The organism is Flavobacterium gelidilacus DSM 15343, from assembly GCF_000422685.1.
Classification (GTDB): Bacteria; Bacteroidota; Bacteroidia; order Flavobacteriales; family Flavobacteriaceae; genus Flavobacterium; species Flavobacterium gelidilacus.
Genome location: NZ_AUGN01000001.1, coordinates 1 through 57,671 on the forward strand (window position 1 = coordinate 1; position 57,671 = coordinate 57,671).

Consider the following 57,671-nt stretch of genomic DNA (forward strand, 5'->3'; position numbering starts at 1 on the left):
TATAAGTTCCATTTGTATTGAATACAACAGTTCCTTCACCAGCATTAGTTAATGTGGTAGTTGTTACCGTTTGAGTATCACCTTCTAAATCATAATCATTAGTCAACACATTTCCAGAAACAGGAGTATCAACATAAGTCACATTGATATCTGCAATAGCGTTGGTTGTGTTAACAGGAGCTTCAACTACAACAATTACGTTTGCTGTATCACAATTAGTTGGATTAGCAATTTCACATATTTGGTATGTAAGGGTGTATGTTCCATCTGGTGTGTTTGGTGCTACATCTACATTTCCATTAGTATCTATAGTGATGTTTGGCGTTGTAAATGGAGTAAGTATAGAAAGCGTTACATCAGTTTGTACAACCGGAGTACCGTTTAAAATATCATTAGTATATATATTGATTAGATTTTGTTGACCTAAAGTTGCATTAACAGGAGTTATAGAAGCATCATCATCATTAGCTATGATTGTAACAGGATCAGTAGCAGTAGTTACTGTAACGATAACGTTAGCAGTATCACAATTGGTAGGCGTTGCTACTTCACATATTGTATAAGTAGCTGTGTATATTCCAGCAGGAGTGTTTGGTAAAACAGACACAGTTCCATCAGGATTTAGTACCACACCACCTGTTGGAGTAGTTTGGAAAACAGTATTTACAGTTAAATTTACATCAGCAGGTAAAATAGGTGTACCGTTTAGTGTATCATTATCAAGTACGTTTAACACAGTTGTAACACCAACATCACCATCTACAGGATTTGTGGTATCGTTTACTGCATCGATCGTATTAGAATTTGTAGGATCTTCTACAATAATAGTTACTACAGCATTGTCACAATTAGTCGGATTAGCTATTTCACATATTTGATAAGGAATAGTATATGTTCCAGAAGTTGTTCCAACTGGCACAGTTACTTCACCCGTTGCAGGGTTGAACGTGCTACCAGGAATGACTGAATTAGGATTTATAGTTACTGTTACAATAGAAGGATTAAACGGAGCACCGTTTAGTGTATCGTTGTTTAAGATATCAATTGTATGAGGAACGTTATTCGCTAAAGGACCAAATGGGTCGTTAACAGCATCAATAACTAATAAAGGAGTATCAATATCAGTACATGTTGGACATGATGGGTTAGGATCAGAAGTATCACTTGTTACAGTAACAATGTTTGTTAAATTACCTGTGTAATTAGCAGGAACGGTAAGAGTTAAGGTGTAAATAACTGAAGTCCCATTAACAAAATTTGGTATTGTGTTCGTTAGAGCACCAACACCATTAGATCCATTATTTCCACTCCAAGTTGCAGTTGTAATTCCTGTTGGAAGAGGGTCATTAACAACAACATTAGTTGCGTCATCAGGACCATTGTTGGTGACCGTAATTGTATAAGTTACGTTTGTTCCAGGTGTATAAGTTGCTGAATTATCTGTCTTAACGGTTACAATGTCTGCGCTTGAAGCAGTAACGTTTATAGTAACTAAAGCTGTATCACAATTTGCAGTAGGCGTATTGTTATTACAAACGGTATATTCAAAACTATCTGGCCCACTATAATTTGTATTTGGTGTATATGTTACAATATCATCAGTTGGATCTAAAGGAGTTCCATTAGGATCTGTTATAGTTACAGTTCCGTTGGTTGGTAAAGTTGAAATTGTTAATGTGCCATATTGAGGAACATTTGGATCACCAATAAATAAAGTATCATTAAAATATATATCTATATCCACAAAAGAGTTTTCTTGCACTGAAGCTGAATCATCTTCTGTTTCTATAACATATATTGTAAATATTGCAGTATCACAGTTAGAAGGATTTGCTACTTCGCAAATTTGATACTGAATTGAATAACTTTGTGCAACTGTATTAAGTGGAACAAATATATCACCATTAGCGTTTATTACTAAGCCAGGTAACGGAGAAACTCCAAAAATTGTAATATTTACTAATGCAGGATTAGTGATAGCTATTGTTTCTAATGAATCAATTCCATTACCATTATTAGCAAAAATATTTCCTACAACACCTTGCTCCGATGTACTAATAGTAAAATTATTGTCATCTTCAGCAATAATTGAAGGCTCAATAGTTATAGTTATAAATGCAGTATCACAAATTCCAGGATTTAATGCATCACAAATTTGGTATTCCGCAACATAAGGAGTTCCATTATTTACATCAGAATTGATAGGAATTGTTATATTACCATTATTATCAATAGCTAAACCAGTTAATCCGCCATTATCTAAAAGAGTAATAATTACAGTTGAGCCCACTGTAATAGGGTTTCCGTTTAAAGTATCAGGATCAACTCCATTATCTGGAAAAATATTTCCAATAGTTCCATCAGCTTCATTTGCAGTAATTGTATCATCTTCTGCAATAATTTGAGCATTTACAGTTATGAAAATAGTAGCAGAATCACAATTACTTGAAACAGCAACTTCACAAATTTGATAGATAACTTCATAATTTCCAGGAGGTGTATTAGCCGGAACATTTACATCGCCATTTGGACTAATTGTTAAACCTGTAATTACATTTGGAGTAAGAACTGTTATAGAAACTAAAGCAGGATTACTAATTGGTGTGCCATATAATGTGTCTTGACCAAAATCATTGTCTGTAAATACGTTTCCTACAACACCACCGTTTGGAAAGTTAACGGACATGTTATCATCAATTGCATCAATACAAACGGTTCCAGTATTATTAAAATTCACATTATAAACATCGGTAATCATACCGTTATCAATAGAATTTCTAAAATCACCACCAAACATTCCAGGATCACTAGAATCAGGATCTACACCATTGTTGAAAAGTCTTAAACCAGGAGTACATCCACCATTAATAGTAAATGAAAAAATAAGTAACTCTTCACCAGCAACTAAGTTTGTCAAAGCACCACTGGAATCCAAACCATGAAAATCACTTTGTGGTTGCGGAGTAGGAGCATATATAATTGAATTATCACCCCAATTTCCAGCATTATAACTTGTTAAGGTTTGAAGTGGACTATTAGCAACAGAAGCAGGAACTACAACTGAAATTTGTGAAGGTCCCCAAGTAAAGTTATTCTGAGTAAAATCAGGTCTTGCATAAACTTCATATCTGTTAAGTGTAGTGTTATACTTTAGGGTTAAGTCAATATCTTGACTATATCCTAAAAAGTTTACTAACAGAATAAGACCAAATATTATTTTGTTTCTCATCTTTTTGTATTTATTATTTATCATCTGGTTAAGATTTAATTTGGTGTTTGCTCTATGAAAAGGTTGTAATTATAAAAATTCAACACATTCAAAGTATACTTAGTTATTACATTAAAGAAAATATATGTTGGGTCATTTCCTGGTCCACTATACTTAACTTTTGCATCCATGTTAACGTCTCCCATAAAGTAACCTGGAAAAGCATTATTAAAGTTGTAAAAATTAAAGTCATTTCCTGGATAATTCAAAATTGTATTGAAGATAATTGACTGATCAGTATTTGGCCCAGAATATTTAACTTTATTATCAGCATTTGTATTTCCTGCCCACATTGCATATTTACCGTTAGTTTCTTGCTCTTGTTCAAAACCATCAAAATCGACAGGAGTGATACTATTCCATAATTGAGATGGAGTAGCCGAACTAAAATCAAATACTGCATTTGTTCCAGAGAAAGCAAGCGGTACAGCTGTCATTACTCCTAAATGGTTTCTATGTTTAACAGAAATGAAATAACTAGCTTTTGTTAAGTTGTTAAAACTTAAACTACTTGTTCCATCAGAACTTTCAACAATATCACCATCTCTTTGAATTAAGGCTGATTTTGTATGCATTACAATTGAACTGTTTGCAGGATCTCTTAATTCAACAAATACCCAATCAACAATTGCATTATCACCTGTGATGCTTAAAATAGCATTTGTAGTTTGTTCACTTGCTACAAAATCAGGTCTATTAAACCTAACGCTACCAGCAGTTCCCATTGCCGAATAAGGTTCAGTTAAAGGAATAACATTGTTTGTTCTTAAGTTATCACGCATTTTACCATCAGTAGTTCCAAATAACGAACCTTGAAGTAATGCTTTTATTTCAACTCTTGAATTTTCAATTACAATCGTAACAATTGCTGTATCACAGTTTGTAGTTGGATTTAAATTACCACAAATTTGATATTCAAAAGTATAAGTTCCTGAAGGTAAATTGGGATTAACCGAAACAGAACCAGTTGTTGGATTAATTGTGAAATTAGGAGAAGGATTTATCAACGTTAATGTTACATCTGCTGGGTTTACAAAGTTTAAATTATAAACGTCATTAGAATAAACATTAAATAAATTTGTAAATCCTGTTGTTGTATTTAGAGGTGTTCCTGAATAATTATCGTCATTAGCAACTATTGTTGGTCCAACAACTAGTACTTCTGCAATTGCAGTATGACAATCTGTTGGTAAAGCTGCATTACATACTTGGTACGTTAATACATATAATCCAGCAGGAGTATTCGGAGCAACATTTATAGTTCCATTAGGTTGTAAAGTAATAAAACCAGTTGGATCCGCTATAGAAGTTGTTAAAATAATATCATTAATATTTATTGGTGAAATACCATTGTAATAATCATTGTCTAAAACATTTAGAACAGCATTTTGTCCAGATAAACCATTTATTGGTCCAGCATAATCATCATTTAAAACAATAGTTGCTTTTGGAAAAGTTGTTGCAGAAGATATATTATCTGCTGTGTTTGGGTCAACTTGGTCACCAGAAATTTCTGCTGTATTTGTATAGTTTGAAATTGTATTAACTTGAGCCGTTACAGTTAAAACATAGGTATTTCCTATAGCCATATTACCAATATTCCACACACCAGTATTTGGGTTGTAAGTTCCAATTCCAGCAACATGTGTTATATAATTATATCCACTTGGTAAAACATCATCAACTCTAACTCCTGTAGCATTTGATATTCCGTTATTAGAAGCAACAATTGTAAATACTACATTGCTACCAATATTTGGGAATTGATTATCTACTGTTTTTGTAACCGCTAAATCTGATAATTTAACTGGTGTAGTCGAAGCTGAAGCTTGTGTATTAGATGTATTTGTATCGTTTTCATTTGCATCAATAATAGCTGTATTAGTATAATTACCTGTTGTTTTAACAGTAGCAATTATAGTTAATGTTTGAGAAATGCCATTATTTAAATTTCCTATTGTCCAACTACCATTTGCATTATTATAATTTCCTGCAGTAACAGTGTGACTTACATAAGTATATCCACTTGGTAATAAATCTGCAACATTAGTTCCAGTTGCATTACTTGGTCCATAATTAGTTGCTATAACTGTGAAGGTTACATCTGTACCAACATTTGGAGTAGTATTGTTAACTGTTTTTGTAACACCAACATCTGCCAAAGGCCATGGAGTTGTAGTAGCAGAAGATGAGTTATTAGTCAAAACAGGATCATTTTGAATTGCTGTTACAGTAGCTGTATTTGTAAAATTTCCTGAAGGATTTACAGTAGCAGTGATTTCCATAGTTACCGTAGTTTGATTAAGCATTGCACCTATATTCCAAACACCATTTGTACTATTATAACTTCCTACTGACACTACATTACTAACGTAAGTATATCCAGTTGGTAATAAATCTGTTGCTGTTACACCAGTTGCATTACTTGGTCCATTATTAGTAACTACAATTGAGAATATTACATTTCCATTTACGTCTGGAGTTGCAATATCAACTTGTTTAAGTATTGCTATATCACTGGATAAAACTGGAGTGGTGAAAGCTGAAGAAGTGTTATTTGTCATAACATTATCAGTATTTGTTCCAGAAATTACAGCTGTATTAACATAATTACCGCTATTTAAAACTTTTGCAGTAATTGTTAATGTTTGTGATTGGTTATTATTTAAATTACCAATTGTCCAAGTTCCAGTAACATTATTATAGGTTCCTTGTGTGGCACTATAAGTTACATAACTATATCCAGAAGGCAATAAATCAGCCACTGAAACTCCTGTTCCAACACTTGGTCCATTGTTTGTAGCTACTAAAGTAAATATAACATTTGACCCAACTAAAGGAGTTGCATTATTTACAGTTTTTAGAATCGCTAAATCAGATATAGGATTAGGGATTGGAGTAGTGCTACTCGAATTATTTGAAGGATCAGAATCATATTCTGTTTGACTTACACTTGCAGTATTTAAATAATTTCCATTTGGATTAACAAGAGCAGTAATGGTCATAGTTTGTGTTTGACCATTATTTAAGTTTCCAATTGTCCATAATCCAGTAACATTATTATATGTTCCAATTGTAGTTGTATTTGATTGATATGTATAACCAGATAATAAATTATCAGTTACAACAACATTTGAAGCATTACTTGGTCCGTTATTAATAACACTAATTGTAAATGTTACTTGAGAACCTACGTTTGGAGTTGCATTGTTAACTGTTTTAGTTATAGCAATTTCTGTTACTGGTAATGGCATTGTTACAGCAGTATCAGTATTATTTGATAAATCTGTGTCAAACTCTACACCTGTAATAGTAGCTGAATCAGTGTAATTACCAGTTGGTAAAACCGTTACAGTTATTTCTAAAACCTCACTAGTTCCAGAAGGTAGATTACCAATTGTCCAAACACCTGTTGTTGGGTTAAAAGTTCCAACTGATTGATTGCTTGATACAAATGTATATCCATTTGGTAAAGTGTTTGTTACTGTAACACCAGTTCCATCACTTAAACCATTATTTGTAGCAACTATTGTGAAAATTACGTTACTTCCTATGATTGGAGTTGTAATATCAACATTATTTGTTATTGATAGATCTGCATTTTTAGTTGGAGTAGTAGAAGCAGTTGCAGTATCATTTGAAGATACATTATCTAATTCATTTCCATCAATCGTTGCAGTGTTTAAATAATTTCCATTTCCTTTTACTTTAACAGTTAATGTTAAGGTAGCAGAACCACCATTAGTTAAATTATTAATAACCCAATTTCCATTTCCGTTATTATATACTCCTAATGTTGCAGAAGCATTTACAAATTCATACCCTGAAGGTAATAAATCATTAACAATTACACCTGTTGCATTACTTGGTCCGTTGTTGGTTGCAACTATTGTAAACACAACATTATTTCCAACAGTTGGTGTAGCATTATTTACAGTTTTTGTAACTCCTAAATCAGCTAATCTTACAGGAGTAACTGAAACTGACGATATATTATTAGAAGGATTATTATCTGATTGATTTCCAGAAACAGTGGCTATATTCGTGTAATTACCACTATTATTTACTGTTGCAGTAATTGTTAATGTTCTAGTTTGAACAGTATTTAAATTTCCAATATTCCATATTCCTGAAGTATTACTATAAGATGAACCACCAGGAGCAATATGTGAAACATAAGTATAACCACTAGGAAGTAAATCTTGAACAATAACTCCGGTAGCATTACTAGTACCATTATTATTAACAGTTATAGTAAATATAACATTTTGACCTACTTGAGGAGAAGCGTTATTTACTGTTTTTACAACTGCTAAATCAGCTACTTGTCCAACTATAGGAGAAGAAATAGAGCTATTATTATTAAGATTAGGATCAAATTGATCACCAACAACGTTAGCAATATTAGTATAAGGTCCATTTGCATTAACTTGAACCGTAACAGTCAACGTTTGACTAATTCCATTGTTTAAGTTACCAATAGTCCATAAACCAGAAGTGTTATTATAAGTTCCAATAGAAGTTGTACTCGATAAATAAGTATATCCAGCAGGTAATAAGTCATTAACTTTAACACCAGTTGCATTTATTGGACCATTGTTTGTTGCTACTATAGTAAATGTAATTACATTTCCTACATTCGGAGTTGCCAAATCCACTGTTTTCAAAACGGACAAATCCGCATTTGGAATTGGAGTTGGGGTAGAAGTTGATGTGTTATTAGAAACATTTGGATCAAATTCATTTCCAAAAGCAGTAGCTGTGTTTGAATAATTTCCTGTTGGATTTACTAAAGCAACAATTGTTAGTGTTTGTGAAGCTCCATTTGCTAATGAACTTAATGTCCATTGTGCTTGGTTATAAGAACCTGAAGTAGCAGTGTGACTAACATATGTATAACCTGAAGGTAAAGCTTCTGCTACAACAATTCCAGTAGCATTACTTGGACCAGCATTTGTTAATTCAATTGTAAACGTTACATTTTGACCCATTAAAGGGGTTTGATTGTCAACAGTTTTTGTTACAATTAAATCACTTTTAGGAACTGGAGTAGTTGTAACTGTTGATGTGTTATTTCCAGGATTAGGATCAGTAAAAGTTTGAGTTACGGTTGCAGTATTTGAATAAGGTCCTGCATTATTTACAGTAACAACAATATCTAAAGAAGCAACGTTTCCATTAGCTAAGTTTCCTATATCCCATAATCCTGTTGTTGAGTTATAAAATCCTAAAGTAGCAGTGCTAGATACATAAGTGTATCCATTTTGCAATAAATCACTAACTTCTACATCTTGAGAATTACTTGGTCCATTATTGGTAACAGTTACAGTAAAAGTAACTTGACTTCCAACTAAAGGAGTTGAATTGTTTACCGTTTTTACAACAGCTAAATCAGCTATTACATTTGGAGTTGTTGAGGCTGATGATGTATTGTTCGTCAAATTAGGATCAATCTCATTTCCAGTAACGGTTGCTGTATTTACATAAGTACCCGTTTGAAGAGCTGTAGCAGTTATTGTTAAAGTTTTTGTTCCATTTGCTAAAATACTTCCAGCATTCCAAACACCAGTTGTGCTATTATAATTTCCAGAAGTTGCCGTAAATGAAACAAAAGAATAGCCGTTTGGTAATAAATCTTGAACAGATACCCCAGTTGCGTTACTTGGACCAGTATTAGCAACCACAATAGTAAATATAACATTCGAGCCTACTAAAGGAGTTTGATTATTTACTGTTTTTGTAACACTTAAGTCCGTTACTGGGTTTGGTGTTGTAGTTGCATTTGAAGTATTATTTGAACTTACTGGATCAACAACACTACTAGAAGTGATTGTTGCAGTATTTAAATAATTTCCTGAACCATTAACAGTTACATTAGCTGTCAATGTTGCCGTTTGGCCTGAAAGAAGGTTAAAGTTAGTCCAGTTAACATTTGGATTGTATTGTCCAGCACTTACTGTTACATTATTAACAGTATACCCACTTGGAAAAGCTTCTGTTACTATTATATTACTAGCTGTACTTGGACCATTATTCGTTACAGTTACAGTAAAAACTACATTAGAACCTACATTTGGAGTAGTGTTGCTTACTGTTTTTACAATTGATAAATCAGCGTTTTTAACTGGAGAAGTACTCGCACTAGCTGTATTGTTATTTATATTTGGATCGGTATTACTACTTGTAGCTGTTGCTGTATTAGTATAATTACCAGAATTTAGAACTGTTGCTGTAATAGTCAATGTTCTTGTAATACCGTTATTCAGTGTACCTACAGTCCAAACTCCAGTACTAGAAACATAAGTTCCTGCAGTTTGAGTGTGAGAAGCGTAAATATATCCACTAGGTAAAAGATCAGTTACTATAGTATTAGTAGCATTGCTTGGACCATTGTTTGTTACATTTATTGTAAAAATAACATTTGTTCCAACTAATGGAGTAGCATTACTTACCATTTTTGTTACTGCAATATCAGATACTGGATTAGCATTTGGTGTAACACTAGAAGTATTATTTGGAGTATTAGTATCTAATTCGTTTCCTGTTATGGTAGCAATATTTTTATAAACACCTGTTGCTTTTACTGTAGCTGTTATTGTTAAGGTTCCAGTTGAACCAACTGACATATCACCAATAGTCCAAATTCCTGTAGAAGAATTATATGAACCTACAGAAGCTGTATTTGATACATATAAATATCCTGAAGGAAGCAAATCATTAACAGAAACTCCTGTTGCATTACTTGGTCCGTAATTGTTAACAGCAATTGTAAATATTACTTGAGAACCTACTTGTGGATTTGAGTTATTTACAGTTTTAACAACTCCTAAATCAGTAATTGGAGTTGGCTCAACTCTAATTAAATCTTCATTGTTTGATAAAATTGGATCAAATTCAAAACCAGTTATTGAAGCAGGAAAATTATATTCTCCTTGTGGCAAAACGGTTGCAGTTATTGTTAAAGTTTGTGTTTGTCCATTTGTAAGTGAAGGAATAGTCCATGAACCAGTTGTTTGATTATAAGTTCCCCCTGTTTGAGAAGAACTTACATAAGTATATCCATTAGGTAAAAGTCCAGTTACATTAATATTTGTTCCCGTATTAGCTCCATTATTTCCTGCTAATATTGTAAATGTTACATTAGAACCTACATTTGGTGTTGTATTGTTTACATTAATATCTACGTATAAATCAACACATCCTTTTTTTGCATTTGTAAAAACATCTTGAGTATAAATCCCCCATCCCCAAGTGTTAATTACTCTAATGTTTCCAAAATCATTACATAAAATATTATCATCTTGATTTCCATTAACTATTGGTGCCGGAATTACATTTCCAATATTTCCGTTTCCACTCCATGCATGTGCTGGTGAAACAGAACCTATTGTAGAGTTATTTAAACCTGCTCCAGTAATATTACTGGTATTATTAAAACTAGCATCACAAGTTGTACCTACCTGAGTCAATAAACTATCATCCCAATACATTTGTGCATTTGGAACAGAAATAGGAGCAACAAGAGATACTTTAATACCGTTAGCATTAATTTCAGCATCATATATAGGTAAATTAAATCTACCTTTTAATAAAATCAATGATAACTGTATCGTAGTTGTATTATTTACATTATTTCCTAAACCATCTAAACCATCCCATTGGGCCTCATTATATCCGGCTGGGACATTAAATAATTCTAGAATTCTATCGGCTGTACCAGCTTGATAACCTGGAACTCCATTTAAATTAAATAAAATTTTAATATCACCTGATTCTGGTGCATCAAATCTTATGGCATACATTGGACCACAACCACTTATTGCAGGATTTATAAACTTTGGCAACAGTGGAACTGATGCAATTGGATAAACCGTTGAATCGGGTTGATTTAAAAATATTTTATATCCATTTTGAAAGGAAGGTGAAACACTTGAATTTATGGAGCGTCTATTAACAGCAAAGTTACTTGTGTTAACAACTCCATAACTATTTACTGCAACATCATAAGCAACAGGTCTAAAGTTTGGTTGGAATTCGATTTTTACAATTGCTTTATCATCTGTGTAAGCAAATAATTGTGGCGAAGAGGAAGCATTAATGTTAACAGAAAACTGAACTTCTGCTCCATTTATTGGCTGAACCGCGACAAATGCCCATTTATCAGAATGAACTCTTCCACCATATACTGTATTGTTAGCTTTAGCAACCGTAAAATCAAAATATGGAGAATGAGCCCAATTACTTGAATTTCCACTATTCCCATTTGGAATCATTGTTGCGCCACCATCATTACTTCTATACATTTCTATCCAAAACTCACCATTTACTGACGGATCAAAAGCTATAGGTGTATATCCAGTTGGGTTTAGGCCGTTAATATTTGGTCCAGCTAAGGCTTGAGCATAAGTATTAATTTTTCCAGCGGAGTTATTTGGATTCCATAAAGTTGGACCAACTATAACACTTCCATCAGGTCTTCTAATTCTATAGTAAACATCAGTTAAATTTGGAATTGTACCAGAAGTAACACCATTTGCGTATTGTCTCCAATCAAAACCAAAATAGAAATTTTCTACTGTATGGTCTTTAATTCGAAAATAAATTCGGTTGTCTTCGTTACAATTTAAAAACGAACCCGAATTACGATAAGGGATAATAACTAATGAAGTTAAGTTACTAGATGTTGGTGAAACTGTTTTTGTACCTTCAGCATTTGCATCAAAATTAAACACAGACGCAACAATGCACAACAAAACAGTTAACCTTTTGAGTAAAGTTTGTTTCATACCTATTCTTATAATATTTTATATGTCTATTGTGTTAGTTCAGACTAATTTGCCCCAACTAATACCTTACAAATGTAAATTAGTTTACTGAATATTCAACTATGGGAATAATAAATTCGTTTAAGAACAGTCTTTAATCGATTAAAAGAGTTAGTTATTAACAATTTAATAATTAGTTAATTCGTTTGTTTTGTTTTTTATTAATAAAATATTAAAATAAAATACATTTTGTTGCTGATAAATTAAAAATAATACGTCAAATTGTGATTTTTGTTAAATTATTCCTATTTGTTCTTTTGTCATTTTTTCTTGTCGTAAATTTGTTAACAATTTAAAAACACAGGTATAATTTTATGCTTTTAATCTTAATTAGACACGCAAAATCCTCTTGGAAACATGATTTAATTGATCATGAAAGACCTTTGTCGTTAAGAGGTTTAAATGACTCGCAACTAGTCTTTAATGAAATTAGAAAATTTCTGCCAAGTAGCTATAAAGTTTATAGCAGTTCTTCTAAAAGAACAACACAAACCGTAAAAATATTTTCAATTTTAAACAATTTGCAGTTTGATAATATCGTTTTTAAAAAGGAACTTTATACTTTTAATAGTCTTGAACTTGAAAAATGTATAAAAAAATATAAAGAAGAGAATTTGATAATTTTTGGTCATAATAATGCCATTACAGATTTTGTTAATAAGTTTGGAAATTATTATATTGAAAATGTGCCTACTTGTGGCGTAGTAATTATTAAATTTGAAGATTTAAATACTATATCTTCACAAAAAGGAGTTATAATTAAGACAATTTTCCCTAGAGATTTAAAATAATGATGGATAATCACGTTGAAAACCTATACATTGACCGCGAAAAAAGCTGGTTAACTTTTAATGCTCGTGTCTTGCAAGAAGCTGCAGATGAGTCTGTTCCACTTCTAGATAGACTTAGGTTCCTTGGAATATTTTCAAATAATTTAGATGAATTCTTCAGAGTTCGTTATGCTGCTATTCGTAGGATGAATATGGAACAAGAGCATACTGAAAAAATTTTGGGAGGAATTACTGCAGAAAAATTATTAAAAGATATTACAGATATTGTTATTGAACACCAATCTGAAAGTTTAAGAATTTTGAGTGATATAGAAGAAAAATTGGAAAAAGAAAATATCTATATCATCAATGAAAAAGAAATAAATAAAGAGCAAGAAAACTTTATAAAGGACTTTTTTATTCAAAATGTAAGTCCAGCAGTTGTAACTATTATGTTGAATGATCTGGAAGAGTTTCCTTTGTTGATGGATACTTCAGGGTATTTAGCAGTAAAATTAGTTATGAAACCAACAAATGAAATTTTTTTTGATACTTTTCTGCCTAAGCAAGAGATAAAGTATGCTATCGTTGAGATGCCAAAAACGGTAAATAGGTTTGTTGTTTTGCCATCAAATAATGAAAAACAGCACATTATACTTTTGGATGATGTAATTCGATATAATTTACATAGTATTTTTAATGTTTTTGACTATGAGTCCATTAGTGCTCATATGGTTAAGATTACCCGAGATGCTCAATTAGAGTTTGATAGTGATTTGTCAAAAAGTTTACTTGAAAAAATTTCAGTTTCTGTTAAGGAAAGAAGAGTTGGAGAACCAGTTCGTTTTGTTTATGATCAAGCGATTGCTAAAGATACTTTAGATTTTTTATTAACAAGAATGAAAATTGATAGTTCTGATAGTGTTATTCCTGGTGGAAGATACCATAACCGAAGAGATTATATGAATTTTCCAAACTTAGGACGTTATGATTTGCTTTACAAACAAAATTTTGCTCTGCCAATACCTGGTTTAGATTTAGAAGGAAGTCTATTAACCAAAATAAAAGAAAAGGATTATTTGTTAAATGCTCCTTATCAATCTTTCTCTTATTTAATTCGTTTTTTGAGAGAAGCTGCCTTAGACCCAAAAGTTGTTTCTATTAAAATAACTTTATATAGATTAGCTAAAAATTCTCAAATAGTTAGTTCATTAATTAATGCTGCTAGAAATGGTAAAAAAGTAATTGTTCAAATAGAATTACAAGCTCGTTTTGATGAAGCAAGTAATATTTCTTATGCTGAACAGATGCAAAGAGACGGTATTCAACTAATTTTTGGTGTAAAAGGGCTAAAAGTTCACAGTAAAATATGTGTAATTGAAAGAATTGAAGCTGAAAACATTAAGTTATACGGTTTTATATCAACTGGTAATTTTAATGAACTTACTGCTCGTTTTTACACAGACGTAACTTTGTTTACTCATAACCAAAAGATTCTTAAAGACGCCAACAAGATATTTGATTTTTTTGATGTTAATTATCGTATCCATAGATATAAACATTTAATAGTTTCACCACATTATACACGTTCGCGTTTTAATAAATTATTTGATAGAGAGATTCTTAACGCTCAAGCTGGAAAAAAAGCATACATAAAACTTAAAATGAATAGCTTAACGGATACAAAAATGATTGATAAACTTTATGAAGCTAGTAGAGCAGGAGTGAAAGTCAATTTAATTGTAAGAGGAATTTGCTGTTTAATTCCAGGTGTTAAAGGCATGAGTGAAAACATTAGAGCAATTAGTATTGTAGATAATTATTTAGAGCATTCAAGAGTTTATATTTTTTGTAATGAAGAAGATCCAGAAGTTTATATTTCTTCTGCAGATTTAATGACAAGAAATTTAGATGCAAGAGTAGAAGTAACTTGCCCAATTTATGATGATGAAATTAAAAAAGAGCTAATTGATACTTTTCGAATTTCCTGGAAAGCGAATGTTAAAGCTAGATTACTTAATGGAAGTTTAGAAAATAAATACAAAAAAATCAATGGCGAAAAACCATTTAGAGCTCAATTAGAAATGTATAATTATTACAGGGATAAATTAGATGTAATTTATCAAAATTTATAAGCCAAACATTGAAAATAATAAAATGATTACTATAAAAAAATATGCTGCAATAGATATTGGTTCCAATGCCATGCGCCTTTTGGTAATAAATATTGTTGAGCAAAAAGATAAACCTACACAATTTAATAAGAGTTCATTAGTTCGTGTACCAATTCGTTTGGGACAAGATGCTTTTACAGTTGGAGAAATTTCTCAAGAAAGCATAGACAGAATGATTGATGCTATGAAAGCGTTTAAATTATTAATGAAAGTCCATAAAGTTGAACGTTATAAAGCCTGTGCAACTTCAGCGATGCGAGAAGCTTATAATGGAAAAGATATTGTAGAGTTAATTAAGAAAAAAGCAGACGTAAAAATTGAAATTATTGATGGAAAAATGGAAGCAGCCATAATTGCTGCGTCTGATCTAAAGCAATTTATAAATTCTGATAAAACTTATTTATATGTTGATGTTGGTGGTGGAAGTACAGAATTTTCACTATTCAGTGAAGGTAAAATTATAGCTTCAAAATCATTTAAAAATGGAACTGTTCGTTTGATTAATAATATGGTGAATGATATTGTTTGGACAGAAATTGAAAAATGGATTAAAAATACTACAGCTGATTATGATAATATTACCTTAATTGGTTCTGGTGGAAACATCAATAAGCTATTCAAAATGTCTGAAAAACACCAAGATAGTCCTTTGTCTTATGTTTATTTAAATGCGCAATACCAAAAGCTTAATGCGATGACTTATGAACAAAGAATTTCCGAAATGGGATTAAACCCTGACAGAGCTGATGTAATTATTCCAGCAACAAGAATTTATTTAAATGCAATGAAATGGAGTGGTGCAAGACAAATATATGTACCAAAAATTGGACTTTCTGACGGAATAGTAAAGGCGATGTATTATGGTAGAATATAACTAAACATCTAAATCAAAAGTTTTTCTAAGAAGTTCAATAGCTGGATTAATTTCTTTCAATCGTTCGTATTTATCATCTGGTGTAAAAGCATATTTCTTTTCAACAGTTTCATTTATTTTAACATTAATGGCAATATCGTGATTGTGTAACTTTCCACGTAAATAACCAATTAATTCAACACAGCCAGATAAAAATTCTTCTTTAGTACTTTCGTTAGGAAGTTCTAAAGTTATTGTTGTTCCATCTAATATTGGTTCATTCATCAACATATAAGTCGATAATAACATTTTACCAGTATCTGACATTCTTTGAGCAAATTTATTCCATTGCAAAAGCATATCCGTTTCAGTAAACTTTTCAGAAGGTAATTCGCCTAAGTGTTTTAAATGTTGACTTTGTTTGGCTTCTAACTCTTTTTTAGCACGCAAACCGGCTAATGATAAAGCAGAAACTTTTGGTTGGGCTGTAGTTAGTGGTTTGCTTGTAGTTGCTAGAGTTTCTTTTGGTTCAGAAATTTCTTTTGTTTCAACAGCTTTAGGAGTTTCAATTGTTTTTTCAGCAATTTGTTCACTTTTAACCGATAACGGAATACTTTCTTCTCTTTTCTGCAAATTTTCATTTACAACTTTTTCACTGACTACTGAAGTCTGAACACTGCTAACTGTTTCTGTAATCGAATAAGAATTGTTTCTATAGTAAGTAGCTGGAATTATAAATGCGTTAGGCTTTTTTTTTTCTCCATCAAAAGTGATAGAGGCTAACTGCATCAAACATAATTCGACCAGTAATCGTTGATTTTGACTGATTTTGTAATTTAAATCAGCAGTATTGGCTAAATCAATTCCTTTTAGTAAAAAGTCTTGTGAAGCTTTTTGAGATTGTGCACTATACAAAGCTTTAGCTTGTTCTCCAGAATCTAACAAAGTCAGTGTAGAAGGAGTTTGGCAAACCAATAAATCTCTAAAATGTGAAGCTAATCCAGCTATAAAATGATGACCGTCAAAACCTTTGGCTAAAATATCATCAAAGGCTAAAAGTAATTCTGGAATTTTATTTTCTAGAATGAAATCAGTAACTCTAATGTAATATTCAAAATCAAGGACATTTAAATTTTCGTAAACGGCTTGTCTCGTTAAATTATTACCACAATAAGAAACAACTCTATCAAATATAGATAATGCATCACGCATAGCACCATCAGCTTTTTGAGCTATAATATGTAGAGCATCATCTTCAAAACTTACACCTTGTTCGGTGGCAATTTCTTTTAAATGTTCTTTAGCATCATTAATGGTAATTCTTTTGAAATCAAAAATCTGACAACGGGATAAAATTGTTGGTAGAATTTTATGCTTTTCTGTAGTAGCTAAAATAAAAATAGCATGTCTTGGTGGTTCTTCTAAAGTTTTCAAAAAGGCATTAAATGCAGCTGATGAAAGCATATGAACCTCGTCGACAATATATACTTTGTATTTTCCAGTTTGTGGTGGTATCCTAACTTGGTCTATAATATTTCTAATATCATCAACACTATTGTTAGAAGCAGCATCTAATTCAAAAACATTGAATGAAAAATCTTCATTAGGATCATCATAACCTTCTTGATTAATTTTTCGTGCTAAAATTCTTGCACAAGTCGTTTTTCCAACACCTCTTGGTCCAGTAAAAAGTAAGGCTTGAGCTAAATGATTATGTTCAATAGCATTAAGTAAAGTATTAGTAATAGCTTTTTGTCCTACAACATCTTTAAATGTTTGAGGACGATATTTTCTGGCTGATACTATAAATTGTTCCATACTTAAAATTGAAATACAAATATAGTTTTAAAATTGACAATTGACAAGTCAGAATATTTGAAAATAATATATTTTTTTTGTTTCTTTAACAAAAATAAATTGGGTGTATGAGCTGCAAAAATTGTCAATCAGTATTAGAAGAGAATTATGAATTTTGCTATGCTTGTGGTGGAAAAGTTGTTACAAAAAGAATTACAATTAAATCTCTTGTTGGAGAATTTATGGAACGTTATTTAAGTTATGACAATAAGTTTTTTAACACTTTTAAAACCCTATTTACTGCTCCAGAACAAGTGATTAATGGTTATATTGAAGGCATTAGAGGTAAATATGTAGATCCTTTTACGTATTTAATTATTGCTTTATCAATTTCAGGGTTTCAAATATATTTAATTAAGAAAGGTTTTCTCGGTTTTGATTTAGACAAAGTGTATGATGCTCAACCGAAAGAAAAAGCACCTTTTGATATGAATGTTTTTATGACTAATTTTTTAGATTATATTAATATCATTACTATTCTTTCAATTCCGTTATTGGCTTTTTTAGCAAAATTGACGATGTGGAAAAACAAAAAATTTAATTTTGCAGAACATAATGTAGTTTTAGCCTATTCCTATTCTCATTTTACAATTTTTGGAACAATTTTTACCTTATTTGGACTTATTTCTACAACTTTTTTTATAATAACTTCGTCAATATCATTCTTTATAATGCTTGCTTACATGATATATGTAGTACAACGAGTGTTTAATTTTAATGCAATAGAATTAATTAAAAAAGCATTCTTATATATTTTATTTTTAATACTTTTTTATATTGTCATAATAATCTTTGGTATAATTGTCGGTATGTTAATTAAAATCTCTTATAGCTAAGTCAATCAGAATTTTATCAGCACCATTAAACGAATTTGCTGCAAAACCAGCCACATATACTCCTTTTTGTCCTGATTTTGATTTTATTCCATAAACCGAAGACTCATCATCTGGATTTGAGTTTCCTTCATATCTATAAATATACTCAATTTTAAAATTGTCAGGATTATCTATGATTTCTTGTTTATTGATGTTAAAGTCGTAATCAAATCCTTTTTCTTTTAGTTGTTTTAAAGCTTCAGTCACTGTCGCATAATGATATTTATTTCCCATAAAAAACTATTTTAAATTAATAATAAATTCTAAAGATACTTAATTTTATAATTTAACGAGTAAATATAATTGTTAAAATAACAAATAAATAGTTCTATTAAAATCCTTACATTTGCATCGCAGACTGCTTTATCGTTTTATGCTGAACTCGTTTCAGCATCTTATGTTTTATTTAAATTCATGAGGTTCCGAATTAAGTTCGGAATAAAGAGGAAAGTCCGGACACCAAAGAGTAGCATAGCGGGTAACACCCGTCATTTCGATTTATCGAGAGAGGACAAGTGCAACAGAAAGTATGTACAGATAATGCTGTAGTGAAACCAGGTAAACTCTATGCGGTGAAATGTCAAGTATATCAGCAGTTTTGGTTCGCCAAATAAGAGCGACTCGTTCGATGTTGAAGGGTAGACAGCTTGAGTCATAAAGTAATTTATGATCTAGATAAATGATAAAGTATCTTTTTATTTTTCGAAATAAATTGAGAACAGAATCCGGCTTATAGGTCTGCTTTTTTTTAATTTTAATTTTGTTTATGAATAAAGTTGTTGTAAAAGTTTTAGAATCACAGTTTATCAATTATGATGTTAAACGATTTGTTGTTGAAAAACCAGAAGGATATGATTTTATTCCAGGTCAAGCTGTAAATATTTCGGTAAATGAACCTGAATGGAAAATGAAAGAAAGACCTTTTACTTTTACAAATCAAAAAGAAGCTAAAAATTTAGAATTCATAATTAAAATATATAACGATCACAATGGGGTAACTAATAGATTAGCTGGAATTAATGCAGGTGATGAATTAATATTACACGATATATTTGGAGCTATTCATTATGAAAAGCCTGGTGTTTTTATTGCTGCAGGAACTGGAATCACACCTTTTTTAGCTATTTTTAGAGACTTATACAAGAAAAACAAATTACGTGGTAATAAGTTAATTTTTGTCAATAAAACATCACTAGATGTAATTGCTGGACAAGAATTACAACGTATGTTTAAAGAAGATTTTCGTCCTGTTTTTACAAGAGAAGGCGTTGTTGGTTTTAGAGGAAAACGTATTGATAGAAACTTTTTAATTGAAAATATAGTCGATTTTAGCCAACATTTTTATGTATGTGGTCCATCTGAATTTGTAGAAAAAGTAGTAAAAAATTTAAAAGATTTAGGAGCTAAATCTGATAGCTTGATTTTTGAAGAATAACATTTAGCTATCATTTTCATCTTCTTCAGAAACTTCTTCATCTTTTGATTCAAATTCAAAGAAAGAAAAAACAGTTCCTCCGTATCTTTTAGCGAATGAAAAATGAATCATGTGTTCTAATGAGGTATCTTTAGAATGTTCAATAATAAACATGCCTTCTTCATCTAAAATTTCATTTTCAAAAATTAATGTAACAATTTTTTCAAAGTCAACTTGGGTTAAATGATAAGGTGGGTCAGCAAAAATAATGTCATAACTATTTTTACATCGTTCCAAATAAGCAAAAACATCAGATTTTATGGCTGTGATGTCAAAGTCAAATTCAGTTGTAGTTTTTTTTATGAAGGAAACACATCCAAAATCACCATCTACTGCAGTAATAGGATGACTTCCTCTTGAAGCGAATTCATAACTAATATTTCCTGTTCCTGCAAACAATTCTAAAACACGTAATCCTGAAAAATTAAAATTGTTGTTTAAAACATTAAATAAGGCTTCTTTTGCCATATCTGTTGTTGGTCGAACGGGCAACTTTTTTGGTGCTTGTATTCTTCTGCCTTTATGTTTTCCTGAAATGATTCTCACGAGTTAAATAGTATAAAATGATGTAGCATGTCTTCTTCAGTCACATCATGTGTTTTTGATTGATTTGAAACATCCAATACATTACAATTTCTAATAAATTTGTAAGCTATTTTATAAAATGAATCTTCTTTTGAAATGTTTCCGAATAATGAAATTCGAATTGTTTCTGGATTTAATTGCAATTGTTCAAATGTAAATAATATATAATATATAAAATCTTCGGGTGAATTATATTCAAAAGAGTTAAATAAAAGCAATTCTTGATTTCTGACAACTACAATCTCAAAATGGTTTTCTTGAAGATGAACAAAAACTTGTTTTTCATCTATATTTTTAGATTTGTCTAGTATTTTTTGAACTAATAAAGTATTTGTGTTCTTGTAGTCAAAACTTTCAAATTGATCTAATAAAAAATTATTAACATTCACAAAAGGAACATAAACATTATTGATTTCATAATTATTTAATTCATCAAAAGCAAAAAAATCAGTTTCAAAAACTTTGACATTATACTGAAGATAACTAGCTATATTGTTTATGTCAAATAAAGGTTTTGGAACAAAAGTATTAATGTTATTCTCATGAAGCACAATTATTTCATCATAGGCTTTAGTCAAAATTGAATTATCGATAAAAGCATTCCATAATTGTCCGTCAATGACTTCATTTTGCTTAAAGGAAACCGAATTATGAACTAATATTTTATTGGTAATTGTATCAAAGACACAAAAAGAAAGTCCACTCAAGGAAACCTGAATGGACAACTTTTTATAATTACGTTGAGTTATGTCGTTACTCGTTAATACCATATTTTTTTGGCCAATTTCCAGTTAAGGTAACATCTTCTAGCGAACCTAAAACTATTTTATCACCATTAATTTCGTCAATAGATTTCTTTTTCTTTTCTTGTTCTAATAAATCTTCATCCATTCCTTTTAAGACAGCATTTTTGTCGATTTCAACTAGTAAGGTTGGAAATGCTTTATCTTTAACAATGATTGAACTTGTTTTCATTGAAACTGGAACTTCAAAATCATTTACTTTAAGAACATTCATTCTTTTATATCTTTCAGACTCTTTAAATAATGAATCTTTTACAGATTTAAAACCTAATGATCTAGTTACAACTTCATCTTTAAAATAACCACCTTTACCTGATGCGTCTGTAGTAATTCTAAAAGCTGCATTTCTTGCAACGTCAGGAACAGATGTATCTTTTCTTGTTATAATTTCAAATTGTGCCGTTTCAATAAAATTAACTAATGAATCAAAAGTAGGAGCATAGTTTCCTTTAATTGATTTATAAGCCAATTGTGATTTTTTAATATCTTGCATTTTATTTACAGCAGATTCATATCTAACAGCTTTTTCTTCGTCAAAACGAATAGGAGCCATAACAGAACTGTAAATTAAATAGCCAAACACACCTGCAACAATCCATAATAATATAGAAAAGAATATTCTGTTTTTTGGAGTTGCAATTTTATCAAAAACCTTTACAAGTACAAAGATTATAACAATAAGTAATACAAAAAAGATAGCTAATTTTAACATTTGATTTCTTAATTTTTTAGTTTAATAGGTACGCAAATCTACAATTTTTTTTTATTCTCAAAAGAATTTCTTTAAAAAATCATCAGTATATTTGAAAAATATTAAAAGCCAATCCCAAAAATAATGACTTCAAACCTGTTTTACAAACTATTACGCGACAACTTTCCATTTGAACCAACGCTTAAACAGGATATTTTTTTTCAAAAAGTAGCTGATTTCGTTTTAAATTCTTCAAATAATGAACTTTTTGTTCTCAAAGGTTACGCAGGAACAGGAAAAACAACCGTAATTTCTACTATAGTTAACCAACTTAAGAACGTAAATCAAAAATATTTATTGTTAGCACCAACGGGTAGAGCAGCAAAAGTTATAAGTAATTATTCACAAAAGCCTGCTTTTACCATTCATAAGAAGATATATTTTCCAAAGAAATCGAGTGGAGGTGGAATCAGTTTTACCTTACAGCCAAATAAATTTACTAATACAGTTTTCATAATTGATGAGGCTTCAATGATTTCAGATACTAATCAAGAATCCAAATTATATGAAAATGGGTCGCTTCTAGATGATTTATTGTCTTTCGTTGATTCTGGAAAAAATTGTAAAATTATTTTTGTTGGTGATACAGCCCAATTACCACCGGTTCATTTAGATGTTAGTCCAGCTTTAAATATTGATTCACTTTCGCTTCATTATAACAAAAATGTGCATCATATAGAATTAGACGAAGTTATGCGTCAAGAAGAAGATTCGGGAATTTTATTTAATGCAACCGAATTACGTGAAATTTTAAAATCACATTTTATTGACACCTATAAATTTAATTTAAATGGTTTTAAAGATATAGTTCGTTTACAGGATGGTTATGATATACAAGATGCTATTCAAGATGCTTTTAGTAATTATGGTTTAGAAGAAACAGCCTTTATTGTTCGTTCTAACAAAAGAGCTAATCAATATAATGAGCAGATTAGAAGTAAAATTTTGGGAAAAGAAAACGAAATTTCTTCGGGTGATTACATGATGGTTGTAAAAAACAATTACTTTTGGTTAAAAGATTCAGATGAAGCTGGTTTTATTGCTAATGGAGATATTATTGAAGTTTTAGAAATCAGAAATATAAAAGAACTTTATGGTTTCAAATTTGCAACTGTAAAAATACGAATGGTCGATTATCCAAATCAAATTCCGTTTGATACTATTTTATTATTAGATACTATTAAAAGTGAATCACCATCTTTAACGTATGAAGAGTCAAACAAGTTATATCAAGAAGTAATGCTTGATTATGAAGACGAAACTACTAAATATAAAAAATTTCAAAAAGTAAAGAATAACGAATATTTTAATGCCTTACAAGTCAAGTTTTCTTATGCAATTACTTGTCATAAATCACAAGGTGGACAATGGAATACTGTTTTCATAGAACAACCTTATTTGCCTAACGGAATTGACAAAGATTACATAAGATGGCTTTATACAGCAATGACAAGAGCCAAAGAGAAATTATATTTAATAGGATTTAAAGATGAGAATTTTGTACAATTGTAGAGACTTAGCATTGCTACGACTTTACAATTGTATAACAAAAATAAAAAATGACCGAAACAATAATTAGCATACTATTAGGATTTGGATTAGCTGCTTCAGCAGGTTTTAGAGTTTTTGTACCTTTATTTGTATTGAGTTTAGCAACACATTACGGTTACGTTCCTGTTGGAGAATCATTTACATGGATTGGAGGTTTGCCAGCTATTATTTGCCTTGGAATTGCAACAGTTGTAGAAATTGGTGCTTATTATATTCCTTTTGTGGATAATTTATTGGACACAATTTCAATTCCGTTAGCGACAATTGCTGGTTCTGTAGTTATGGCTTCAACTTTAATGGATTTAGATCCAATGCTAACTTGGGGATTGGCCATAATTGCTGGTGGTGGAACGGCTGCTGCTATTACAACATCAACAGCTGCCGCTCGAGCCACATCAACTGCAACAACTGGTGGTTTGGGAAATAATATTATTTCTTCAACTGAAACCGCAACAGCTTCTTTTGTATCTATTTTAGCAATTTTTGCTCCAATTGTAGCATTTGTTTTAGTTCTTCTGATTATTTTTGTCGGAATTAAGATGTTTAAGAAGGTTTTTTCTTCAAGAAAATAGATTTTCGGATTTTGGATTTTCGGACAACAGACAACAGACAACATACAACAGAAAAAAAATGAAAATAATAGCCGTAATACCAGCAAGATATGCTTCTACAAGATTTCCAGCTAAATTGATGCAAGATTTAGGAGGAAAAACTGTAATACTTAGAACTTATGAAGCTGCAAAAAAAACCAATCTTTTTGACGATGTTTTTGTAGTAACGGATTCAGATTTAATCTTCAAAGAAATTATTTCTAATGGTGGAAAAGCCATTATGTCCATAAAAGAACACGAAAGCGGCAGCGATAGAATTGCAGAAGCGGTTCAAAATATGGATGTTGATGTTGTAATAAACGTACAAGGTGATGAGCCTTTTATTGACGAAAATCCGTTAAAAGCTTTGATTGAAGTTTTTAAAAACGATGCTGATAAAAAAGTAGATTTAGCTTCAGTAATGTGTCAGATTACTGATAAACAAGATATTAAAAACCCAAATAACGTAAAAGTAATTACAGATCAAAATGGTTTTGCCTTATATTTTTCACGTTCAGTAATTCCTTTTCCAAGAGAAGAGAATGTTGGTGTTCGTTATATGAAACACATCGGAATTTATGCTTTCAGAAAACAAGCTTTATTAGATTTTTACAGTTTGCCAATGCTTTCTTTAGAAGCTTCTGAAAAATTAGAGCAACTTCGTTATTTAGAATACGGAAAACGTATTAAAATGATTGAAACCAATCACATCGGAATTGGAATTGACACCAAAGAAGATTTGGAAAGAGCGAGGAAGATGATTTGAGATTTTAGATTAGCGATTTTTGATTTTTGAAGTCTGTAATTGTATTTCGTTTTTTAAAGTATATGTTGGAAATGAAAACTATTATTTAAGTAATTATTTTTTTATTTTACAGGCTGCTTCATATTCTTTATCAAAATTATCATAAAGTGATTCTAATAAAAGTGCATTATTTTTATAAACATCATAATGTGTTTTTTTGAGTAAGTTCATATACTTAAATAAAGTTTCTTTATCTCTTTCGAAAAAAGCTAAAGTACCACTATAATACCACCAAAATTGTTCGTCATCTTCTGGTTTTAAATCTTCAAATGATTTTTTCCAATAAAAAACAGCCTTATCATATTCATTTAAATAACCGTATGACCTTGCAATATGTAAATAATCAGCATGTTTATTTCGAGTTGAGTCAGATTGAACTTTATATAGTAAATAACTTGCAACTTCTAAATGTTTACCATTTCGTTGCATTTCCCACCATATTTTTTCATCTTCTGTTTGACAAAAAGAACTGATGGAAAATGTTAAAAATATAGTGTAAAGTAATGTTTTCATATTATTAAAAATGTATTAAATATTATATTCCTAAAATTCTGAAATCAAAAATCGTTAATCAACAATCTTCAATCAACTCAACTTCTTAATCGTAAACAACTCGTTATGTTCTTCAATTTTCGGATACATGCGCAAAGAATACTCTTCCTTAAATTTTGAACGGTACATTTTGTTTCTTTCTTTGTCTTTTTCTGTTAAAACCATCGTGTTGAATAAAATGAAGCCATTTACGTTCATTAATGTATTTACGTGATTGATAAAAAAGTCTTCAAATAAAAAATTGGGCATCACTGTGTCTTGAAAAACATCAATAATTATTAAATCATATTTTTCGGTTGTTTTTAGAACAAATTCAAAAGCATCATCATTTACCAATTCTAAATTTTCAATTTCATTTAATTTAAAATAATGATTAGCTAATTCAAGCACATTTTTATCTAACTCAACACCAGTAATTTTTCCTTTAAATTTTATTTCCTCGACTAGAGTTTTAATAACGCTTCCACCAGCAACACCAAGAACCAAAATATTTTCAAAATTTTTGATTCTTTCAAAACCAATAAAACGCAATCCTTTTTTTAAAGCTCTTTGTAAACTTCCATAAGAATAATTAGTGTTTTTAGAATCTAAAACTAATTTACCATTATTCCATGTAACTTCGAGAGTTTTATTGATATCTGAATTTTGTTTATGTATATTTATGGGAATTAAATAACTCAATAATTTTTGAAACATTATATTTGCAATTGGTTTTACCGTAAAGATAAAATTTATTTTAGAAATAAAAACATGAAGAAAACGATATATAAGTTTATTTTTTCTAACCTATTTGGTTGGAAGGTTGTTGGCGATATTGATGATAATTTAAAGAAATGTATAGTTATTGCTGTTCCACATACAAGTTGGTGGGATTTTTTCTTAGGAATTTTTTCAAGAGCAATTTTAGAGAAAGAAATTAATTATGTTGGAAAAAAAGAATTATTTGTTTTTCCGTTTGGCTATTTTTTTAAATGGACAGGAGGAACACCTTTAAATCGTCAAGCAAAAGAAAACAAAGTTGATACGATAGCCAGAATATTTGAAAGCAAAGAAGTTTTTAGATTAGCGATCGCTCCAGAAGGAACTAGAAAAAAAGTTTCAGAATGGAAAACAGGTTTTTATTATATCGCATTAAAAGCAAATGTACCAATTCTCCCAGTAGCTTTTGATTACGGAAAAAAAGAAGTGGTTTATCATAAGCCATTTTATCCAACAGGAAATATTGACGAGGATATGAAAATTCTTCATTCTTACTTTAAAGGAGTAAAAGGTAAAGTTGCCGAAAATAGTTTTGAATAATTATTTTAGTTATGTCTAAGAAAAAGAAAAAGCCTTCATTGCAAAATGAAGGCTTTTTCTTTTTCTATATTTTTGTTTTTAATGGATGTAATTTTTAAAAGTTCCATTTTTAAAAAAGACAACGATTCGTTCAATTTCACTTTCAGTCTGGATTGTATTTTGGTTTCGAATTTGATTTTCAGGAGTTGAAATTTGTGTTGCTTTATTTGCTTCAAGAAGATTATTTTTTTCTTCTAATTTGTTTGAAAACAAATCTTCTTTAGTAGGCTGTTCAATTTTTTTTTCGGGTTGAATAAATGTTGGAGCAGGAGTGAAATCATCTTTAGGAAAACTTCCTTTTCCATTTAAAATCCATTCTAAAGTTACTTCCGGAAATTCTTCTGCTAGCTTCATAATGAAATCTAAACTGGGTTTATTTCTTCCCGAAAGTAAGTGTGACATGCTTGAACGTTGCACACTAATTTTGTCTGCAAATGAAGAAGCTGTTAGGCTATAATATTCTAAAACCGTTTCTAATCTTTTGATGAAATCTTCGATGTTTACCATTGTAAATAGTGTAAATGAAATAACTTGTTACAAATGTAAATAAATAGTTTTTGAAACGCAAATTTACTTTTGTAAACACGATTATTATATTAAATTACAGTATTAAGTAATAGTGTTTATATAGCTGGTTATTAATAACTTGATTACATATTGTTGTTTTTTGTAATATTGTAAACATTAACATTCTTACTAAGCGATTTGTACGTTTACATAAGTAAATTATCTATGGATTTTGTTTGTTTACAAATGTAAATAATAAGTTGTTTACATTTGTAATTCATAAATGTAAACTATGTTATACGAAGAAATATTCTCTACTTACACTAATAAAAAGATTAAAGGTAGACACATTACAAACGAATCTATTGAACCAATTTTAGAACAATTAAACAGTAATTTTAAGGTTAAGATTGAAGGAAAGTCAGTCTTAGAAAAACCAATTTATTCTGTCCAATTTGGACAAGGAAAAACTAAAATTTATATGTGGTCTCAAATGCATGGTGACGAATCAACTTGTACAAAAGCCATTTTAGATTTGTTTGAAGTCTTATCTAAAGACAAAGATTATGCTACTTTTATTCAATCAACTTATACCTTATATATACTTCCATTAGTAAATCCAGATGGAGCAGAAGTTCATACAAGAGAGAACATAAATAAGGTTGATTTAAATAGAGATGTAAATGAATGTACACAACCAGAAAGTGAAATTTTAAAGCAAATATTTGAAGATTTTCAACCTGATTATTGCTTAAATATGCACGATCAAAGAACCATTTATGGAATTGGTGATACTAATAAATCAGCAATTATTTCATTTTTGGCTCCAGCTTTTAATCAAAATCGCGACATTAATCAACCTCGTTCAAAGGCAATGTACATCATTGGAAAGATGAATAATGTATTACAAAACCACATTCCTGGTCATATAGGAAGATATAATGATACTTATTGTGACAATTGCTTTGGAGATTATTTTGCTTCTAAAAATGCTATTACAATCTTATTTGAAGCTGGTCATTATCCAAACGATTATGCTAGAGATATAACCCGTAAGTATATTTTTATAGGACTTTTAGTAGCTTTTGATATAATTCACGAAAACGATATAGTTGATGATAATAATTCAGATTATTTCATTATTCCTGATAATAAAGTTAGTTTTTTTGATATTCTTTATAAAAATGTCAAAATAATTGAAAATGGTAAGGAAAAAATAATTAATTTTGCATCTCAATATAAAGAAGTAGTTAAAGACGGAATTATTGTTTTTGAACCTTTTATGGTAATGATTGAAAATGACACTCATAATTACTTTGGACATATTGAATATGATTTAGAAGGAGAACTGTTTTATTCTAATTATTGTTCTATTCCTGAAAACGATGTTAAATCTGATTTTTTTATCGGAAAAAACAATGAATTCATCGATGGGATACTAAAAACACAATAAATACGTTCTTTTAATGAAATTTTTTTAATTTTTTTGCATAAAATTTATAAATAATAATATGAGTAAGTATAGATTAGACGAGGTAGATCACCAAATTTTGGATATGTTGATCGACAATACTAGAGTTCCTTTTACAGATATAGCTAAAAAATTGCTAATTTCTGCTGGAACAGTACATGTAAGAGTTAAAAAGATGGAAGAAGCTGGTATTATTCAAGGCTCATCATTAACATTGGATTATGAAAAATTAGGCTATTCATTCATAGCTTATGTTGGTGTTTTTCTTCATAATACATCTCAAACTAAATTTGTTTTAGAACGTATTAGCGAAATTCCTTTTGTCACTGTTGCTCATATTACAACTGGTAAATTTAATATTTTCTGCAAAATTAGAGCAAAAGACACGAAACATGCCAAAGAAGTTATCTTTATGATAGATGACATTGAAGGTGTTTACAGAACAGAAACAATGATTTCACTTGAAGAAAGTATCAATGACAAAAAACGATTGATGCATACAATATTTAAAGAAATGTAAAATTATATAAGCCTCTTAATCGAGGCTTTTTTTATAACTATATGGTATGAATAAAAACGAATATGCTCCTTATTTTGAGACTTACATTAGTTTGTCTAATCAATTAGCTATGCCAAATGATTTTTTAACTAATATGGAAAGTTGTGTTGCTTTTTTTGAAACTGTACCAACTGATAAGTTAGATTATCGTTACCAACCAGAAAAATGGTCTATAAAAGATATTTTATTACATCTAATTGACTGCGAAAGAATATTTCAATACAGAGCTTTGCGAATTTCGAGAAACGATAAAACAGCTTTGCCCGGCTTCGAAGAAAATGATTATGCAATTGAAGGGAATGCTACAAATCGTTCTTTAGATAGCTTATTAGACGAATATAAATCGGTTAGAAATGCAACGGTAACATTATTTAATTCCTTTGTTAGTGATGAATTAAATAGAGTAGCAATTGCTTCTGGAAAAAATATTTCGGTTAGAGCTATTGGTTATATAATTCTTGGACATGAATTACATCATATAAATATTATTAAGGAAAGATATTTGTAAATTTATTAAATAAAAAAAAGCACTCTAATTAGAGTGCTTTTATGTTTTATTCTTCTTCTTCCTCTTCGTCGGAAGGTTTATCTGAAATGTTTTCGTCTTCATCATCTTCATCATCAATTTCTAATTCTAAAGCATCTGTTGGTGTTTCAACGTCTAAATCATCATCTACTTCATCTTCATCATCAAAATTTTCAATTCTGTCAGCTAGTTTGGTACTTACTTTTACTAAAAAAATAGTATCTTCTGTTCGTACTTCAACAGCTTCAATAGCTTCATTTTTGGCGTTCTTAAATCTAATGATATCAGAATCATCATATCCATCTGGAAATCTATCCACTAGTAGTGTAAGGATTTCATTTGTTAATTTAGCGTAATCAACAATTACTCGTTTCATTGTGTAGGTTTTAATCTTAATATATTTTTCAAAAGTAACAACCAATTTTATATTATCAAAGATTTATTTTCAAAAAAATAAAAATAATTAATTTCCTAATATATATGCAAAAATAAGCGGTGCCACTATGGTTGCATCAGATTCTATTATGAATTTTGGTGTATCAATATCTAATTTACCCCAAGTAATTTTTTCATTAGGAACTGCTCCAGAATATGAACCATAACTTGTAGTTGAGTCAGAAATCTGACAAAAATAGCTCCAAAACGGAATTTCAGTCATTTCCATATCTTGATAAAGCATTGGAACTACACAAATTGGAAAATCACCTGCAATTCCACCACCAATTTGGAAGAAACCTAAACCTTTTCCACCAGAGTTTTTAGGATACCAATCGGCTAACCACATCATATATTCAATTCCACTTTTAGTAGTAGAGACTTTTAATTCTCCTTTAATACAATATGAGGCAAAAATGTTTCCCATTGTACTGTCTTCCCAACCTGGAACAACAATAGGTAGGTTTTTTTCTGCTGCTGCAACCATCCAAGAATCTTTAGGGTCAATTTCGTAATATTGCTCTAGAACTCCCGAATTAATCATTTGGTACATGAATTCATGTGGAAAAAAACGTTCTCCAGATTTATCTGCTTTGTTCCAGATATCAAATAAATGAGATTGTAATCTTCTAAATGCTTCTTCTTCTGGAATACAAGTATCTGTAACACGATTAAAGTGATTGTCTAACAAATCTCTTTCTTCTTGTGGTGTTAAATCTCTGTAATTTGGAATTCTTTTGTATGAATTATGAGCTACAAGATTCATAATATCTTCTTCTAAGTTTGCACCTGTACAAGAAATAATATGTATTTTATCTTGACGAATCATTTCGGCTAATGATTTTCCCATTTCAGCTGTACTCATTGCACCAGCTAAAGTTACCATCATTTTTCCGTTATCTAATAAATGTTCTTCGTATCCTTTTGCGGCATCAACTAAAGCTGCTGCATTAAAGTGTAAAAAATTATTTTCTATAAATTGACTAATTGGTCCTTTCATCTTCTTATTTTTATTGAGTATTTTCTTTATTCTTTTTTCTCGTAACCTAAAATCTTCATAATATCTTCAGCTTTTTGTTGTTCTGAAAATACTTCTGTTGCTATGATTCCGTTTTCGTCTCTATCAATTAAGATATGTTTTGGTTGCGGAATTAAACAATGGTGCAAGCCTCCAAAACCTCCAATAGTTTCTTGGTAAGCACCAGTATTAAAAAATCCAATGTACAAAGGCTTTTCTTTGTTGTATTTTGGTAAGTAAACAGCATTCATGTTTTGTTCCGAGTTGTAATAATCATCACTATCACAAGTCAAACCACCTAATAAAACTCTTTCGTAAGTATCATTCCAGCGATTGATTGCTAACATTACAAAACGTTTGTTAATTGCCCAAGTATCTGGTAAAGTTGTGATAAATGAACTATCAATCATATTCCATTTTTCTCTATCATTTTGTTGTTTTTGGTATAAAACCTGATAGATTGCACCACCACTTTCACCAACTGTAAATGAACCAAATTCTGTAAAGATATTCGGAACATCAACTTCGGCATCATCACAAGCAATTTTGATTTGATTGATAATTTCGTCAATCATATATTGATAATCATATTCAAAAGCTAATGAGTTTTTGATAGGAAAACCACCACCAATATTTAAACTATCTAAAGTTGGACATTCTTTTTTAAGAGCAATGTAAACTTTTAAACATTTAAGTAATTCATTCCAATAGTATGCAGTGTCACGAATTCCGGTGTTAATAAAAAAGTGAAGCATTTTTAATTCCACTTGCTTATTTTCCTGAATTTGCTTTCTGTAAAAAGGAACAATATTTCTATAACCGATACCTAATCTTGAAGTATAGAACTCGAACTTTGGTTCTTCTTCAGCAGCAATTCTAATTCCAATTTTGAATTTTCCATCAATTTGTTCTTGTAAAAGGTCTAATTCTTCATAATTATCAATTACTGGAATTGTATTTTTTTGTCCGTTATTAATCAAACGAGCAATATTATCTACATAAGCATCCCGTTTGAAACCGTTACAAATTACATAAGTTTTCTTAGTAATTTTTCCCTCAGCTAAAAGGTTTTCAACGATGTTGATGTCAATTGCTGATGAAGTTTCAATATGAATGTTGTTTTTAAAAGCTTCATTCATAATAAACTGAAAATGAGAGCTTTTTGTGCAATAACAATATTGATAATTACCTTCATATTTATGTTTTTCCATTGCTTTTCTAAACCAACCTTTTGCTTTGTTGATGTTATTAGAAATTTGAGGTAAATATGTAAATTTTAAAGGTGTACCATATTGCTCGACCAAATGCATTAAATCAATATTATGGAACTCAAGATTATCTTTGTTTAATTTGAATTCTTCTTGAGGAAAATAAAAAGTTTGATTTATTAAGTCGTAATATTTAGTATTCATTAGGTTTTATTCTATTTGTTGATATTTAAAAATTTGAAAATCAGTATTTTAGATTGTTCAAACCCTTATATTAGCAAATATAACAACTAATTTTTCCCTAAAAGTTTTTGAGAGTAAAAATAATTCAACGTTTAATTCATAAAACAAGGAAGTATTCAATTTTAGTTCAATTGATTTTTTGTCTTTTTTCTCAGAAGAGCTAGTATTAAAAGTGTACGCGTTATCTTTCATTGCCACAAAGGTAAAAATTAATTTACTTTTTTGTAAGGTATTGTATTATTTTTTTATGAAGCTTTGTAATCTTCAAAAGCCTTGTAAATCAATTGATTATCTGCTTCTTCGTTGATTTTTGACTTTCCAATACCATTTAACAAGGCAAATTGGATTTTTCCGAATTCATTTTTCTTGTCATAAATCAACAATTCTATTATTTTTTCAATGTCATTTTTATCAAAAAATATAGTATCAAAAATGTCTCTAATTAGATCTTTAATTTCTCGATATTCTTCATTTGAAAGTAAATTCTTTTCCAATGAGATATGACTTTCTAAAATCATTCCAACGGCAACAGCTTCACCGTGAAGCAATTTAGTTTTAGATTCATTCTCTAAAAAATAACTTTCTATTGCGTGACCTAATGTATGTCCAAAATTTAAAGCTTTTCGAATTCCATTTTCAGTTAAATCTTCAGAAACTATTTTATTTTTTATTTCAATGGATTGATGAATTAAACTTTCTAAATCTTCTGAATTTAAGGCTGATAAATCTTTGAATTTATTCCAATAATTAATATCATAAATTAAACCATGTTTTAGCATTTCAGCTAAACCAGAACGCATTTCTAATTGGGGTAAAGTATCTAAAAAAGACGAAATAACTACAACAGCTTTAGGTTCACGAATAATTCCAATTTGATTTTTTAATTGACCTAAATCAACACCGTTTTTTCCACCAACAGAAGCGTCAACCATTGATAGTAGAGTTGTAGGAACATTTATAAAATCAATTCCTCTTTTAAAAGTACAAGCTACAAAACCACCTAAATCAGTAACAACGCCACCACCAAGATTAATTATAATACTTTTTCTATCGCCACCTGATTCAGTTAATGAATGCCACAATTGCAAACAAGTTTCTATGTTTTTATGTTCTTCACCATTTTCAATTTCAATGATTTCAATTTCAACTTCAGTAGCTAAATTGGCTAAAAAAGTTGGCAAACAATATTCACTCGTGTTTTCATCTACTAAAACAAAAATCTTAGAATAAGAAGTTGGTTTTAGTATTGAAGATAGATAAGAATAACCTTCTTCATTAAAATAAATAGAATATGTATTGGCTTTTATGGTTTGCATTTTTATAATGATTCAATTTAGTGCAAAATAAGGTAATTTTTATTTAAAAATAAATAACACTACCGTATATTTGCATAGATTTTTGAAAAAACCATAATGGAAAAGATATTTACAAATACGCAAACTGCTTTTGCACTTAAAAGTGACTCTGAATTAGAAAGAGCTTACTTTTTATTTAAAATGATTGAAAATCAACCACTTGTTCGAATCGGAACAGCAGTTACAAATTTTGCTTTAAAAGCACATTTACCTGTAGAAGGATTAATTCGTTCAACAGTTTTTGACCATTTTTGTGGTGGCGTTAACGAGAATGATTGTTTAAATGTTGTGGATAGAATGTATACTAAAGGAGTTTCGTCTGTTTTAGATTATTCTGTCGAAGGAAAAGAAGCAGAAGATCAGTTTGAAGCTGCTTTTACAATGGTTATGAAAACTATTGAATTTGCTAAAGAACGTGATGCTATTCCGTTTGCAGTTTTTAAACCAACAGGTTTAGGTAGAATTTCGTTGTATCAAAAAGTAGGAGAGAAGGCAACTTTGACTTCTGCAGAACAAGAAGAATGGAACAGAATTATAGAACGATTAGATAAGCTTTGTAAAGCAGCTTATGATAAAGATGTAGCGGTTTTAATTGATGCTGAAGAAAGTTGGATGCAAGATGCAGCTGATGACTTAGTAGCTCAAATGATGAAAAAATACAACAAAGAAAAAGCTATTGTTTTCAATACCTTACAAATGTATCGTTGGGATAGATTAGATTACTTGAAAAAATTGCATGAAGAAGCCAAAAAAGAACATTTTATTATAGGTATGAAATTAGTTCGTGGAGCTTATTTAGAAAAAGAAAATTCCAGAGCTGAAGAAAAAGGCTATAAATCGCCAATTTGTATTTCCAAGCAAGCAACAGATGATAATTATGATGCAGCTGTAGATTATATGTTAGATCATCTTGATAAAATGGCCATTTTTGCTGGAACTCATAATGAAGAGAGTTCCTATAAGTTAATGCAACAAATGAAAGAACGCAATATTGAACCAAAAGATTCTAGAATTTGGTTTGGCCAATTATACGGAATGAGTGATAATATCAGTTATAATTTAGCGGCTCACGGATATAATGTTGCTAAATATTTACCTTTTGGACCTGTCAGAGATGTGATGCCTTATTTAATTAGAAGAGCAGAAGAAAACACTTCCGTTGCTGGGCAAACAAGTAGAGAATTGGATTTGATTAAAGCAGAGAAGAAGAGAAGGAAGTTATAGAAATAAAAAAATCCCGATTTTAATTAAATCGGTATTTTTTTTTGAAGTTTATTTTGGTCTAATTCTTAATTAATTTCTTAGTAATTTTATCGTTGCTATCCGTTAAAACACTTATTAAGTAAATACCACTATTTAAGTTTGACAAATCAATTCGTTCTACTTTGGCATTGTTTTGATAAACCACTTTTCCTAGTAAATCATGAATTTCAATTGATTTGATATCAATAGTTGAAGTTCCATAATTAATATTTAATATTTGATTTGTTGGATTTGGATAAATTGAAATCTCACTTAATAAGAAACTTTCATTTGACAATGGATTAACGAAAGTTGTTTGGAATGTATTTGTAATTATTGCTGGGTTAAAATCAAAGTAAATTTCAGCAGTATTTGGAATCATATCATTAACTGCAAAACTTGGATTTGGCTTAATTTTGAAAGATATAGATCCTTGACTTAACGTTTCATTCTGAGACATAGCTGGTAAATTAATTCCAGGAAAATTAAATGATAAATTGTTTCCATTTCTAACAACTTGATAATAATGTGTTGAACTAATTATTCTAATTGTTTCTGGATTTAATTGTGCATTTAAAACATCATCAATTCTTACATTTAATGCTTCTGCTGTACCTGTATTTTGAAAACGAACAGTATAGAACAGGTAGTCATCATTTGTAAATGTATTTATTGGAATTTGTGCTCCATGACTTTCTAATTTATCATTTGGATCATAGGAGTTTACAATTGGCTGACTAAGGGTATCATCATTGTCATCATTGTTAAAATCTGTAATTGATGAAGTTATGTTGACAGAAGCTGTTACTATTTGACCTAGTCCAACTATTGGAATATTTGGCAGTGACATTGTTACATAAACAGTTCTAGTTTCTTGAGGTTGTAAATTGGTGTAATCTAAAGTGAATCCACTATTATTTATCACAGCGGAAGTATTGTCTGTACTTACTATTAAGGCTTGCGTTGGTTTTAAAAAGGTAAGCGTTCCATTTGCTACAACTACTCCGTTATTTTTGTAAACAACTTTATTTTTATATGTTAAATTTGGTCTTGGAGAAGTTAATGGAAGTATATTAACTCTTATATCTGTAAAGGGTTGAACTACACTTATTGGGAAATTAAAAACATTTGTAGTCGTTAATGTTGCAATACTTAAATCATTAAATGTAACTGCCGAGCTTAAGTATCCATTATATTCTGAATTCACTAAAAAACTAGCATCAATTAAATCAGTAGGTAATGTAGGATAAATTTTATATTTACCTGTAGAAGAAATATAACTTGTTGAAGTACCAGAATTATTAGTATCTACAACAAATTCTCCATTATTAAAATAAGTTTCATTGTTTTCTTTTAAACCATTATTATTTAAATCTAAAAAGGCTCTTAAATCTATATTGTTATTAGCAGCTCCGTTTAATTCAATATTTACAACTCCTACTTGGTTGCTAAAATTTGTTACTAAAATTATGTAATATTGACCTGCAATCGCATTTGGAATACTAATTTGTTCAATAGAAGCAGCTGAATAACTACAGCCTATTAAATTATTTGGAATGTTGGTGTTTCCATCAGGGAAATCATATAAATTACTACAACCTGAAGCTAGTTCTTGTGTGGTGAAAGGTCCCCATAAAGAGTAATCTACATCAATCCCATTTCCACTATTTGTTATTTGTGTAATTACACCAGATAGATTTCCAGTTTCATTTACTTGAAAATAGAACCAATTTGGATTCGGTGTTGTGAATAAACAATTTACACTACCATAACTAGGAAAACCAACTATGTTTTGATATTGAACGCCAAGACCTGTTATTTCATTTGAGTTTTCACAATCTAATGTTCTAATACAGAGATCAAAATCAGTAAACATATTTAAAGATGTAGAATTTGCAAATACTCTAATTTTATATTCTTGTCCAATTACTAAATTTGTAACAATTCCGTTTAGAGAACTATTGCATAATAATTCTGTTGGGTTTAAGCAATCATTTGTATAAACAGTAAAAGATATATTCGTGTTAGTACCAGTAATATTGTTTAATGAAATACTATGTGATGTATTTAAGGCAGTAAAATGAAACCAAACATCGTTGGAAGTTGCTATTCCGCAAGTGTAAGTTGCAGAAGAAGGAGTTGCACTAGTTAAAGTACCAGCTGTAGTTGTTTGACAATCAATTGAATTATTAACGGCAACATTGATTGAGTTTTGACAAAAATCATTTGAAGGAGCCGGTGGAAGAGTAGAAACGCAAACATCAAAAGTTGTTGTTTGTAAGGGTATTGAACCCGATGAATACACTCTAATATAATAAATTTCTCCTATTACTAAACTATTTGAAATACTTAGATTAGGATTACTACAAAGAATTTGAGTTAAATTATCGCAAGGGTTTGTTGCATTCGTTGAAGTATATAATGCATGATTTAAATCTAAAGTACTACCAGAAATATTTTGAATACTTACAAGGAGTTGTGTATGTGTAGCAGTAAACGAAAACCAAACATCATCATTAGTAGTTCCTACACATGTGTTTGCTTGTGAAGAACTTGTGGCTCCAAAAATAGTACTCGAAGCTACATTTGTACATGTTCCGTCTGTATTAACAGTTAACGGTGTTGCGGTATTGCAATTGTCATTTGTAGGAACAGGAGGAGCTGCAATACAAGTTGTATTTAAAGTAAAAGTTCCTTGAGAACTTCCTAATCCATAAACATATATATAATATAGAGTATTAGATGTTGTTGCTATTTGTACTTGAGATTGTAATCCACAAGAATCATTATTTCCAGTTACACAAGTAAATGCTCCACAACTACCTGTAAATAATTGAATTTTTGTGTCAAAACTAGAGCCACATAATGAAAATGTAACAATATCACCAGTACCCAGATAAGAATACCAAACACCACCAGAACCAGAAGTCGTTCCACATGTAGTAGTTGAAGCTCCTGTGGTTGTAGCACCAACCGTTGTTTCTGTGATTGTGCTTCCACACGTGATAGGAATTGCTGCTGAGCATAAATCATTTACTGCGGGACAAAATAATTGTGTTAAGGATGAACTATTTTTAAAACAATTAGCATCTTGTTGATTTTGTAAATTTACTGAAACATTAGTCCCATTTGCAAAAGGGCCAAATTGAATTTGACCTATACTTGTTATTATTTGTGATGTTGAAACTGGAATTGTTGTTCCAGCGATTGAGCTTGCAGAACCCATATTCGTAACATTTGCTGTTACAAAAAAAGTATCTGTTCCACTTGTACAGTTAGACAAAACAGCAAAACTAGCTGCCATATTTGTACAAGTATTTTCTGTTATTGTTAAATTATAAGAAATTGTTTGAGGTGCAGCCCAAGAAGAAATAACTACGTAATAAGATTGTCCAATAGTTGGAGTAAATGTGACTGAATCCGGAAGAGTAGTTCCATTTCCAGAAGTGGTTCCAGTAACACAACTAACACCAATATTTGCACAAGAATTGTATACAAATAATCCAGACCAAGTTGAATTTGTTTGCGCCGAAATTGTTATAGGATTTGCATTTGTTGGAGTGATTTTATAAAAGACATCATTTCCGTTTAAATAAGTTCCAGTAGTTCCACATCCAGAAGAACCAGGAGCTCCATCAATTAAATCTAAATAATTAGTTGTGTCATCTTGCGTACTATAGGGAATACTAGTTACAAGAATTGGATCTGTACATGTTGTTCCGATTTGGGCATATATTTGATTGACAAATAATGTTACTATCAGGAATAGTGTAAGGGTAGTTTTGTTCATATTTTGTGGTTTTTTGGCTAGTTGATTGATTATCAAATATAAACAAAATATTTACTTAAAACTTAATTTGTAAAAAAAATCCTCAAAAATTAATTTGAGGATTTTTATATTTTTAATACAAACTAGAATATTTACTAGGATTAGCTTCATTCATTATTTCATAAACTTTTTCGAAGACATCTTCAATACTTGGTTTTGAGAAATAATCACCATCAGTACCGTAAGAAGGTCTGTGTGGTTTTGCTGCTAATGTTTGTGGTTTGCTATCTAAATATTTGTAAGCTGATTGATTTTCAATAACTTCTTGTAAAATATAAGCGCTTGCTCCACCAGGAACATCTTCATCCACTACTAACAAACGATTTGTTTTTTGAATACTTTTTACAATATCATGATTCAAATCAAAAGGTAATAACGATTGAACATCAATAATTTCAACATTAATATCGTGTTCTTGTAATTCTTTAGCAGCTTGTTCTATGATTCTTAATGTTGAACCATAAGAAACAATTGTAATATCAGAACCTTCTCTAATCGTTTCTACAACTCCAATTGGTGTTGTGAATTCTCCAAGATTAGTTGGCATTTTTTCTTTTAAACGATAGCCATTTAAACATTCAATTACTAAAGCTGGTTCGTCTGTTTGTAATAATGCGTTATAGAAACCTGCAGCTTTGGTCATGTTTCTTGGTACTAAAACGTGAATTCCACGAATAGCATTAATAATCATTCCCATTGGTGAACCTGAATGCCAAATTCCTTCTAATCTGTGTCCACGTGTACGAATGATTAAAGGTGCTTTTTGTCTTCCTTTTGTTCTATATTGAAGTGTAGCTAAATCATCACTCATGATTTGAATAGCATACAATAAATAATCTAAATATTGAATTTCTGCAATTGGTCTTAAACCTCTCATTGCCATTCCAATTCCTTGTCCTAATATAGTGGCTTCACGAATTCCAGCATCTGAAACTCTGAATTCACCATATTTTTCTTGCATGCCTTCTAAACCTTGGTTTACATCACCAATATTTCCTGCATCTTCCCCAAAAACTAAGGTTTCAGGATATTTTGAGAAAATAGCATCAAAATTATCTCTAAGCACAACTCTTGCATCAACATCTTCTGCTGCATTATCAAAAGTTGGCTTAATTTCATTTATTTTAGAAATTGCATCTTTTGACGAAGAAAATAAGTGTGAACTAAATTTAGGTTGAATAGTTTCTTTATAACCAAAAATCCAAGATGATAAATTAGCTCTACTGTCTTCATTTTTAATTAGACGTAAAACTTTTCTAGCTGTTGATAGGGTGTCTTTTCTTATTGGTTCTTTTATTGAAGTTAAATCCGAAGCATATTTTTCAATAAATACTTTGTTAGAACTTGTTGAAGCTATTTTACTTAATAACTCTACTAATTCATCACGTTCTGTTTTTATGGGATTTAAGTAAGCATTCCAAGCCGCTTTTTTACCTTCTAAAACTTCTTTTTTGATTGATTTTTCTAATTCTTCAATTTCTTCAGCTGAAGTAATATTGTTTTCGATTGACCACGCTTTCATTTTAGTCAAACAATCAAAATCAGCTTCCCAAGCTAATCGTTCAGCATTTTTATATCTTTCGTGACTTCCAGAAGTTGAATGACCTTGAGGTTGTGTAAGTTCTTGAACGTGAATCAGAACAGGAACATGCTGTTCTCTAGCAATTGTTGAAGCTTTTTGATACGTTTCAATTAAAGCCGGATAATCCCAACCTTTAACTCTTAATATTTCGTAACCGTTAGTATCTTCTTCTTTTTGGAATCCTTTTAGAATTTCAGAAATGTTTTCTTTTGTAGTTTGATACCTTGCGTGAACCGAAATTCCGTAATCATCATCCCAAACACTCATTACCATTGGCACTTGTAAAACACCAGCAGCATTTATCGTTTCAAAAAACAAACCTTCAGATGTTGAAGCATTTCCGATTGTTCCCCAAGCTACTTCATTTCCATTTATTGAAAAGTTAGTTTTATTGGTAATTCCGTTTACGTTTCTATATATTTTTGAAGCTTGAGCTAAACCTAACAAACGAGGCATTTGTCCAGCAGTAGGAGAGATATCTGCACTCGAATTCTTTTGTAAAGTCAAGTTGTTCCAATTTCCGTTTTCATCTAAACTATGTGTAGCAAAATGTCCGCCCATTTGACGACCAGCACTCATTGGATCATTTTCCAAATTCGTATTACCATACAAACCAGCAAAAAATTGTTCGATATTTAAAGCACCAATTGCCATCATAAAGGTTTGATCACGATAATATCCTGATCGGAAATCACCATTTTTAAACGCTTTTGCTAAGGCTAATTGTGGAACTTCTTTTCCATCACCAAAAATACCAAACTTAGCTTTTCCTGTTAGTACTTCTTTTCTTCCAAGAAGACTACATTCTCTACTAGTAATAGCAATTTTTAAATCAGAAAGAACTTCTTGCTTGAAATCTTCGAATGAAATATTTTGTTTGGTTTTTGCTTCCATAAAGTATACAATTGGGTTTGGTACAAATTTAATAAATAGAATGAATTATTTATGTTAAAAGCAATTGTTTTTTATCTAAAAAATAAATTATTCATAATATTTAGCTATTTTGTTGTAAATAAATAACTAAAAAGCGTTTAAAAGTGATTTTTTTTCAAGAATAAGTCCTAAAACCATTTTCTTGTAAATAATGAAATTAGCGTTTTTGGACTTAAAGTAACCACAAATCTTATTTTTTGACCATAATTATCTTGATTTAGTTCAAATCCGTTTGACGATTGAACAGGGAAATATAATTCAAAATAATCTGGAACAAGATTTAAACGAATTCCACTATCATAAATAAATTGTGCTTTAATGGATTTGTTTTTGATTAAACCCACATCACTATAAATTTCAATCCAATTCCAAATATTAAAACTCCCATTTATAGTTGACATCCACTGATTTGCAAATCTAGTTTCAAATTTAGATTTAAAACCACCTTCGCCCATTACATATTGTTGACTGAAGATACCAGTTGATTCTGATCGACCTAATAAATTATAATTAAACAGATAATCGGTTGGTCTGTCTACTCCAAAACTAAAAAAATCTGAATTGGTGCTTTTATACATAAATGTACCTATGTAAAAACGTAGATTAATTCTTCGATTATCTTCAAAGAGTTTTCTGTATTCAATTTCAGCAGCTATTTTCCCAAATGAACTTGCAATTTGTAAATCGGTGTGAAAGGAGTAAAATTTAGTCATTTCTGACTGAATATTGTAATATTTTGCATTAAAAATTGAATAATTCTCTGTGTTAACATCTGTTGTGAAATTTGATTTTTCTCGATCAACATAATATTGTGTTAATTGAATGTATTCATTTTTATTATACCTAAAATTATTGTCTCTAAATCTAAATTGAATAGATGGAATAATTCTAGTATACAAAGCTTCTGGTGCATAATGTGACATGGAAGCTGACATTGAATAGCGTATATTGTACAAACGACCTTCACGAACATTTTGATTGACCATTCCTGAAATACCTCCAACAATTTTTTGTGTGTTTGAAGAGTATTCGGGTGAAATATCAAAAGAAAAAGGTTTGTTTAAGACGGAACGATTGTTTATTTTCATTCCAATTTTAATACCATCATATAAATTATATTCAGCCGTTGGAACATAAAATACTTGGTTGTAATATGGATTTTCTAAATCTTTAAAAAAAGTAAATTTTAAAGGTCTGTGGTTAAAAATTATCCCTTTTAAGGAATACCAGTTATTTCTTAGGTTAGATTCAGGAACTTCGGTTTTGTAGTTTAAAACTAATTTATCAATATTATTTCTTGGAATTACAAAAGTCGTGTCTGTTTTTATGTTTGTAAGCCATTTTTTATATACAATAGTATCGTTGCTTAATCCATACAAAGGAATCGGAACATTTGTTAACGTTTTGTTTTTTATCGAAATGCTTATTGAATCTTTTTGTTTTTTAATAGATCCAAATTTATAATCAATTAAATCTCTTTTGCTAATCACTGTATCAAAAAACCAATCAATATCTTTTTTTGCATTTTGATTTAAAATATATTCAAAGTCATATCTTGATGTTTGAATATCTTTATTCATATTCAAAAACTCAACAATACTTTTTTGTACTATATTATTTTCTAAATAAGAATCTAAATAACGTAAACTCAATCCAGCTCTATATTTTCCAGCTATTTGTTCATTGAATTTGATTAATGAATTTTTATCACTTCCTATAGGTTGGTCTAGGTTTTTTCTAACCATTAACAGGTAAACATAATAAAATTGATCATTAAAATCTGTACTAAGAATATTATAACCTTTAAGTAATTTAATTTTAGATAAACTACCCATCATTTTAAACTTTGGGTAATAATAATCAATATAATTCATCAATATATATTGCTGAATTCCTTCTTCAATCCAATGGTCTTTTCTATGATTTATAAGAATTTTTTCTTTTAATAAATTATTCAAATAAGTCTTTAAAAAACGAACTTCAAATATAAATTCATCTGGAAATGGATTTATAAACGAAGGCAATTGATTAACTCCATAAAAAGGATTTTTGTTATAATCATCGTTTGAAACAACAATTTTATTTTCCTTTGGATTTCCAATTTGAGTAGAAACGTATTTAGTAATCTTATCAATTACTAAAGCAATCTCAATTTCAGATAAACGTTTATCTTCAAAATTTGAAATCACTTCTACATTTTCATTTTTATAGCTTTTGAATGAAATAGCATCAATTGGCTCTAAAATTAAAGAAACTGTTTGCCTACTTTTTGCTGTTAAAGTATGTTTTTTACTAGTTAAATCTTCATATATACCTTTTTGATTTAGGCTGCTAAAAACTTGATAACTTTTCGGAAATTCAATGTCAATTTTATAATCACTAACAGCATTTGAAATGTCATCTAAATTTTCATTGCTTTGCGTTATAAATTGTTTGTTTTCGTATCTTGGAATTGATAAGTACCAGTCTTTTAGATATATTTTTCCATTATTATCAAAACCATATTTTGTAAATTTTTCATTTGGAATTTTGACGGTATAAGTACAAAGAAATTTCTGTTGAGAATTGGGTAATATGGTTTTGTTTAAACAAAGTTTTATGAGATCGACTTTCTCTTCAAAATTTTCCCATACTAATTGATTGAAATTTTCGTCTACAATAGTATTTATTTTGGTAAATCCTCTGTCGTCTTCTTTGGCTAAATGAAAGACTCTTGAAAACTCATCAGAAAATCGTCTTGCTAGTGCAGAGTTTTTTGATGAAAATGCATTATTCCAATCATTTAACAAAATTGAAGTTAAAGTATCATTAGTGTTATTAGCATACAAAATTTCTTGTTGAATGTATAGAAGATGTTTTTCAGTGTCAACTTTAACATTCAAATTTATACTATGTTGTGCCCAAACGTTAGTTTGAAGCAATAGCAGGATTAGTATGAAACGAAATAATTTCAAATTTTAGCAATTTTTTGAGTGTAAATATACCAAAATCAATGGTTAAGAAGCACTATATTCAAATTATTTTTTATGATTAATTGACATTAGTTTAACAATGATTTCTTTTCATTCGTTATTAAATGGCTATCTTTGAAAAAAAATATTATGTCTAAAAAAATACTCTTACTTTTTTCACTTTTCATTTCAAATTTTATTTTTTCTCAAGTAGTGATAAATGAAGTAGATGCAGATAATCCAAGTACGGATGAAAGAGAATTTATCGAATTAAAATCAACTTTACCAAATTTCTCGCTTGACGGATATGTTTTGGTTTGTTATAATGCAGGAAGTTCAGCACCATATTCGGGTTCACAAAGTTATTTTACTTTTGATCTTGATGGTTATGTAACAGATATTAACGGAATTGTACATGTTGGAAATACTCTAGTTTCACCATCACCAGCAGGAAATTTTCCAATTAATACTATTCAAAATGGACCAGATGTTGTAGCTTTATACTTAGGAAGCGATACCGATTTTCCTTATCTGACAAATGCTACAAATGTTAATCTTATTGATGCTGTTGCTTATACAAGTAGTGCTACAAAAATACCAACAAATTTAATGACTATTTTGGGTATTACTCATTGTCCTATTGATGCTGAATCAACTAATTCAACTTCAATGTCAATTCAACGAAAAAATGATGGTACATATGAAGTAAAAATTCCAACTCCAGGTGTAAACAATGATGGTTCTGGAATTCCTATAACAAGAATAAACATAACTACTTCATTAGCTGAAGTTGATGAAGGAAACAATATAACAATAACTTTTACAGCTAATTCTGCAATTTCGGGAACAGATTTAAATATTTCATACATTTTAGATAATGGAAATTTTAATTCAAGTGATTTTACCGGTGATTTAAATGTAACGATTCCTGTCGGACAAACAACCGTTGTAAAAACAATTCAATTGTTAAACGATGGAATTAATGAAGATGATGAAACATTAAATATATATGTAGCCACTGTTCCAACGGGTTATATGATGAACCGAAATAACGTTAAAGTTAGAGTTCATGATGCTAATTTTATTGTTCAACCATGGGGAACACCTTTGAGTCCAACTTTTGGCATTGTTACAAGTACAGCACCCGCAGGTTATTATAGTACAATTAATGGTTTATCTGGAGCTACATTAAAACAAGCTTTGCAAGATATTATTGCTAATCCAAATGTAGTGCACGCTCAAAATTATGGAGATGTAGAAACTATTTTAAAAGACAGTGATATTAATCCCTTAAACAGTAGTCAAGTTTGGTTAATGTATACAGAGATTCCACGTTCTAAATTAGATTATCAAACAAGTAATTATAATATTGGGGTTTGGAACAGAGAACATATTTTTGCTCAATCTAGAGGTGGATTTTCAGATGGAACCTCTTCGACAGCAGATGGAATTGATATTTGGTTGCCAACAAACGCTAATGATTTACTAACAGGTCATGGTGATGCACATCATATTAGAGCTGAAGATGGTTCAGAAAATAGTTTCCGTAGTAATAAAAATTTTGGAAATGTAAACACTTCTACAATGTATGCTGGACCAGCTGGTACATTAGGTTCATGGAAAGGTGATGTAGCAAGAGCGTTAATGTATATGGATGTAAGATATAATGCTTTAAATGTTGTTAACGGTGATGTTTCAGAATCACCAACAGGTTATATTGGAGATTTAGCTACATTGTTACAATGGCATCAACAAGATCCACCAGATGATTTTGAAATGAATAGAAACAATTATATTTATACATGGCAAATTAATAGAAATCCATTTATTGATAACCCAGATTTAGCGAGTTATATTTTTGGAAGTAATATTGGACAACCTTATACTTTAGGAAACGAGAATTTTGTAGCTTCAAAAGTTGTGGTTTATCCAAATCCAACTACAGATTATATTATAATTGCGGGAATAGATTCAGAAGCTAAAGCTGAAGTTTTCTCTATCACTGGACAAAAAATTAAAGAGGTTAAATTTACAAATGAAGTTACACTTTCATTAAGTGATGTAACTGCTGGAGTTTATTTGGTTAAGGTTTCAAATGAAAATTCAAGTATTACTAAAAAGATTATTGTTAGATAATTTTAGAAACTAATAAATCATAAAAAAAGTCCTTCGTTTTGAAGGACTTTTTTGTTTTATTAAAAGTTGGGAGACAAGTTATATTTCTTATAGAAACTGTCTAAAGCTTCTAAAACTTGATCTTCATTATCTACAATTTTAATTAAATTTAGATCATCTGGACTTACCGTTTTATATTTTTCAATTAAGGTTGATTTTACCCAATCAATTAATCCTGACCAAAACTCTGTACCCACTAATATAATTGGAAATTTTGCAATCTTTTTAGTTTGGATTAAAGTGATTGCTTCAAACAATTCATCTAATGTTCCAAAACCACCTGGCATAACTACAAATCCTTGAGAGTATTTTACAAACATTACTTTTCTCACGAAAAAGTAATCAAAATTTAAGTTTTTATCTCTATCAATATAAGGGTTAAAATGTTGTTCAAAAGGCAAATCAATATTTAAACCTACTGAAGTCCCACCACCAAAGTGTGCTCCTTTATTTCCAGCTTCCATTATTCCTGGTCCACCACCAGTAATTACTCCATAACCACCTTTACTTATTTTGTAGGCAATTTTTTCGGCTAACAAATAACTTGGATCGTCTGATTTCGTTCTTGCTGAACCAAAAATAGAAACACATGGACCAATTCGTCCCATTGCTTCATATCCATTTACGAATTCGGACATAATTTTAAAAATGGCCCATGAATCGTTAGTTCTTATTTCGTTCCAAGTTTTTTGTTTTAATTGTTCTTGTATTCTTTGATCGTCATTTTCAAATTTATCTACTGACATATTCTTCTTTTTATAATTAAACAAACAGGCTAAATTAATTCTTTTTTCAAGAATTGAGCCGTGTAACTTTTTTTATTTTTTACAATTTCCTCAGGAGTTCCTTTGGCTATTAGTTGTCCACCAGCTTTTCCACCTTCATAACCTATATCGATTACATAATCAGCTAATTTCACTACATCCAAATTATGTTCGATAATTAAAACTGTATTTCCTTTTTCTACTAATTCATTTAAAACACCCATTAATACTCGAATATCTTCAAAATGAAGTCCTGTTGTAGGTTCATCCAAAATATAAAAAGTATTTCCTGTATCTTTTTTAGATAATTCTGAAGCTAGTTTGATCCGTTGTGCTTCACCACCAGAAAGTGTAGTACTTTGTTGTCCTAAAGTAATGTATCCTAATCCAACATCTTGAATGGTTTTAACTTTTCTATGAATTTTTGGAATCATTTCAAAGAAATCAACAGCTTCATCAACTGTCATATTCAGTACGTCTGAAATTGATTTTCCTTTGTAACGAATTTCTAAAGTTTCTCTATTAAAACGTTTTCCTTGACACGTTTCACATTCTACATAAACATCAGGTAAAAAACTCATTTCTATTGTTCTTACACCAGAACCTTCACAAGTATCACATCTTCCACCTTTAACATTAAAGCTAAATCGACCAGCTTTATAACCACGAATCATGGCTTCTGGTGTCATGGTGTATAGTTTTCTAATTTCAGAAAACACATCGGTATAAGTAGCTGGGTTACTTCTTGGTGTTCTTCCAATTGGACTTTGGTCAATTTCAATAACCTTGTCAATATGTTCTAAACCTTCAATTTTTTTGTAAGGTTGTGGTTTTTTTACACCATTAAAAAAGTGAGCGTTCAAAATAGGGTAGAGCGTTCCGTTAATCAAAGTAGATTTTCCAGAACCTGAAACTCCAGTTACACAAATCATTTGTCCTAATGGAAATTCAACCGTAACATTTTTTAAATTATTTCCTGTTGCACCAGAGAGTTTTAGGATTTTCCCATTACCTTTTCTTCTTTCTGTTGGTACTTCTATTTTCATTTTACCACTCATGTATTGAGCAGTCATGGTATTTTCTTTTAATAATTCTTTTGGTGTTCCTTCACTAATAATTTTTCCACCAAATCTTCCTGCCTTTGGTCCAATATCAATCACGTAATCAGCACGTTCAATCATGTCTTTGTCATGTTCGACTACAATAACTGAATTTCCTATATCACGTAAGTTTTCTAAAGACTTTATAAGTCTTTCATTATCTCTTTGATGCAATCCAATACTAGGTTCATCTAAAATATATAAAACTCCAACTAGCTGTGAACCAATTTGTGTTGCCAATCGAATTCGTTGCGCTTCACCACCAGAAAGTGATTTTGAACTTCTATTTATGGTCAAATAATTTAATCCAACATCTAATAAAAATTGCAAACGCGCTTCAATCTCTTTAATAACTTCAGTTGCAATTGCATTTTGTTTTTCGGATAAATATTGAGGCAATTCTTTGAACCAATCAAATAATTCATTGATATCCATATGAACTAACTCACCGATATTTTTTTCGTTAATTTTAAAATAAAGCGACTCTTTTCTTAAACGACTTCCTTCACAAGTTGGACAATCATTTTCGTCCATGAATTCTTTTGCCCATCGTTTTAAAGAAGCAGTATTACTTTCTTCATATTGATTTTTGATAAAATTTGAAATTCCTTCAAAATCAATTTTATAGTCTTTCGTAATTCCCATTACTTTTGAAACTACTTCGAATTTTTCATTTCCACCATTCAATATCATATTCATGGCTTCTTGTGGAATAGTTTCTATTGGGTCAGAAAGCTTAAACTCATATTTATGTGCAATAAGTTCTAATTGTTTGAAAATCCAAGTCGATTTCATTTCGCCTAATGGAGCAAATCCACCAGCTTTAATAGATAATTTTGGATTTGGAACAATTTTTTTCAAATTAATTTCGTTCACTACACCTAATCCATTACAATTTTCACAAGCACCTTTTGGTGAATTAAATGAAAAATTATTTGGCTCTGGATTTGGATATGAAATTCCAGTTGAAGGACACATCAAATTACGACTAAAATAACGTACTTCTTGACTTTCTTGCTCTATTACCATTAAAATGTCTTCCCCATGATACATGGCTGTTTTGATGCTTTCCGTCAAACGTTTGTCAGTGTCTTCAGTTGTATCAATGGCCATTCTGTCGATAACAATTTCAATGTCGTGCATTTTATATCTATCGACTTTCATTCCGACATCTAAATCACGAATTGTTCCGTCTACTCTTACTTTCAAGAAGCCTTGTTTAGCAATTTGTTCAAAAAGTTCGCGATAATGTCCTTTACGGGAACGTACAACTGGTGCTAAAATATTGATTCGTTTACCATTGAAATCATTAAGAATCAACTCCTTAATTTGTTCATCAGAATAGGAAACCATTTTTTCTCCTGTATTGTAACTGTAAGCATCACCAGCTCTAGCGTACAAAAGACGTAGAAAATCATATATTTCAGTAATTGTTCCAACGGTTGAACGTGGACTTTTACTTGTAGTTTTTTGTTCGATGGCAATAACAGGTGAAAGTCCGTCAATTTTATCAACATCTGGTCTTTCTAATCCGCCTAAGAACTGTCTTGCATAGGCAGAAAAGGTTTCAATATACCTTCTTTGTCCTTCAGCATAAATTGTATCAAAGGCTAATGAGGATTTTCCTGAACCTGAAACACCAGTGATTACGACCAGTTTTTCTCTTGGAATTATTACATCTATATTTTTTAAATTATGGACACGAGCTCCAATAATTTCGATAGTTTCTTCTGTTTTCAACATAATTTTTTGGGAAAAAGCAAAGATACTATTTTTAAAGAGAAATTTTAAAGAACATTCTATAGAATTTAGTTAAGATTTTCTATTTTTGAATAAAAAAATTATAAAATATGAGGTTACTAGGAATAGGTTCAAGAATAAAACATCAAGAATATGGAGTTGGTGTTGTGACAAACGTTTCTCCAAAATTTTATTGGGTGACTTTTATTGAAAACGGATTAGAAACCATTGAACTAGATAGTGAATTTGAAGTTATTGAAGCTTTAGAAGATGAAGTGGATTCAGTAAGTTTTTTTGAAGTTGAAAAAGCTTTAAAAAATTTATTAGAAAAATATAGTGATATTGGACCAAGAGTTTCTATTGCAGACAAATGGAAAGGTGGAAAAATAGTTTTAGAACCTGGAACACAAACTCAAAATAAAGAAATTCCGATTGATAGTTTTTTTAATAAAATTGTAATGGTTAGAGATCGATTACGTGTAATGGAACAAAAAATAAACTCAAGTAATTTAGAATCTTCTGAAAAAATTGAATTACAGCAATATATTACAAGATGTTACGGAAGTTTAACTACTTTTAATGTCTTATTTAAAAATTCTAGTGATTTTTTTGTGGGAGAAAAAACAAAATAAAATATCAAGTCTTTCTGAGTTTAAATTTAGAAAGACTTTTTTTATTCAATCACCATTTCTTTTAATTTTTCTCTATATTTTATTAAAACAAAATGTTTGGAAATTAACCCAATGAATTTTCCATTTTTTAGAACAGGTAAAATTTTTGCCCCACTGTTTTCAAATTTTTCCATAATGGTTTCCATGGTTTCATCATAGAATACAATTTCCTTGGGTTGTTGCATGACTTCATTTGTAGAAGTATATTTTATTTTGAAAGCAGAAAACATAAATTTTCTCACATCATCTAAATAAATTAAACCTTCCAATTCATCTTTGTCGTTTAGCACTGGAAATACAACTTCATCTGATTGTTGAATTTTTTCAATCAATTCATCTAAATTTGTTGAAACGGAAATAGCTTTATAATCAGATTGCAATAGTGTTGACAATTCTAAAGAAGTCAAAATATTTTTATCTTTGTTATCGGTAAAAACTTCTCCTTTGTCTGCCAAATGCTTAATATCAAACGAATAGGGTTCAAAACGCTTAGATATTGCATAACTTACTGAAGAAACTATCATTAAAGGAACCATTAATTCATAACCACTTGTGATTTCTGCTATCAAGAAAATAGCAGTTAATGGTGCATGAAATAAACCACTTAAAACTCCAGCCATTCCAACTAAAGTAAAATTAGTTACTGGTAATTTTGCTAGTCCAGTTAAATTCACAAAATAGGCCAATACAAACCCTAAATAAGAACCCACAAACAGCGAAGGAGCAAAGTTACCTCCATTTCCACCAGATCCTAATGTTAAACCAGTTGCAAAGACTTTGACCATCATTGTTGCTCCAACAAAAGCTAATAAAATCCATTTGTTATCTTTAAAACCGTTTAATAAAGTGTTATCCAAAATTTTTTCAGGATTATTATCGGCAATTGTTTTTATACTGGTATAACCTTCTCCAAAAAGAGTTGGAAATAGAAAAATTAGAATAGCTAATATTCCTGCTCCAAACAAGGCTTTATGATAGATTCCAAATTTACTTTTTGTAAAAAAATGCTCAATTTTTCTAAAATAACGGGCATAATAAATAGAAAGTAATCCAGATAATAAACCCAAAAGAACATAAAAGTGTAAGTTATGATAATCAAAACCTTGTACACTTTTGAAGGAAATTAAAATATCTTCGTCTAAAACAATTGTAGAAATCAATGCTCCAGTTGCAGCACTAATCATAATTGGAATAAATGCTGTTATGCTTATCTCTGCCAAAACTACTTCGATAGCAAATAAAACACCTGCAATTGGAGCGTTAAAGGCAGCTGCAATTCCGGCAGCAACTCCACAAGCTAATAATAACGTTCTGTCTTTATAACTTAATCTGTAATTTTGTGCATAATTACTACCAAAAGCAGCACCAGTAACAGTAATTGGCGATTCTAATCCAGCACTTCCACCTAAACCGACGGTTAAGGAACTAGTTATAATTTGCGAATACAATTGTTTTTTAGGAAGAATTCCACCATTTTTTGCAACAGCATACATAATATGTGAAGTCCCTTTTTGAATCGAACCATCTAAAAATTTATGAACTACAAATACGGTTAATAAAATTCCGATTATAGGTAAAACACTATTGCTATAAGGTAAATGAAGATAACCATCTAAATATTGAGAAAATTGATAAACTTTATGCGCAAATGCCTTTAGAATAATTACAGCTAAAGCAGAAGAAATCCCGACCAACACACAAGAAAAATAAATAAATTGCCTTGGTGTTAAAAAAGTTTTTAAAAGAAAAATAAATCGCTCTAATCGCTTAAAGTTTTTACTTATAAATCGAAAAAAAGGATTGACTTTTTTCGTGGACATTCTGTTGTTGTTTTAATTCTTGCGAAATTACCATTTTTGAATGGATTTTGAAAGATTTTTAAAGTAAACGTAAAGCTTCTCTTTGATTTAATGTGCTTAAATCTCATTTAATTCAACTAATTTTTCTTTAACGTGATTTCGTAATTCCTCAAAAAACAAAGTGAATTCATTTTCAAAGTCATCATAAAAAGCCTCTAATTCTTCCACAGAAAACTGCATTTTAGATTTGAATTTAGTGCGATAATCCATTTGAAATAAAATTTTAGAAATACCTTCAACTGTAGCATAACTTTCCAACCAATTTTGCTCAATCATTATAGGAAGAATTCGTTGTGTTTTTGGCGTTAAAGCTTCAAAATTATCTTCAAGCGATTGGTAAAAACGAAAAACAAAACTAGTAAGAGATTCATCCGAATATTTTGTCCAATTCTTAGCTAAAAAATGGTCATATAAAATGTCGACAATTACACCAGAATAATGTCCATAACGTTCATGAAGTCTATGTTTACTGATTCTAAATATTTCATTGGCATCCGTAAAAGTATCAATATATCTATGCAGAATAATACCTTTTTTGATTTGTTCTGGATAATCTAAATAATCATTTCCACGAATTCCATCAGCCATAAAATTGCCGATTTTTATAAAATCGTTGTCGTTTGAAAGGTATATATGGGCTAGGAAATTCATTAAATAGGTTAAAAGGTTAGGTGTTTAAATGTTTAAAAGGATTTAACAATTGAAATGTAAATGTACAAATTTTTAAATCACTATTATTTCTTATGTATTACTTTACTTATATTTGTCAATGTTTAGAAATTATGTCAACTCATAACCTTTTAAACTCTTAAACTTTTAAACCAAAAAATATGACTTTAATAAAATCAATATCAGGAATTCGAGGAACCATTGGAGGAAAAGTAGGAGAGAACCTTACTCCAGTTGACGCTGTGAAATTTGCATCTGCTTATGGGACTTTCTTAAAACAAAATACTCCAAAAGACAAATTAACAGTTGTAATTGGTCGTGATGCAAGGATTTCTGGACCAATGATTCACAATTTAGTTCAAAACACTTTATTAGGTTTAGGAATTGATGTAATTGATTTAGGTTTATCGACAACTCCAACGGTTGAAATTGCTGTTCCTATGGAAAAAGCTGATGGTGGAATTATTCTAACGGCTTCACACAATCCAAAACAATGGAATGCTTTGAAATTATTAAATGCTAAAGGTGAATTTTTAAGTGGTGCTGAAGGAGAATTAATTCTAGAAATTGCTGAAAGTGAAGCTTTTGATTTTGTGGATGTTGATTCATTAGGTGAAGTTACAGTGAATGATTCTTACATGGATATTCATATTGATGAAGTGTTGGATTTGCCTTTAGTGGATGCTGAAGCGGTAAAAAAGCGTAAATTCAAAGTGGTTGTTGATGGTGTGAATTCTTCAGGTGGAATTGTGATTCCTAATTTATTAGAACAAATGGGAGTTGAAGTTGTGAAATTATATTGTACTCCAAATGGTCAATTTCCTCATAATCCTGAGCCGTTGAAAGAGCATTTAGGTGATATTTGTAAATTAGTTTTAGACGAAAAAGCTGATTTCGGAATTGTAGTTGATCCAGATGTTGATAGATTGGCGTTCATTTCGAATGATGGTGAAATGTTTGGAGAAGAATATACTTTGGTCGCTTGTGCTGATTATGTTTTAAGCAAAACTCCAGGAAATACGGTTTCAAATATGAGTTCTTCTCGTGCTTTACGTGATATTACTGAAAAACATGGTGGAAAGTATCAAGCAAGTGCTGTTGGTGAGGTTAATGTAGTTGAATTAATGAAGAAAACCAATGCCATTATTGGTGGTGAAGGAAACGGTGGAATCATTTATCCAGAAAGTCATTACGGAAGAGATAGTTTGGTAGGTGTTGCCTTATTCTTGACTCACTTGGCTAGTTTAGATATGACTGTTGCTGAATTAAGAGCCAGTTATCCTCAATATTACATGAGCAAAAATAAAATTGAATTAACGCCTCAAATTGATGTGGACGCGATTTTAGAAGCCATGACAGAAAAATACAAAAACGAAGACATCACAACTATTGATGGTGTAAAAATTGACTTCGCTGAAAATTGGGTGCATTTAAGAAAATCAAATACAGAACCAATTATTAGAATATATACAGAAGCTCAAACGCAGCAATTGGCAGATGATTTAGCTAATAGAATTATTGGTGAGATTAAGGAAATTGCTGGGATTTAGTTTAGTGCTCAGTGTTCAGTTTTTTAGTTGGCAGTTTTAATTCGTTGATATGAAAAATAGTTTTAAAATTATGTTACTTGTTTTATTTCTTCACAATATCTCTTATTCTCAAGACAAGAGTAATGTGGAGTGTGGATTTTTTGGAACGAAAACAGTAGAAGAACGAAATTCTATTTTTCCTTTTAATAAAACTGAAAAGGTTCTATTAATAAGTTATCCAAATACTGAAGTGTATCAGTTAAGTAGAAAAGATAGTGTTGGATTAACTGAATATGGTTATAAAATTGAAAAAGAATTTATTTTTCATGATTCATTAAAGGTTAAATTATATGATGCTACTAAAGTTGTTAAACTTAATGATAAAGCAATAAATGGATTGAGTAACATTCTGTTTAATTATGATTAAAGAGTAAAAGCTAATGATAGTTTATTAACAATTTCAGTTGTAGATTGTTATACTCCAAGAAATGCGATTTTATTTCTTGATAAAAATGAAAAAGTTATTTCAGTTTTAGAAATTTGTTTTGAATGCATTCAATATTATTTATTTCCTTATTCTAAACAATTTAAAGATGTTTTAGGCTTAGAATGTGATCAAAGATTGAGTTATTTTAGAAAAATGTTTCACGATTTTGGATTTGAAGATTCTAAAAACAATAGTAATATAAGTTTTGAAGTTTCAGATAATCTTGGGGCAATAAGAGGCGCAAGTTTAATTGCAAATAATTCAAAAATTGTTCTTACTGATTATGATGGACTTACATCAATATCACTAAATAAAAAAACAGAAAAAGTTGAATTATCATATATGGGTAAACCAACTTTCGTAAGAATCATAAAAAACTGTGATTATATAAAAGTTGATATCAGCAAAGGAAAAGCATTTTATTACAAAGACAAGAAATTTATTAAGTCGAAGAAATTGATTTTTGAATAATTATTTTAAAACATTAAGATATTAGTTTCATTAAGTAAGCTTAATTTTTCTAAATATCTTAATAGTTCAATTTTTACTTTACTTTTTTCATAGAAACAGCATTCATGCAATAACGCAAACCACTTGGTTCTGGTCCATCAGGAAAAACGTGACCTAAATGAGCATCACAAGTATTGCAAACGGCTTCGATTCTAATCATTCCAAAGGAAACGTCTTTTATGTAAGCAACCGCATTTTCATTAATTGGTTGCGTAAATGATGGCCAACCTGTGCCACTTTCAAATTTTTCGTTAGCATCAAATAATAAAGTATCACAACAAACACAACCATAAATTCCAGGTTCAAATAGCGAGCATAATTCTGAACTGTGTGGTCGTTCTGTTCCTTTTAGTCTTGTGACTCTAAATTGTTCGTCTGATAAAATTTCTTTCCATTCTTCAGGAGTTTTTTCGACTCTTTTATCTGGTTTTGGGTTTCCGTTTTTTGCAAAAGCAATTAAGTTATTCCAGTTTAGCATATTTTTAATTTTTTATAGTTTTTAGAGCTGCTTCACATTGTAAATCAATAGTGTCAACCCAATTTGTTTTATTTTTTATGTTCGAAAAAGCAATTGATAATTCTGTACAAGCTACAATAAAAATCACATTTTCTGAATATGTTTGTGTCAGTAATTGATAACATTCTTTTGTTTTTGCTTCATCATTACTTTCAAAATATACTTTTCTCAAAGCATCAACTTGTTTAATAATTTCTTCACTAGGAGTAATTAATTTATGCTTTTTTGGAACAAATGATTTAAAATAATCATCTTGCATCGTAAAAGCAGTTCCTAGAATTAGAATATTTGAATCATCTTCAATTTCATTTAATTTTTGGTTTATTAAATTTCCAACATGGCAATAGGGTTTAGTTATTTCATTTTTAGTCAAAACAATATCTAAAGCCTTATGCATTGTATTATTTACTAAAATGGCAGAAGTAATATCTTGTTGGTCTAAATATTTTATGGCTGGAGTAATTAAATCAGCTACTTTATCCATTTCATAAGGTAACAAAGTATTTATTTCTTTAAAATTTAAAGAAACGAGTAGGATAGGACACGAATTTCCATTCCCTGTCTTTTGTTCGTACAAAGCATTTATTTTCTCATAAAAATAAGACGTTGCTCTATAACCAATACCACCAATTATTCCAATGGAACTCATTTTTTTACTTTTTGAATAAACTTATTGCATAATTTTTTCCTTCATCTAAAAAATGCTCCACGCTTTTAAAA

Annotated in this window: 42 protein-coding genes and 1 other RNA gene (1 of these 43 running past the window's edge); 19 read left to right on the forward strand and 24 right to left on the reverse strand. The window is 30.0% G+C overall.

The window, feature by feature from the left end; all coding sequences use genetic code 11:
• The coding region (locus G507_RS17445; protein WP_157496446.1) for an Ig-like domain-containing protein at positions 1-3,229 on the reverse strand (3,229 nt) is incomplete at its 3' end.
• Positions 3,230-3,264: 35 nt separating this feature from the next.
• Positions 3,265-12,054: a DUF11 domain-containing protein gene (locus tag G507_RS17150; protein ID WP_084518906.1), complete on the reverse strand. Its 8,790-nt coding sequence runs from the start codon at positions 12,052-12,054 to the stop codon at positions 3,265-3,267.
• 353 nt (positions 12,055-12,407) lie between these two features.
• Between G507_RS17150 and G507_RS0100015 the strand changes: the two genes are divergently transcribed.
• The 3 genes from G507_RS0100015 to G507_RS0100025 are packed head-to-tail and all read left to right on the forward strand — an operon-like array spanning position 12,408 to position 15,911.
• Positions 12,408-12,884, forward strand: coding sequence for a SixA phosphatase family protein (locus tag G507_RS0100015; RefSeq protein WP_026715547.1), 477 nt, complete (start codon positions 12,408-12,410; stop codon positions 12,882-12,884).
• On the forward strand, positions 12,884-14,998 hold the full coding sequence (gene ppk1, locus G507_RS0100020) for a polyphosphate kinase 1 (protein ID WP_415776846.1): 2,115 nt from the start codon (positions 12,884-12,886) through the stop codon (positions 14,996-14,998). Before G507_RS0100015 ends, ppk1 begins: the two co-directional genes overlap by 1 nt.
• A 22-nt stretch (positions 14,999-15,020) precedes the next feature.
• Positions 15,021-15,911 (forward strand): Ppx/GppA phosphatase family protein, encoded by an 891-nt coding sequence (locus G507_RS0100025; protein WP_026715549.1) that lies wholly within the window; start codon positions 15,021-15,023, stop codon positions 15,909-15,911.
• Here G507_RS0100025 and G507_RS0100030 read toward each other — a convergent pair whose 3' ends face one another.
• Positions 15,912-17,708 carry a DNA polymerase III subunit gamma/tau gene (locus G507_RS0100030; protein WP_026715550.1) on the reverse strand — a complete coding sequence of 599 codons (1,797 nt, stop codon included), beginning with the start codon at positions 17,706-17,708 and terminating at the stop codon, positions 15,912-15,914.
• A gap of 107 nt (positions 17,709-17,815) precedes the next feature.
• Here G507_RS0100030 and G507_RS0100035 point away from each other — a divergent pair, with 107 nt between their 5' ends.
• Positions 17,816-18,583, forward strand: a complete 768-nt coding sequence (locus tag G507_RS0100035) for a DUF3667 domain-containing protein (protein WP_026715551.1) — start codon at positions 17,816-17,818, stop codon at positions 18,581-18,583.
• On the opposite strand, the gene G507_RS0100040 is transcribed toward G507_RS0100035, so the two are convergent.
• On the reverse strand, positions 18,560-18,856 hold the full coding sequence (locus tag G507_RS0100040) for a hypothetical protein (protein WP_026715552.1): 297 nt from the start codon (positions 18,854-18,856) through the stop codon (positions 18,560-18,562). The two genes, G507_RS0100035 and G507_RS0100040, sit on opposite strands and share 24 nt — an antisense overlap.
• Positions 18,857-19,009: 153 nt before the next feature.
• On the opposite strand from G507_RS0100040, the gene rnpB reads away from it, so the two are divergent.
• Together rnpB and G507_RS0100045 are read left to right on the forward strand one after the other, a co-directional pair.
• Positions 19,010-19,371, forward strand: an RNA gene (gene rnpB / locus G507_RS17215) — RNase P RNA component class A.
• Positions 19,372-19,388: 17 nt separating this feature from the next.
• Positions 19,389-20,057, forward strand: coding sequence for an FAD-binding oxidoreductase (locus tag G507_RS0100045; protein ID WP_026715553.1), 669 nt, complete (start codon positions 19,389-19,391; stop codon positions 20,055-20,057).
• Positions 20,058-20,060: 3 nt separating this feature from the next.
• Here G507_RS0100045 and G507_RS0100050 read toward each other — a convergent pair whose 3' ends face one another.
• Genes G507_RS0100050 through G507_RS0100060 form a run of 3 tightly spaced genes read right to left on the reverse strand, consistent with a single transcriptional unit; the run spans position 20,061 to position 22,196 of the window.
• On the reverse strand, positions 20,061-20,642 hold the full coding sequence (locus tag G507_RS0100050) for an RsmD family RNA methyltransferase (RefSeq protein WP_026715554.1): 582 nt from the start codon (positions 20,640-20,642) through the stop codon (positions 20,061-20,063).
• Positions 20,639-21,451: a DUF3822 family protein gene (locus tag G507_RS0100055; RefSeq protein WP_026715555.1), complete on the reverse strand. Its 813-nt coding sequence runs from the start codon at positions 21,449-21,451 to the stop codon at positions 20,639-20,641. The genes G507_RS0100050 and G507_RS0100055 overlap by 4 nt, the downstream gene beginning before the upstream one ends.
• Entirely contained in the window at positions 21,435-22,196 is a 762-nt protein-coding gene (locus G507_RS0100060; protein WP_026715556.1) for a hypothetical protein, read from the reverse strand. The genes G507_RS0100055 and G507_RS0100060 overlap by 17 nt, the downstream gene beginning before the upstream one ends.
• 123 nt (positions 22,197-22,319) lie before the next feature.
• Here G507_RS0100060 and G507_RS0100065 point away from each other — a divergent pair, with 123 nt between their 5' ends.
• From G507_RS0100065 to kdsB, 3 genes are read left to right on the forward strand one after another with little or no spacing between them, the layout of a single operon-like run.
• Positions 22,320-23,747, forward strand: a complete 1,428-nt coding sequence (locus G507_RS0100065) for an ATP-dependent DNA helicase (RefSeq protein ID WP_026715557.1) — start codon at positions 22,320-22,322, stop codon at positions 23,745-23,747.
• 47 nt (positions 23,748-23,794) lie between these two features.
• Positions 23,795-24,358, forward strand: coding sequence for a DUF4126 domain-containing protein (locus tag G507_RS0100070; RefSeq protein ID WP_026715558.1), 564 nt, complete (start codon positions 23,795-23,797; stop codon positions 24,356-24,358).
• Positions 24,359-24,416: 58 nt separating this feature from the next.
• Positions 24,417-25,142 carry a 3-deoxy-manno-octulosonate cytidylyltransferase gene (kdsB, locus tag G507_RS0100075; protein WP_026715559.1) on the forward strand — a complete coding sequence of 242 codons (726 nt, stop codon included), beginning with the start codon at positions 24,417-24,419 and terminating at the stop codon, positions 25,140-25,142.
• Between the two features lie 93 nt (positions 25,143-25,235).
• Here kdsB and G507_RS0100080 read toward each other — a convergent pair whose 3' ends face one another.
• Both G507_RS0100080 and G507_RS0100085 read right to left on the reverse strand, forming a co-directional pair.
• Positions 25,236-25,694: a hypothetical protein gene (locus G507_RS0100080; protein ID WP_026715560.1), complete on the reverse strand. Its 459-nt coding sequence runs from the start codon at positions 25,692-25,694 to the stop codon at positions 25,236-25,238.
• 72 nt (positions 25,695-25,766) lie between these two features.
• Positions 25,767-26,429 (reverse strand): spermidine synthase, encoded by a 663-nt coding sequence (locus G507_RS0100085; RefSeq protein WP_026715561.1) that lies wholly within the window; start codon positions 26,427-26,429, stop codon positions 25,767-25,769.
• A 54-nt stretch (positions 26,430-26,483) separates the two neighbouring features.
• Between G507_RS0100085 and G507_RS0100090 the strand changes: the two genes are divergently transcribed.
• Positions 26,484-27,032 (forward strand): 1-acyl-sn-glycerol-3-phosphate acyltransferase, encoded by a 549-nt coding sequence (locus G507_RS0100090; protein ID WP_026715562.1) that lies wholly within the window; start codon positions 26,484-26,486, stop codon positions 27,030-27,032.
• Between the two features lie 78 nt (positions 27,033-27,110).
• Here the strand turns inward: G507_RS0100090 and G507_RS0100095 are convergent, their stop codons facing one another.
• A complete protein-coding gene (locus G507_RS0100095; RefSeq protein WP_026715563.1) occupies positions 27,111-27,578 on the reverse strand; it encodes a helix-turn-helix transcriptional regulator in 468 nt (155 codons plus the stop codon).
• Between the two features lie 292 nt (positions 27,579-27,870).
• Between G507_RS0100095 and G507_RS0100100 the strand changes: the two genes are divergently transcribed.
• The 3 genes from G507_RS0100100 to G507_RS0100110 are packed head-to-tail and all read left to right on the forward strand — an operon-like array spanning position 27,871 to position 30,116.
• Positions 27,871-29,031, forward strand: coding sequence for a M14 family zinc carboxypeptidase (locus tag G507_RS0100100; protein WP_026715564.1), 1,161 nt, complete (start codon positions 27,871-27,873; stop codon positions 29,029-29,031).
• A 58-nt stretch (positions 29,032-29,089) separates the two neighbouring features.
• Positions 29,090-29,569 carry an Lrp/AsnC family transcriptional regulator gene (locus G507_RS0100105; protein WP_026715565.1) on the forward strand — a complete coding sequence of 160 codons (480 nt, stop codon included), beginning with the start codon at positions 29,090-29,092 and terminating at the stop codon, positions 29,567-29,569.
• A 46-nt stretch (positions 29,570-29,615) separates the two neighbouring features.
• Positions 29,616-30,116 carry a DinB family protein gene (locus G507_RS0100110; protein ID WP_026715566.1) on the forward strand — a complete coding sequence of 167 codons (501 nt, stop codon included), beginning with the start codon at positions 29,616-29,618 and terminating at the stop codon, positions 30,114-30,116.
• Between the two features lie 46 nt (positions 30,117-30,162).
• Here G507_RS0100110 and G507_RS0100115 read toward each other — a convergent pair whose 3' ends face one another.
• From G507_RS0100115 to aroB, 4 genes are all read right to left on the reverse strand, one after another.
• The gene (locus G507_RS0100115; protein WP_026715567.1) at positions 30,163-30,510 is read right to left on the reverse strand and encodes a hypothetical protein; all 348 of its coding nucleotides are present in this window, start codon (positions 30,508-30,510) and stop codon (positions 30,163-30,165) included.
• Positions 30,511-30,597: 87 nt separating this feature from the next.
• Complete coding sequence (locus tag G507_RS0100120) at positions 30,598-31,569, reverse strand: deoxyhypusine synthase family protein (protein WP_026715568.1); 972 nt, start codon at positions 31,567-31,569, stop codon at positions 30,598-30,600.
• Between the two features lie 26 nt (positions 31,570-31,595).
• Positions 31,596-32,999 carry an arginine decarboxylase gene (locus G507_RS0100125; RefSeq protein ID WP_026715569.1) on the reverse strand — a complete coding sequence of 468 codons (1,404 nt, stop codon included), beginning with the start codon at positions 32,997-32,999 and terminating at the stop codon, positions 31,596-31,598.
• A 284-nt stretch (positions 33,000-33,283) separates the two neighbouring features.
• Complete coding sequence (gene aroB / locus G507_RS0100135; protein WP_026715570.1) at positions 33,284-34,354, reverse strand: 3-dehydroquinate synthase; 1,071 nt, start codon at positions 34,352-34,354, stop codon at positions 33,284-33,286.
• Between the two features lie 96 nt (positions 34,355-34,450).
• Here aroB and G507_RS0100140 point away from each other — a divergent pair, with 96 nt between their 5' ends.
• Complete coding sequence (locus tag G507_RS0100140; RefSeq protein WP_026715571.1) at positions 34,451-35,617, forward strand: proline dehydrogenase family protein; 1,167 nt, start codon at positions 34,451-34,453, stop codon at positions 35,615-35,617.
• A gap of 58 nt (positions 35,618-35,675) precedes the next feature.
• Here the strand turns inward: G507_RS0100140 and G507_RS0100145 are convergent, their stop codons facing one another.
• The 3 genes from G507_RS0100145 to G507_RS0100155 form a co-directional block, all read right to left on the reverse strand.
• Complete coding sequence (locus G507_RS0100145; RefSeq protein WP_026715572.1) at positions 35,676-39,425, reverse strand: T9SS type A sorting domain-containing protein; 3,750 nt, start codon at positions 39,423-39,425, stop codon at positions 35,676-35,678.
• A gap of 112 nt (positions 39,426-39,537) precedes the next feature.
• Positions 39,538-41,940: an alpha-ketoacid dehydrogenase subunit alpha/beta gene (locus G507_RS0100150; protein WP_026715573.1), complete on the reverse strand. Its 2,403-nt coding sequence runs from the start codon at positions 41,938-41,940 to the stop codon at positions 39,538-39,540.
• A gap of 167 nt (positions 41,941-42,107) precedes the next feature.
• Entirely contained in the window at positions 42,108-44,861 is a 2,754-nt protein-coding gene (locus tag G507_RS0100155) for a gluzincin family metallopeptidase (protein ID WP_026715574.1), read from the reverse strand.
• 219 nt (positions 44,862-45,080) lie between these two features.
• Here G507_RS0100155 and G507_RS0100160 point away from each other — a divergent pair, with 219 nt between their 5' ends.
• Positions 45,081-47,066: an endonuclease gene (locus G507_RS0100160; RefSeq protein ID WP_026715575.1), complete on the forward strand. Its 1,986-nt coding sequence runs from the start codon at positions 45,081-45,083 to the stop codon at positions 47,064-47,066.
• A gap of 59 nt (positions 47,067-47,125) precedes the next feature.
• Here G507_RS0100160 and G507_RS0100165 read toward each other — a convergent pair whose 3' ends face one another.
• Both G507_RS0100165 and uvrA read right to left on the reverse strand, forming a co-directional pair.
• A complete protein-coding gene (locus G507_RS0100165; protein ID WP_026715576.1) occupies positions 47,126-47,851 on the reverse strand; it encodes an LOG family protein in 726 nt (241 codons plus the stop codon).
• A 29-nt stretch (positions 47,852-47,880) separates the two neighbouring features.
• On the reverse strand, positions 47,881-50,712 hold the full coding sequence (gene uvrA / locus G507_RS0100170) for an excinuclease ABC subunit UvrA (RefSeq protein WP_026715577.1): 2,832 nt from the start codon (positions 50,710-50,712) through the stop codon (positions 47,881-47,883).
• Between the two features lie 107 nt (positions 50,713-50,819).
• Between uvrA and G507_RS0100175 the strand changes: the two genes are divergently transcribed.
• Positions 50,820-51,341, forward strand: coding sequence for a hypothetical protein (locus G507_RS0100175; protein ID WP_026715578.1), 522 nt, complete (start codon positions 50,820-50,822; stop codon positions 51,339-51,341).
• A 41-nt stretch (positions 51,342-51,382) separates the two neighbouring features.
• On the opposite strand, the gene G507_RS0100180 is transcribed toward G507_RS0100175, so the two are convergent.
• Positions 51,383-53,200: a chloride channel protein gene (locus G507_RS0100180; protein ID WP_051191433.1), complete on the reverse strand. Its 1,818-nt coding sequence runs from the start codon at positions 53,198-53,200 to the stop codon at positions 51,383-51,385.
• 96 nt (positions 53,201-53,296) lie between these two features.
• A complete protein-coding gene (locus G507_RS0100185) occupies positions 53,297-53,890 on the reverse strand; it encodes an acyl carrier protein phosphodiesterase (protein ID WP_026715580.1) in 594 nt (197 codons plus the stop codon).
• A gap of 179 nt (positions 53,891-54,069) precedes the next feature.
• Here G507_RS0100185 and glmM point away from each other — a divergent pair, with 179 nt between their 5' ends.
• The 3 genes from glmM (at position 54,070) to G507_RS0100200 (ending at position 56,395) form a co-directional block, all read left to right on the forward strand.
• Positions 54,070-55,458 carry a phosphoglucosamine mutase gene (gene glmM / locus G507_RS0100190; protein WP_026715581.1) on the forward strand — a complete coding sequence of 463 codons (1,389 nt, stop codon included), beginning with the start codon at positions 54,070-54,072 and terminating at the stop codon, positions 55,456-55,458.
• 49 nt (positions 55,459-55,507) lie between these two features.
• A complete protein-coding gene (locus G507_RS0100195) occupies positions 55,508-55,864 on the forward strand; it encodes a hypothetical protein (RefSeq protein WP_026715582.1) in 357 nt (118 codons plus the stop codon).
• 213 nt (positions 55,865-56,077) lie between these two features.
• A complete protein-coding gene (locus G507_RS0100200; protein WP_026715583.1) occupies positions 56,078-56,395 on the forward strand; it encodes a hypothetical protein in 318 nt (105 codons plus the stop codon).
• 73 nt (positions 56,396-56,468) lie between these two features.
• On the opposite strand, the gene msrB is transcribed toward G507_RS0100200, so the two are convergent.
• The 3 genes in view from msrB to G507_RS0100215 are tightly spaced (at most 4 nt apart) and all read right to left on the reverse strand, a layout consistent with a single transcriptional unit that may run on beyond the window.
• Positions 56,469-56,912 carry a peptide-methionine (R)-S-oxide reductase MsrB gene (gene msrB / locus G507_RS0100205; protein WP_026715584.1) on the reverse strand — a complete coding sequence of 148 codons (444 nt, stop codon included), beginning with the start codon at positions 56,910-56,912 and terminating at the stop codon, positions 56,469-56,471.
• Positions 56,913-56,916: 4 nt separating this feature from the next.
• Positions 56,917-57,600, reverse strand: coding sequence for an aspartate/glutamate racemase family protein (locus G507_RS0100210; RefSeq protein ID WP_026715585.1), 684 nt, complete (start codon positions 57,598-57,600; stop codon positions 56,917-56,919).
• 4 nt (positions 57,601-57,604) lie between these two features.
• Positions 57,605-57,671 carry the final stretch of an L-histidine N(alpha)-methyltransferase gene (locus tag G507_RS0100215; protein WP_026715586.1) on the reverse strand. 860 nt of this gene lie beyond the right edge of the window, so 67 of the gene's 927 nt are visible here — the last part of the coding sequence; its start codon lies off the right edge, out of view — the gene reads right to left on this strand; its stop codon occupies positions 57,605-57,607.

Coding starts and splice junctions, on each gene's coding strand:
- G507_RS17150 (WP_084518906.1), bottom strand. CDS start 12,054: ATGAAACAAACTTTACTCAAAAGGTTAACTGTTTTGTTGTGCATTGTT.
- G507_RS0100015 (WP_026715547.1), top strand. CDS start 12,408: ATGCTTTTAATCTTAATTAGACACGCAAAATCCTCTTGGAAACATGAT.
- ppk1 (WP_415776846.1), top strand. CDS start 12,884: ATGATGGATAATCACGTTGAAAACCTATACATTGACCGCGAAAAAAGC.
- G507_RS0100025 (WP_026715549.1), top strand. CDS start 15,021: ATGATTACTATAAAAAAATATGCTGCAATAGATATTGGTTCCAATGCC.
- G507_RS0100030 (WP_026715550.1), bottom strand. CDS start 17,708: ATGGAACAATTTATAGTATCAGCCAGAAAATATCGTCCTCAAACATTT.
- G507_RS0100035 (WP_026715551.1), top strand. CDS start 17,816: ATGAGCTGCAAAAATTGTCAATCAGTATTAGAAGAGAATTATGAATTT.
- G507_RS0100040 (WP_026715552.1), bottom strand. CDS start 18,856: ATGGGAAATAAATATCATTATGCGACAGTGACTGAAGCTTTAAAACAA.
- G507_RS0100045 (WP_026715553.1), top strand. CDS start 19,389: ATGAATAAAGTTGTTGTAAAAGTTTTAGAATCACAGTTTATCAATTAT.
- G507_RS0100055 (WP_026715555.1), bottom strand. CDS start 21,451: ATGGTATTAACGAGTAACGACATAACTCAACGTAATTATAAAAAGTTG.
- G507_RS0100060 (WP_026715556.1), bottom strand. CDS start 22,196: ATGTTAAAATTAGCTATCTTTTTTGTATTACTTATTGTTATAATCTTT.
- G507_RS0100065 (WP_026715557.1), top strand. CDS start 22,320: ATGACTTCAAACCTGTTTTACAAACTATTACGCGACAACTTTCCATTT.
- G507_RS0100070 (WP_026715558.1), top strand. CDS start 23,795: ATGACCGAAACAATAATTAGCATACTATTAGGATTTGGATTAGCTGCT.
- kdsB (WP_026715559.1), top strand. CDS start 24,417: ATGAAAATAATAGCCGTAATACCAGCAAGATATGCTTCTACAAGATTT.
- G507_RS0100080 (WP_026715560.1), bottom strand. CDS start 25,694: ATGAAAACATTACTTTACACTATATTTTTAACATTTTCCATCAGTTCT.
- G507_RS0100085 (WP_026715561.1), bottom strand. CDS start 26,429: ATGTTTCAAAAATTATTGAGTTATTTAATTCCCATAAATATACATAAA.
- G507_RS0100090 (WP_026715562.1), top strand. CDS start 26,484: ATGAAGAAAACGATATATAAGTTTATTTTTTCTAACCTATTTGGTTGG.
- G507_RS0100095 (WP_026715563.1), bottom strand. CDS start 27,578: ATGGTAAACATCGAAGATTTCATCAAAAGATTAGAAACGGTTTTAGAA.
- G507_RS0100100 (WP_026715564.1), top strand. CDS start 27,871: ATGTTATACGAAGAAATATTCTCTACTTACACTAATAAAAAGATTAAA.
- G507_RS0100105 (WP_026715565.1), top strand. CDS start 29,090: ATGAGTAAGTATAGATTAGACGAGGTAGATCACCAAATTTTGGATATG.
- G507_RS0100110 (WP_026715566.1), top strand. CDS start 29,616: ATGAATAAAAACGAATATGCTCCTTATTTTGAGACTTACATTAGTTTG.
- G507_RS0100115 (WP_026715567.1), bottom strand. CDS start 30,510: ATGAAACGAGTAATTGTTGATTACGCTAAATTAACAAATGAAATCCTT.
- G507_RS0100120 (WP_026715568.1), bottom strand. CDS start 31,569: ATGAAAGGACCAATTAGTCAATTTATAGAAAATAATTTTTTACACTTT.
- G507_RS0100125 (WP_026715569.1), bottom strand. CDS start 32,999: ATGAATACTAAATATTACGACTTAATAAATCAAACTTTTTATTTTCCT.
- aroB (WP_026715570.1), bottom strand. CDS start 34,354: ATGCAAACCATAAAAGCCAATACATATTCTATTTATTTTAATGAAGAA.
- G507_RS0100140 (WP_026715571.1), top strand. CDS start 34,451: ATGGAAAAGATATTTACAAATACGCAAACTGCTTTTGCACTTAAAAGT.
- G507_RS0100145 (WP_026715572.1), bottom strand. CDS start 39,425: ATGAACAAAACTACCCTTACACTATTCCTGATAGTAACATTATTTGTC.
- G507_RS0100150 (WP_026715573.1), bottom strand. CDS start 41,940: ATGGAAGCAAAAACCAAACAAAATATTTCATTCGAAGATTTCAAGCAA.
- G507_RS0100160 (WP_026715575.1), top strand. CDS start 45,081: ATGTCTAAAAAAATACTCTTACTTTTTTCACTTTTCATTTCAAATTTT.
- G507_RS0100165 (WP_026715576.1), bottom strand. CDS start 47,851: ATGTCAGTAGATAAATTTGAAAATGACGATCAAAGAATACAAGAACAA.
- uvrA (WP_026715577.1), bottom strand. CDS start 50,712: ATGTTGAAAACAGAAGAAACTATCGAAATTATTGGAGCTCGTGTCCAT.
- G507_RS0100175 (WP_026715578.1), top strand. CDS start 50,820: ATGAGGTTACTAGGAATAGGTTCAAGAATAAAACATCAAGAATATGGA.
- G507_RS0100180 (WP_051191433.1), bottom strand. CDS start 53,200: ATGTCCACGAAAAAAGTCAATCCTTTTTTTCGATTTATAAGTAAAAAC.
- G507_RS0100185 (WP_026715580.1), bottom strand. CDS start 53,890: ATGAATTTCCTAGCCCATATATACCTTTCAAACGACAACGATTTTATA.
- glmM (WP_026715581.1), top strand. CDS start 54,070: ATGACTTTAATAAAATCAATATCAGGAATTCGAGGAACCATTGGAGGA.
- G507_RS0100195 (WP_026715582.1), top strand. CDS start 55,508: ATGAAAAATAGTTTTAAAATTATGTTACTTGTTTTATTTCTTCACAAT.
- G507_RS0100200 (WP_026715583.1), top strand. CDS start 56,078: ATGTTTCACGATTTTGGATTTGAAGATTCTAAAAACAATAGTAATATA.
- msrB (WP_026715584.1), bottom strand. CDS start 56,912: ATGCTAAACTGGAATAACTTAATTGCTTTTGCAAAAAACGGAAACCCA.
- G507_RS0100210 (WP_026715585.1), bottom strand. CDS start 57,600: ATGAGTTCCATTGGAATAATTGGTGGTATTGGTTATAGAGCAACGTCT.